Raw genomic sequence first — 45,809 nt, 5'->3', positions numbered from 1 at the left:
GGCTTCGGCCGTGCCGCACCTCTTGCGTGCCGTCAGCCCGCAGCCTTCGGGTGTTGCGGGCGCGCCGATCACGACGGGCGCAAAGCGCGCGAACACGGACGACAACTCGCGTTCGTGGCCGATCCAGGTCGCTTCGCCCCAGCCGATATTTCCGGCCGTATCGATCGCGCGCAGGAACACCCACACCGTCTTCGCGCTGGCGCGGACGGGAAACAGATCGATGGCGCGGAGTTTGGCGGGCATGTCGATCCTCAGAAAAAGCCGCCATTGACGGGAATGACCGCGCCGTTCACGTAGCCTGCCCGTTCGGACAGCAGCCAAACGATCGTCTCGCCGATATCGGCACCCACGCCGACGCGGCCGATCGGGATCTTGGGGCCAAGCTCGGCGTTGCGCTCGTCGTTGCCGAACCCGTCGTTGAAATGTGTGTCGATGACGCCGGGCATCACGCCGTTGACGCGAATGCCCTTCGGTCCCGATTGCTTGGCAAGGCCGAAGGTGAAAGTGCGCCGCGCCCCGTTGGTCGTGGCGTAATGGATGCGCGGGCCGATGCCGCCGCTATCGGCGGACATCGACGACACGTTGACGATGGCCCCACCTTTGCCGCCGTTCTTGGTCGACATGCGCTTCACCGCCTCGCGCGCACAGATGAAATAGGCGACGACGTTGATGTCCCATAACGCGCGCATATTCGCGGCATCGAATTTCTCGATGTCATGTTCGCCACCCAGGAACCCTGCGTTGTTGACGAGGCCGCCCAGCGGCGCCAATTCGCGGTCGACTTTCGCGAACATCGCCAGAATCGCCTTCTCGTCGGCCATGTCGGCCTGCGCCGCGATCGCTTTGCCGCCGGTTTTCGCGATGTCGCGCACGACCGCTTCGGCTTCCTCGGGATGGTTTCGGTAATTGACGCAGACTTCCCAGCCGTCGCGCGCGGCCAGCAGCGCCGTCGCCTTGCCGATGCCGCGGCTCGCCCCCGTAACGATCACCGATTTGGACATGTGCGTTTCCTTCCTGTCAGGCGCTGTCGCGAATCACGAGTTGGAAGTCGAGAGCTTGGACAAGGCGTTTCGGGCGCTTGCCGCTCAAGGCTTGATGGATCAGTTCGGCCGCGCGCATGCCGATCTCGTAACGCGGGATGCGCACACTGGTGAGGGCGGGGACGAGCTCGCGCGCGAAGTCGAGATCGTCGTAGCCCGCGATCGCCAAGGTTCCGGGCACATCGATGCCCCGCCGTTGGCATTCCAACAGCGCACCCGCCGCGATGACGTCGGACGAGCAGAACAGCGCGCGCGGACGCTTGGGTAAGGCGAGTATTCTGTCGAGCACGTCGCGGCCCGAGGCCATCGTCATCTCGGTGCGGATCTCGCGTTCGGGCAGGACACGTGCGCCCGCCTCGCGCATCGCGCGGCGGAAGCCGAGATGGCGGTCGCGCACGCGGTCGTTATCGACCGGCGACGCGCCGGCATAGGCGATGTCGGGGCCGTAACGCTTCAACAGATGGGTCACGACGGCGGCGGCGGCGTCGATATTCGACACGCCCGCGACCATATCGATGGGATCGTCGGTGACGTTGCCGCCTTCGACGACCGGAATCCCGGCGGCGCGCAGTAGTTTCACGGTTGCATCCGTGTGACTGGTACCGGTGAGGTAGAGCGCATCGACGCGGCGCGACAGGAAGCTGCGCACCAACGTTTCCTCGTTCGCCGCCGAGAAGCCAGACGCGCCGACCATGAGTTGGCGCTGCTCGCGCGCCAACCCGTCCGACATGCCTTGCATCACGTCGGCGATCAGCGAGTTCGAAAGCACGGGCACGATCGCGCCGACGACGCCCGAGCGTTTGGAGACGAGGGCGCGCGCCACGAGATCCGGCGTGTAGCCGGTGGCGTCGAGTGCGGCCGAGACGCGGTCGCGCGTGTCGGGCGCTACTTTATGGGGTTCGCGCAGCACGCGCGCGACCGTCATCGTGGAGACGCCCGCATGACGTGCGACATCTTCCAAACGGGAGCGGCCGGCAGTGCTGTTGCGGCGCGGCGGCATGGACGGTTTCCCGAGCCCCTCAAGATTTTTCTTGTCGTCTTCTATGATGTATGCGTTAACATAAGGCATTAATCAAGGTTCCTGTGAAGGCGCCGACAACACAATTCGGGAGAAACGCGACGGTGAGCAAAGTTCCGTCCGAGTTTCTGGGATATGCGCGGCCCGACGGTTCGGCTGGAACGCGCAATCATGTCCTGGTTTTGTCGATCCTCGGGCTCGCCAACCGCGCGGCCGAGCGTGCGGCGCAGGCGTTACCCGGTGTCCTTTATGTCGGTACGCCTTACGGGCGCGGCCAGTACGGCGACGACAAGACCGCGCATCGCGATCAGCTCGTCGGCTTGTGCCGCAATCCCAATATCGCCGGGGCGGTGATCGTGGGTGCCGATCGCGGCGCGTTGGAAGGTATCGCCCATCTCGCCGCCGCTTCGGGAAAGCCGACCCGCACCGTGGCGCTCGACGACACGCACGAGGATTCGCTCGACGCGAGTGCCGCCGCCATCCGCCATGCGGGCGAGTTGGCGCATGCCGCATCTCGTTTGCGCCGCGAGAAGTTCCCCGCATCGGCCCTATTCATGGGTGTGGAGTGCGGGCATTCCGATGCGACCTCGGGTCTTGTCGCCAATCCGGTGTCGGGCGCTTGCGTCGATCGCCTGGTCGATACGGGCGGCACGGCGGTGGTGGGCGAGACGGTCGAATGGCTGGGGGCGGAACACATCGTCGCGAAGCGCGCGGCCAACGATGCCGTCGCGAAAGCCATCGTCGATGCGGTGCTGCGCCGCGAACAAGCGGTGGCGCGCACCGGCCAGGATCTGACCGGCAATAATCCGGGGGCGGAGAATATCCGCGGCGGTTTGTCGTCGATCGAGGAAAAGTCGCTCGGCGCCATTGCCAAAACCGGATCGCGGCCGATCCAAGGCGTGCTCGCCTTGGCCGAACGTCCGGCGGGCAAGGGTCTTTATCTGATGGACGGGCCCAGCTTTTCGCCCGAATCGTTGACCGGTTTCGCGGCCGCCGGTGCGCAGTTGATGCTGTTCACCACGGGGGCGGGCAACGCATTCACCAACGCGATCGCGCCGACGATCAAAATCACCGGCCGCCCCGATACGGCGCGCCGCTTGGTCCAGCAGATCGATTTCGACGCGAGCCCCGTGTTCGAAGGGCGCGAGGACATCGCCGACGCGGGTGCGCGCCTGTTCGAACTGGTGATGGCGGTCGCATCGGGGGCGGCGACCTGGGGCGAAATCCACGGCGAAGGTGCGGAATGTTTCACCCGCATCGGCGCGTCGATGTGATGGGCGGCGCAATGGAAATTACCTGGAACGCGATCGCGATCGATCCCGCCGACGGTGTGGCCGTGGCGCTGCGCGATCTTACGGCCGGCGAGAAAGTAATCGTGCGCATCGGCGGCAAGGTGGAGACCGTGACGGCGCGCGAGGCCGTGGCGCTTGGCCATAAGATCGCGCTTCGCGCTCATGCGGCTGGTGAGCCGGTGATGAAATACGGCGCACGTATAGCAATCGCGACTCAGGCGTTCGCGGCGGGCGATCACGTCCACGTCCACAACATCAAGAGTGCGCGCGCCCGCAAGGAGAGCAAATGAGTTTCGATCCGGCCGCCACGCGGCAAGTCGGCCGCACCAAGCTGCGCGTCTCGCAACTCGGGTTCGGGGCGGCACCGTTCGGCAATTTGCTGGCCGATATGACCGACGAAGCCGCCAACGCCAGCGTCGCGGCGGCGATCGAGGCGGGCGTTTCCTATTTCGATACGGCGCCGTTCTACGGCCATGGCCTGTCGGAGCATCGTTTGGGCGCCGCTTTGCGCCGCCATCCGCGCGACAAGTTCGTCCTGTCGACCAAGGTCGGCCGGCTGTTGAAGCCCGATCCGGCCGTGCGCACGCCGGGACCGTTCGCGACGACATTGCCGTTCGACATTGTCTACGACTATTCGCGCGACGGCGCGCTGCGCTCGATCGAAGATAGTCTGCAACGATTGGGCACGTCGCATATCGACATCGTGTTCATTCACGATGTCACCGCCAAATGGCGCGGCGACGCGCTGGAGGCGACGTATAAACAAGCGATGGACGGCGCCTATCAAGCACTCGCCGATTTGCGCGCCGCCGGCACGATCGGCGCGATCGGTGTCGGCATCAACGACGTCGATCTGATGTGCCGTTTCGCGACCGACGGCGATTTCGACTGTTTCATGCTCGCGGGCCGCTACACGCTGCTCGACACCACGGCGCACGCCGAGCTGCTGCCGATCTGCGAGAAAAAGTCGATCTCGATCCTGCTCGCCGCCCCCTATCATTCGGGCATTCTGGCGACGGGGGCGGTCGCCGGCGCCAAGTATTGGTACGCCGACGCGCCGCAAGACGTGCTCGATCGCGTGCGCAAGATCGAAGCGGTGTGCGCGCGCCACGGCGTATCGCTGCAAGCGGCGGCGACGCAGTTTCCGCTTCTCCATCCGCGCATCGCCAGCATCGCGGCCGGTTACCGGTCGACGGACGAGGTGCGCGCCGCGCTGAAAGCCTGCGCGGCGGAGATCCCATCCGCCATGTGGCGCGAGTTGAAGGCCGCCGGGTTGATCGATCCGGCCGTGCCGACAGGGTGAAATGCCGGCTCCGATCTTGCCGGCGAACGTGAAAACACGAACCAAAAAAGGGAGGAAACGATGCGAACTCAATTCGGACGGCGCGGTCTCGTCTCCGGCGCTGCGTTGGCGGTGGGGCTTCTGGCCGCTCCCGCCTTGCAGGCCCAAGCGCCGGTGACGATCACGTTTCGCTTCAACGATCCCGAAGCGCCGCAGATGCGCGCGGCCCTCGACGAATTCGAGAAAGCGAATCCGTCGATCAAGGTCAATATGCAACGTATCTCGTGGGCCGATATGCAGCAGCAGTATCTGCGCGAAGCCGCGACCGGCACGGCGCCGGACGTGGTGCATATCTCCTTCGTGCAGCCGCGCTCCTTCGGCGGCGGCAAGGCGCTGCGCCCGCTCGACGATCTGATCGCGCGCGACGGCGCGCAGATGGGCGTCAAAGGCTGGAACGATTTCTTCGCCCGCGATCTGGCCGAAGGGCCGGACGGCAAGACCTACGCGGTGCCGTGGACGACCGACACGTTCACGATGATGTACAACACCGAGCTGTTCGAACAAGCCGGGATCAAGGAATTTCCGACGACATGGGCGGGTTTGCGCGACGCCAGCCGCCAGATCCATCAGCGCACCGGCAAGGCGGGCTGGGGCTTCCCGGCGGGCAGCTGCGCCACGCCGTCGATCTGGTTCTACATGAACTATTACTTCTGGTCGGACGGCCCCGGCTGGATCGACAAGGACGCCAACGGCAAATATGTGATGGGCGTGACGCCGGAGAAAGCGACCGAGGCGCTCGCGTACTACAACTCCTACATCACCGAAGGGCACAACCCGCGTAGCAACCTGTCGGTCTGCCTGTGGGGCGCGCCCGAGCTTGTCGAAGGCATGCTGACCGGCAACACCGCGATGGCGTCGATGCCCGATACGGTGGCGATCGAAATCCTGACCAAGTGGGATCAACGCAATCCGGGCAAGAAGCGGCCGTTCATGACGGCGCCGCATCCCGGCGGCAAGAACGGCTCGGTCACCAATTTCGGCGGCCGCATGCTGGGCATCAGCCCGAACGCGAAGAACGTCGAACAGGCTTGGGCGTTGATCAAGTTCCTCACCAAGCCCGATCCGACGTTCAAGCACTACAACAACTACACGCCCGCCCAGCGCGCCGCGATCGACAGCCGCGCCTGGGATGCGGAACTCGCCGGGTATCCCAAGCAGCTCGCCAATTCGCGCAGCTGGGGGCCTTACGCGACAGGCCCGGTGCCGATCCCGTTCATGTGGAACGCGGTCGGCCGCGCCGCCGGCTCGGTCTTCATCGGCGAGAAGACCGCGCAGGCCGCCGGGCAGGAGCTGCACGACACGATCGCGCGCGAACTCGCGCGGTTGCAGCGTTAAGATAAAAGGGGCGGGGACGGCACGATGCACGCGAATGCCAAGGGTTTCGTCGCTTTCGCGCTCGTCCCCGCCTTCTTCTTTCTCGGCGCTTTCTATGTCTATCCGTTCGTCTTCAATCTCGACATCAGCGCGACCGATCTCGATATTTTCCAGTTGCGCGACGGCGGACGCTGGATCGGTCTCGAGAATTATATCGAACTGCTGACCAGTCCCGGCTTTCGCCGGGTCATGTTCAACACGGTGATCTGGCTGACCGTCGTGGGCGTGACGGTGCGTATCGTGCTGGGCCTGGCGCTCGCCTTCCTGCTCGACAGCCGAACGATCCGCGCTTGGCGCCTGTCGACGCTGACGCGCATTCTGCTGATCGTGCCCTGGGCCACGCCGCCGGTCGTCGCGATCGTGGTGTGGCGCTGGATCCTCGATCCGCGCGTGGGGGCGGCCAATCAATTCCTGATGTGGCTCGGCTTCATCGATCAGCCGATCCCGTTTTTGGCCGACGCCAATTGGGTTTGGCCGTCGATCATCCTGATCATCACCTGGAATACTTTGCCGCTGGTCACGCTGACATTCATGGCGAGTCTGCAATCGTTGCCCGGCGAATTGGTCGAAGCGGCCGAGATCGACGGCGCCAGCCGCACGCAGTTGCTGCGCTATATCTATCTGCCGCATCTGAAGCCGGCGATCATCGTCATGGCGATGATGTCGACCTTCTGGACGTTCAACAATTTCATCTATGTGTGGCTCACGACCGGGGCGGGGCCTGGCACGTTCACCAACGTCATGGCGACGGAGATCTACATCAAAGGCTTCATCGACGGCCGCTTGGGCTACAGCGCCGCCGCCGGCGTGGTGATGGCGATGATCATGACCGCGTTCGGCATGATCTATCTGCGCTACGTCGCCGCGCGCGCCTTGGTCGAGGAGGAAGATCGATGAACCGCACCCCGAGCGCATCGGTGCAATTCGCCACGCTGGCCGTCACGGCTTTCGCGCTCGCATTCCTGATCTATCCGACGGCCTGGGTGTTCATCGCGTCGCTGAAAACGCCGGACACGATGTTCTCGGCCACACGCTGGTCGATGACGTTGGAGAATTACACGCGCCTCTTCGCCGCCGGGTTCGGCCATAACGTTCTCAACAGTTTGGTGCTGTGCATCGGTGCCGTATTGCTATCGACTTTCGTGTCGGTCAACGCGGCCTATGCGTTTTCGCGATTCCGCTTCCGCGGGCGCGGCACGCTGTTCGCCACCGTCATGCTCGGCCAGACCTTTCCGTGGATCATTCTGGTGACGCCGGTGTTCATCCTGTTCGCGCGCGCGGGCATGTTGAACAACTGGGGCAGCATGTTGTTCGTCTATGTCGCGATCTCGATTCCGTTCTCGGTCTATCTGCTGGTCGGGTATTTGCGCGCGGTGCCCCGCAGCCTCGACGAAGCCGCGATCATGGACGGGGCGAGCTATTTCCAGGTCGTCTGGCGCATCGTCTTTCCGATCATGTTCCCCGGCATCGTCGCCACGGCGACCTACGCCTTTCTGCTGTGCTGGTCGGAGTATCTCTTCTCCGTCGCGTTGCTCACGCAGGAGGAGATGAAAACGATGCCGCTCGCCCTCTATATCTATTTCGGCGAGAACGTCACCGATTGGGGCAACGTGATGGCGGGCTCGGCGCTGACGACGCTGCCCACGCTGCTGCTGTTCCTGCCGTTGCAGCGCTATATGGTCTCTGGCCTCGCGGCCGGATCGGTCAAGCAGTGACGGTTACTTGACCGCGCCGGTCGTCAGGCCGCGCACGATGAAGCGCTGACCGAAGATCATCAGCAGCAGTGCGGGCACGATCGCGATCATCGACGACGCGGCCATTTGGGCGTGCTGGATCTCGAATTGCTGGGCGAAGCGCGCGATGGCGACGGGCACGGTCGCCGTGTCGCGCGCGGTCAGGTTCAGCGCGATGGCGAATTCGTTCCAGCTGAACACGAAGGACAGGATGCCGGACGAGACGAGGCCCGGCCCCACCAGCGGCAGAATGATCCGCCGGAAGGTGGTGAAGTCGCCGCAGCCGTCGATCGTCGCGGCCTCGCGCAACTCGGTCGGCACTTCGTTGAAATAGGTCAGCATGATCCACATCGTCATCGGCAGATTGATGGTGATGTGGGTCAGCACGAGCGCCAGCAGCGTGTTGTAGAGGCCGAGCGACTGGAAGAACAGATACCAGGGTCCCACCAGCGTGATGACCGGGATCATGTGGAAGATCAGCACCCAGCCCATCAGCAGCTTGGCGAACAGGCGGCTGCGGAACCAGCGATGGACGCCGTAAGCGCCCAGCGACCCGACGACCAGCACGGCGACGGTGCTGAGCCCCGCGACGACGAAGCTGTTCCACAGATTGTGAACGAGGTCCGACCGGCGGCTGAACAGCACGTCGATATAATTGTCGAGCGTGGGCTCGAACACCCAAGCGCCGGAATAGATCGCGATCTGGTACTTGATCGAATTGAGGAAGATCCATGCCGTGGGTCCGACGATGAACAGGATCGCCAGCGCCACGACGCCGTAGCCGATCCACGCCGCGCGGCCGTGCAGGGGGATCATCGGCCGGTCCTCTTGCGTTCGATCTGCGTCGCCGACCATTTGCCGACGGCGAGGGTAGCGACGATCACGCCGATGATGCTCAACGACAGCATGGCGCCGTAGCCGAGCTGGTTCTGCTCGAAGAACACGCGGTTCAAATGCAGGCTGAGCAGCTCGGTCGAGGTACCGGGCCCGCCCGAAGTCAGCAGATAGACCTGATCGAACGCCTTGAAGGCGACGATGGCGCGGAACAAGGCCGCGACCGCCAAGGCGGGGCCCAACAGCGGCAGGATGATCAGGCTGATCATCTGCCACGCCGTGGCGCCATCGACGCGGCCGGCCTCCAGCACGTCCTGCGGCAGGGTCTCGATCGATGCGAACAGGATCAGGAACACGAACGGCGTCCAGTGCCAGACATCGACGATCACGATCGACAGCAGCGCCCAGCGCGTGTCGCCCAGCCAGTTGATCGGGTTCAGCCCGATCAACCCGACCATCTGGTTGAACAGGCCGAAATCATAGTTGAACATCAGCTTCCACATGCTGCCGATCGCGACGGCGGGCAGCAGGATCGGCAGGATCATCACCGTGCGCGCGAAGTTGCGGCCGCGCGGCATGCAGGCGATGAACAACGCGGCGAAGAAACCCAGCACCATTTCGATGGCGACCGACAGCACGACGAAAACCAGCGTATTGACGACGGCGTCGCGTAGCACGGCGTCACCCAGCAGCAGGTCGAGATTGCGGCGCGGCGAATAGGTCCAGAACGTACCCTCGGCGGTGATCTGGATGGTCGATAGCGCCATGGGTATAAGCTGGAGTACCGGGTAGACCGACAGCACCAGCAGGAACGCCAGGCACGGCCACATGCTCCAGTGGCGGAAAGTCCGGTTGAGGAAGTCGTCTTTCATCCGCATCTCATCCATCGGGCGGGGCCGGATGCGGCGACGGGGACCGGATCGCGCGACCCGGTCCCCGCCTTCCGGCCCGGTCCTTTACGTCACTCCGGCAGCGCGTCGAGCTTGCCGGTACGCCGACCGCTACGCTGGAAGATCTCCTCGATCTCGCGCGCGGCGGTGTTGAGCGCGCGGCCCGACGACATTTCGCCAATCAGCGCTTGGTTCAAGCGTAGGCCCAGCACCGCTTCGACCTGCGCGCCTTCGGCGTAGCCGAGTTCCTGGCGGGCGAATTGCTGGCTGTCGAGATAGGCCTTCATCCAGCGGAATTCCGGCTTGGCCGCGAGGTCCGACGCGAATGTGTCGGAACGCACGGGAATGCCGCCGGCTTCGGCATAGGCGCGTTGCGCGCCGGCGGTCAGGAACCAGCGCGAGAAGGCGACGGCGGCGCGCTGGCGTTCGGCCGAGACGTTCTTCGGCACGGTGAAGACCCAGTTGCCGATCGCCACGCCCGGATTGCGGCCGGGGAAACCGGGCACGACCGCCGTGTTGATCTTGCCCACGACAGCCGATTTTTGGCGGTCGTCGAAGGTCGGCCATGCGGCGATGACCGCAAGGCCTTGCGCCGCGCGGCCGGTGGCGAGGAGTTGGATCACGTCGCCCTGACCGATCACACCCACGTTGGGCGGCGCGCAGTTCTTTTGCAACTCGATGAATTTATCGAGTGCTTGCTTGGCCTGGGGCGAGTTGATCGTGACGGTGTAATCGCCGTCCTGGGGCGCCTTCACGATCGAACCGCCCGCCCCTTGCAGGAACGGCGTCCAGTCGTAGCGGATCGGATTGCCCTTTTCGCCGCGCGTCACGAAGCCGTACATGCCCGGCGGGTTCTTCAGCTTCTGGCAGATCGCGCCGACGTCGTCCCAGGTCTTGGGCGGCTGCAAGCCGGCCTGCTTCAGCAGATCGTCGCGATAATAAAGGACGTGGATATTGCCGTTGGGCGAATAGCCCATCAGCTGGCCGCCGTCGCGGGTGCGCCAACGCCGCTGCGCGTTCCAGTAGTTCGAATCCTCGAATGTCAGCACTTCGGCGGGCAGGGCGAAGTTCTGATCGATCTCGGCGAAGGGCTTCAGGAAGCTGCCTTCGTAGAACTCGATCGTCCACAGCGCGTCGAGATTCAGGATGTCGTAGGGGCTATTGGCCGCGCGTACGGCATTGCGCGCCTTCTCCAGCATGCCGCCATAGGGCGTCACGTCGAGCTTCACCTTGTTGCCGGTCTGCTTTTCGTAAAGATCGACCGCCTTCTCGAATCCGCCGAACCAGGGCGACGAGTTGATCAGGATCGAGATCTCGGCCTGTTTGCCGACATCGGCGAAGGGCGCTTGAGCGGCGGCCGGACCGGCGGCCGTGAACGCCAAGGCGCTCGCCGCCGCGAATGCGGTCGCGAATTGGAAATTCATGGTTTCCTCCCTCGTTTTAAGCGGCCGTCAAGCGGCCAGTTTGGGACCAATTCCGTAGCGGGCGTAGATTTCGGGCGGGGCGTCGTGCAGGCGCATCTGTTCGGCGATCCCGCGCAGGAAGCGCCGTTCGATCGCGTCGTCGCGGAACGGCTTCAACTGTTTGGGATCGACCGAAATGTCGTACAGCGTCGTGCCGACGCCGGGGTCGAATTGCTTGCCGTCGTGGACGGGAATGCGGCGCGCATCCATCAGCGCGTCGATCTTCAGGATCGGCATGCCTTTGGTGAAATCGAAGGGTTCGCGCAGCTTCGCGGTCTTCATTTCGGCCGCACTGAATAGCGAATGCAGATGCGTGGGCATCAGCGTGTATTCGTGCAGACCCGGCCCGTAGAGGTCGCCGGGATAGAGGTAGTAGGTGTAGCGCCCGTCGGTCGCACCGATCGGCCCGCCGAACATGCCGAAAATTCCGATGTCGCGGATCGGCTCGTCCGCGTCGAGCATCGGCAGCAGCGAACGGCCGCAGACCTCGGGCGGGATCGCGATGCCGAACATGTCGAGGATCGTCGGCATCAGATCCATCGTCTGGGTCACGCATGTGCGGCGCTGCCCGGCACTGCGCGCGTGTGCCGGGTGATGGATGATCAGCGGAATATGGGAGATGTCGGTGTAGTAGGGCATCAGATTCTTGCCCCACCAATCATGCTCGGCCAGCAGGAAGCCGTGATCGGTCGACAATACGATCGCCGTATCCTTCCACATATCGTGCTTGTCGAAATAATCGAGCAGCTTGCCGAAGTAATGATCGCAGGCGGTCATCAGCGCCGCGTAATTGGCGCGGATCTCCGCGATTTCTTCGGGACTCTCGGTTACTTTCTCGTAGTGGGGCCAGTCGAGAATGCCGCCATTGTAGCCCGTGCGGTAACGGTCCTTGAAGCGGTCGGGCGCGTGGAACGGCTCGTGCGGATCGAAACATTCCAGCAGCATGAACCAATTGTCGGCGCCGCGATTGAGGTCGAGGAATTCGAACGCGCTATCGAAGCAGCGCGGCAGGCAGAAATCTTTCTCCTCGATCATGTATTCGCGATTGATCGCGTTCTGCAGGCGCTTCCAGTTGTTGGCGAAGTCGTAGTGTTTGACGTTGTACTTCTCCTGCAGCCGTTCGATCGGCGGCTGGACCATCGCCTTCCACGGGTCGTATTCCTGGCCGCGGATGAAGTCCCAGGACCGGAAACGCCCGTGATAGGTGGCGCCGCCGTCCTCGAAATAATGCATATGGTCGGTCACGAGATGCGAATGGATGTTCGCGTCGCGCAGCATCTCGGGGAACGAATTGTCGTAGGGCTCCATCGGGCCCCAGCTGCGATGCAGGAAGTTCATCCGGCCGGTATGGATGTCGCGCCGTGCGGGCATGCAGGGCAGGCTGCCGACGAAATGGCTGTCGAACGTCACCGCGCGCTGGGCGAAGCGCTTGAAAGTCGGCGTATGCACATGCGTATCGGCGTACGCGCTCATCGCCGAGCGCACGAGGGAATCGAACAGGACGAACACGGTACGCATTGCCGGCGCTTTCTCCCCTTTATGGCGCGTTATTTGGGCGCCTCGATCCCCCAAGCTTTTCATCCGGCGAGATAGTCCGTAAAGTTCCATTTCGGCCTATTTGAATAACCCCAAGGAATACCTATGTTGCAGAACGTGGCCCTGCTGCGGCCGTTCCTCGCGGTCGCCAAGGGCGGCAGCATCAGCGCCGGCGCCCAGGAAATGTCGATCAGCCAGCCGGCGGTCAGCAAAGCGATCCATCGGCTGGAGCGCGAGTTGGGCGTGTCGCTGTTCGAACGGCGCGCGCGCGGCGTGGTGCTCACGCGCTTCGGTGTGGCGTTACTGCGCCACGCCAAGCAGATCGAAACCGAATGGAACTTCGCCCAATCCGAACTCGGCGCTTTCAAGGCGGGGCGCACAGGGCATTTGCGCGTCGGCGCCGGGCTTTATTTCGCCGCCGCGTTGCTGCCGGCCGCGATATCGGAGCTGCAGGTGCGTTTTCCGCGCTTGCGCATCGATCTATCGGTCGGCGCCAATCCGCGCACGCTGCCCGCGTTGTTCGGCGGCGATCTCGACATCGTCGTCGGCCGTCTGCCCACGACTGGCATTCCCGACTATATCGAGACGCGGCACATCGTGAATGTGCGCCTGTGCATTATCGCGTCGAAATCGCATCCGCTGGCGGCCAAGCGGCGGATCACCGCCGCCGATCTCGCCGCCTATCCTTGGGTCGTCTATCAGGACGACGACGAGACCGTCGCCTCCCGCGAAAGCATTTTCCGCCGCATGGGCGCCGAGCCGCCGCGCATCGCGGTGGAGTCCACCTCGGTCATGGCGATCTTTCAGTTGCTACGCAGCGGGCCGTATCTGGGCTGCGTGGCGAGCGGCCTGCTCGTCTCCGCCGTCGGTCAAGGGCTGGTGGAATTGCCCTTGCCGATCGAGGGTGCGCGCTTCAAGGGTGGCGCGATGTTCGCACGCACGCTGGCGAACGTGGCCCCCATCAACGCGCTGATCGAGTTGCTCCGCCGTTCCGCCGCGTCGCCCTAGAGGGCCGCGATCTTCTCGCGCCGGCCCGAACGGATCGAGGTATAGGCCGCTTCGATCATCGCCAGCGCGCGAATACCGTCGTCAAGCCCGATCGGGGGTGCCGTCTTGGTGCGCAGCGCCTGCGCGAAGGCGATCGCGTTCTGGTGATGGAACTGACCGCGCTTGAATTGCGGGATCAGATCGCTGATGCGCCATTCGCGTGTCGGCAAGTTGCGGCGGAAGGTCTTCAGGAACCCGGATGGCGTGATATCGCGCGAGGCGAGATCGACGCCCGACACGATCGCCGTGCCTTCGGTGCCGAAGATCTCGATCGAGGAATCGGCGGCGGCGAAGGCGAAGCTCGACGCGATTTCGCCGATCATGCCGTTGTCCCACGAAAACGTGGCGATGGCTTGGTCTTCGACCTTCAATCCCAGCGCCGACGAAGCGCTGGCGACGACGCTATTCGCCAAGCCGAACGTCCAGCATAGGAAATCGGCCGCGTGTACGCCTTCGTCGAGCAAGGCGCCGCCGCCGGAATTCGCCGGGTCCACGTACCAGCGTTGCCCGAATTCGGGATCGAGGCCGTAGAAATGCCCGTGCCGGATACGCACCATGCCGATCCGGCCGAGTTCGCCCGCCGCGACTAAGCGGCGCAACTCGTGCGACACCGGATCGAAGCGCTTGGGGAAACTCTGCATAAACACGATGCCCGATGCGCGGACCGATGCGGCGATCTTCTTGGCGTCGGCGAGATCGCGCGCGATCGGCTTTTCGCACAACACCGCTTTGCTACGCGCGGCGGCGGCTTCGATCAGCGGGACATGCTTCACCGTCTCGCTGCACACCGCGACGGCATCGGCACGGTCGATCGCTTTGGCGAGATCGGGTTCGAAGTTCACGCCGAATCGCGAGGCCGCCTCGCGCCCGCGCGCTTCGTCGTCGTCCCAAATCGCCGATACTTGGACATCCTTCTCGGCGAGAAACGCCTCGGTCCAGAAATTCGCGTGATAATGCGCGAAGCTGAGGATCGCGATCCGGATCATGGCTGTTCGACCTGCGTTGCGGCACCGGCTCGGGCGGCGGATCGCTCGATCGCTTCGGCGATCAGCAAGCCCGCCAGCGCGTCGCGCGCGGTGGTTTCCTTCGGCTTGGCGCCGGACAGGCCATCAAGCCAACGCTGATGATGGCGCTGGCCGAGCGGCGGGGTGGGAAGGGAGGGCGTTTCCCATGCGGTCGCACCCTTGCGGCGCAGGCGCAACGGGCCCGCGACCCCGCGCAATTGGATCGTGCCGTCGGTGCCGTAGATCTCCATGCCGAAACGGTCGGTGCCCGCCGCTTCGATCATCGACATGTCGTGCGATGCGGCCACGCCGTTGGCAAAGCGATAGGTCGCCCAGGCGCTGTCGGGATTCTCGACCGTCACGACGCGCCCGTCGGCCAAGCGCCGTTCGGGGCGCAAGATCGCCGTCGTCGCGTTCAGCGATGCGACGGGGCCGAAAAGCTGTGTCAGCAGATCGATGCCGTGCACGCCGAGTTGCAGCACCACGCCGCCGCCGACGCGCGACTTCTTGAAGAACCAATCGCCCCAATCGGGGCCGGGGGTCGCGTTGCGCATCCGCGCGCTCGTCGGCGTGCCGATTTCGCCCGTCGCGATCAAATCGCGCGCGGCGGCGAATTCCTCGAAATAGCGGTGCATGAAGCTGACTTGCAGATCGACCTTGGCTTCTTGCGCCGCCGCAATCATCCGCCGGCACGCGGCGGCATCGGGCGCCATCGGCTTTTGCACCAGGATCGCCTTGCCCGCCGCAATCGCTTTCAGGCAGATCGCTTCATGCGTATCGTCGGGCGAGGCGACAACGATCGCGCCGATATCCGCCCGCGCCAGCGTCGCATCGAGATCGCTTGTGCCGGCCGGAATGCCCCGCTGGGCGGCGAAAGAAGCCGCCTTGACGGGATCGCGCCCGACGACGATCCGGATGTCGGCATCCGGTATCGTCGCGAGCGCGTCCAGGTGATATCCGGCGATGAAGCCGGTTCCGACGAAAGCAATCCCGATGCGCGCCATCGCGGTCAGGCCTTCCAGCGCCCGGCGCGCTTCACCAAGGCGCCGTCCGCCGCCGCGACCGGATCGGTGAAGGTGTAGTCGAGCGGCGAGCGCGCGCTGCGCAGACGGCCGGAGGCGACGAGATAGGCGCCCAGCGCGTCCATATCGGCGACGTATGCGTCGTCGAAGGCCGGGTTGAAGTCGTAATCGCCCCAAATCGCTTCGACCAGCGCCTTGTCCTGGCGGGTCTTCTGCGCGACGAGATCGATCACTTCCGCACGGTTGGCGGCGGTCGCGACGTATTTCTGGGCGCGCACCAGAATGGCCATCAGCGTGCGCGTGGCGATCGGGTTCTTACGCACGAAGGCTTCGCTCGCCACGAACAGCGAGCGCGTGGCCGAGACCTGCACCTTGGCGCCCTTGTTTGCAGCGAAGCCGCTGGTCGTGCCCGAATGCAGCATCGTCGTGTTGCCCAGGCGCAGCGCGTTATGCGCCCAAGGCTGCCAGCACAGCAGCGCTTGGATGTTGTTGTTGGTCAACCCCGCGAGCTGCTCGGGCGGGGGCATATTGACGACCTGTAGCTTGGATTCGTCGAGCTTGTAGTGCTTGGCGAGGATATGCAGCGTCGCCGACGCGGTCGAACCCGCGAGCAGGCCGATGCGGATCTTGTAGAGATCCTCCGGTTTCGTCACGTTCGCGTCGTTGCGCACGACGAGTTGTTCGGCCTGCGTGGCGATGCAGTTGGTGCCCAGCACCACGGCCGGGACGCCCGAATTTGCCATCGAGATCGGCGGCAAATTGCCCGGCGTCCACAGCTGGATCTGATCGGCGATCAGCGCTTCGCCAGCAAGCGCGCCGCTGGTGAAGCTGGGTGTCGCGATGTCGGTGAAGCCCGCCTCGCGCAGCCAGCCTTTTTCCATCGCCACGATATGGGGTGCGAAAACGGGATCGAGGCCGAAGCCGATGCCGAGCTTGCTCACTTCGGGCTTGGCTTGTGCGTGCACGAAAGCGGGTGCGGCGAGCGCGGCGGTGGCGGTCATAACGAAAGTGCGTCGTTTCATGGTCTAGCCTCCCTTTTTGATTAAAGCGCGTGCCAGCGGCCGATCGTCCGGCCGATCAGCCGGGCGAGCTGGCGATCGGCGATCAGATTGACGATGCCGATCAGGAAAATGCCGAAGATGGAAACGCCGAGTTGGCCGAGCTGGCGGGCTTCCATCACCAGATGGCCCATCCCGCGTTCGGCGGCGATCAATTCGGCCGCGACCAACACGCCGAAGCCCAGGCCGAAGCCGATGCGCAAGCCCGTGGCGATATCGGGCATCGCGGCGGGGATCGCGACCTTGATCAGCAATCGCACGCCGTCCACGTCCATCGTGCGCGCGGCGCGCAGGATCACGGGCGGGATCGATGCCATGCCGCGCGCGGTCGCGGTGAACACGGGGAAGAACACGCCGATGACGATGACGAAGATCTTCGACGGCTCGCCCAGGCCGAACCAGACGATCGCGATCGGAATCCAGGCGAGCGGCGGGATCGGGCGCAAAATCTCGACGAAAGGACGCGCGACGAGCGCCACGGGCCGATACCAGCCGGCGGCGATGCCGAGTGCGATGGCCGCCCCCGCGCCGATGCCGAACCCGGCGAACACGCGCCACAGGCTCCACGCGACATGCTCGACCAGTTCGCCCGGCGGCAGGTGGACGATCGCCGCCAGGATCGCTTGGCTGGGCGCGGGCATGATCGACGGGTCGCGCCAGCCGAACCGCGCGGCGGCTTCCCACAGCGCCAGGAAGAACGCGACGCCGAACCAGCCCGCATGCCGGGCGAAGAATGAATCGTCGCGCGTCATTTGGATTGTCCCTCGACCCGCGCTTGCCAGGGGATCAGCCAGGCTTCCAGCTTCGCCATCGCCGTCGTGATGGCAAGCCCGAACGCGCCGATGCACAACATGCCGACCATCGTGATGTCGGTGCGATAGAAGGTGCGCGCTTCCATGATCAGCGAGCCGAGGCCGCGGATCGTGCCGATCATCTCGGCCCCCACGATCACCATGAAACCGACGCCGAGCGCCACGCGCGCGCCCGACATCAAGCGCGGGGCGGCGGCGGGCAGGACCACGCGGCGGAAAATCTCGGCTTGCGGCGTGTCCATCGTACGCGCGGCGCGAATCAGAACGGGATCGACGAGCTTGACGGCGCCGATCGTCGCCGACAGCATCACCCAGAAGCAGCCATAGCCGATCAGGAAGATCTTCGACGCTTCGCCCGTGCCGAACCAGACGAGGGCGAGCGGCAACAGGCTGAGCGTCGCGATCGAACGGCAGAACGCGACGAGCGGCGAAGTCGCGCGATCGAGCAGCGGATAGGAACCGATCAGAATGCCGAGCGGGATCGCCAACGCCACGGCCATAATATGGCCCGCGAGAATACGCGCGATGGTGATCCCCGCATGCGTCCACAAGGTGATGCCTTGCGGGAAGCCGCGCGTGGCGAGATCGACGAAACTACCCGCGAGGCGGCTGGGCGGCGGAAATTGGATCGGGCGCAGCCAGCCTTGATCGGCGGCGAATTCCCAGATTCCCAGGAACGCCGCGAGCACGGCGGCGGGAACGAGCCAAGCCTGCGCCCGCGGGCTCAAGCCGGCCCTCCATGCAGATGCGACCAGATTTCGTCGTAGAGGGCGACAAGCGTCGGGTCGCTGCGCCGGCGCGGGCGCGGCAGATCGATGCGCCGTTCCAGCACGAAGCGGCCGGGGCGCGGGGCCATCACCAGCACGCGATCGGCCAGGATCAAACCTTCCCAGATCGAGTGCGTGACGAACACGACCGTCTTGCGCCGTTGCGCCCAGACGCGCAGCAACTCGTCCTGCATTTCGTTGCGGGTGATTTCGTCGAGCGCGCCGAAGGGCTCGTCCATCAGCAGGATTTCGGGATCGAGCGCCAGCGCGCGCGCGATCGCCACGCGCTGCTGCATGCCGCCGGACAATTCGAACGGATATTTCTCGGCCGCCGCCGCGAGGCCCACGAGCGCGAGAAGTTCCAGCGCCAGCGCGTCGGCCGCGTCCTTCTTCATGCCGCGATTGACGGCGGCGAAGGCGATATTCGCCTTGGCTGTGAGCCACGGGAAGAGCGCGCCTTGCTGGAACACCATGCCCTTGCCCGCACCGGGGCCGGTGACCTTCTTGCCGTTGACGCGCAATTCGCCGCCCGACGGCGTTTCGAGACCCGCGATCAGATTGAGCAAAGTGGTCTTGCCGCAGCCGCTGCGGCCGAGCAGCACGACGAATTCGTTGGGCGCGATCGCAAGATCGACCTCGCCCAGCACCGGCGCGCCGGAATCGTTGGCGAAGACCTTCGCGAGTTTGGCGATTTCGATCATCGCGGCGTCCCCGTCATCTCGACGAAAATCGGGCTCGACCACGCGATCCCGCCATCCCATTGGCGCACGCGGAACCAATAGGCGTTCCAGCCCGGCTTCATGGCGCCGTCGCGGAACTCGCCGCGCCACGACGACGGCCCCAAATCCTTCGGCAGGAAACGCAGCTCGAGTTCGCGATGCGGGATTTCGTCGGCGAAAACGGCGGGGCCTTGGCGCAAACGCGCCACCGGCACGGTTGCGGAGATTTGCGGCGTGTCGATCGCCAGCGTCGCGTCGCCGGGGGCGGCGAGCGTGACGGTGATGCCGTCCCAATCGCCGCCGGTCGCCGAGCGCCACGCGATCTTTCGCGGCTCGACGCCGACGATACCTTCGTCGGGCGTGTCGAGCGCGTAGCCTTGCGGATCGGCGAATTCGCCGGCCGATAGCGTCGCGGCGCCGTCCCACACCATCCGCGCACGGGAAAAATTGCCCGGCGCCGTGGCGCCACGCCACGCGATACGCAGACGATCGGACAGTTCCGCGTTCTTGGCGTGCGGCTCGAAATGGTGGACGATCTCCGTGCCCCGGAAGATATCGATCGCTTCGATCGGCGCGGTGCCATCGATTTCGATCGACAGCAGCGGCGGGCGCTTGGCTTGAAACTCCGCGCCCATCTTTTGGCCGTCGGCGGAGAAGCGCAGCGCGATGCGGGCACCGTTGGTCGCGTAGCAATTGCGCGCATGAAGTGCCGCGAGCAGCGATTTGCGATCGAGGACGGGGATCGCTGCCGCCACCAAGCCGCCGCGCACATTGCGCACCGCTTGATGGCCGGGATGGCTGGCGCCGGGGCGGCCGTCCACGCCGTCGCTGCCGGCGGTCACCCCCATGCGATAGCCGCGCCGCAGCGCGTCGAGCACGAACCATTCCGACGTCGCATGCGTCGAATGGATCTCGATCAGGCGTTCGACCGACGGTTCGTGGCGCGACAGATCGGTCGTGCGGCCGCCGACATGCAGGCCGATGACGACATCGCTGCCGCGATACTTGGCGTGGAAATCCTCGGCCAGCGGCAAGTCGCTCGCGATGTCGGATTTGTCGTCCACGTATTCGTGGCTGCACCGCGTGATCGGCGCCGTATCGTCGGGGAAGAACAAGTTTCGGTCGCCGCCGCGCGCCGTATCGGCCGACCATTCGAGGCCGAGCAGGGTGACGAAACGGCCGGACTCGTTGTATTCGGCGGTGACGGTTTCCGTCTCCGTCCATTCCGGACCGGTCACCAGGAAGCAATTCGCCTGATGACTGGCGAAATCGATCCGCGCGAAGTCGCGCGCATGGCGGAAAAACGCGTCGACCGTCCGCGCCCCGCAACCGACCAGCGACTGGGCGTGGATATCGCCCCAGAAAATCCGCGTCGCGGGCGCCGTGGCATGAACGCGGATCGGGTTGGAAATCACGTGACCGAGACTGCCCGTTAGCTCCAAGCGATGCAGGCCGGGCGCGTCGATCGTCGCGCGCCAACGGCGGATGCCGGGCAGGTCGGGCAAGGGTTCGAGCTTCGCACCCGAAGGTGTCGGGCGTTCCGTCAATTCGGCCGGATTGCCCCATTCGTCGGCGATGCGATAGACGAGTTCGAAGCTTTCGCCCGCGACGATTTCGCTGGGCGCGATCAATTCGCCGACCGCCGCGCGCGCGGCGACGACTTCGACGTTCAGCACGTCGATCTCGATCCATTCGGCCTTCGCCGGGCGCACGCGCACCGACAAGGGCGACTGCTCTTCGATGAAGGTTTGCGCGCGGCCTTTGGTCGCGACCGAGATCGTCGCACCGGCGGGCAGGCCATCGGGAAGCTCGATCTCGAAAACATGATCGAAGGGATGCCAATCGATCGAGCGGCGCGTGCGCCAGCGATGCGGGCGCGACGGTTCCACGCGGATCGTGGTGAAACCGGGCTTGCCCGGCTTGTCGGTTTGCGGCGTATCCCAATCGCTGGGCCAGCGGCGGATCAGCGCGACCGCACCGCCCGGCGCCAAACCGTTGGGGCCGGCCGTGTATGTGACGGTCCATTCGCCGGACATGCCCGCGACGACCGGGGCGGGGCCGGACAACGCCGCTTTGCCATGCGCGCCGTCATGCGCTTGGGTGATCGGCAGGCCGCTCATCGCAGATCCAATCGATAGCGATAGACGTCGCCGCGCATCACCGCGCGACGAAACTCGCCGATACGCCCGTCGGGCAAGAAGGTGCGGCGTTCGATCTGGAAGACGGGTGCACCCGCTTTAATGCCGAGTTGGCGCGCGTCGAACGCGTTGCAGATCGCGGGCTCGATGAGTTCTTCCGCGCGCACCAGCGTAACGCCGTACTCGTCGCGCAGAATATCGACGAGATGGCGTTCGGTCAGATTGTGCTTGGCGAGGCCGGGGAACAACGCGGCGGGCAGGGCGCTGGTTTGCAGCGTGACCGGTACGCCGCCGGCGAAACGCAAGCGGCGCAGCATGACGACGCTGCGCTCGTGGCCCAAGCCCAGCGCCTTGGCGAGGACGGGATCGGCCTTGCGCGTCACGCAATCCAACACATGGGCGCCCGGATCGAGCGGCGGACCTTCGACGCGAAACTGCGAATAGGAGCCGACGACGCTGCCTTCGAATTTCGGGCGGCGCAGGAACGAGCCGCGGCCGGGATGGCGTTCGATCAGCCCGTCGCGGGCCAACTCCGCCAGCGCCTGGCGGATCGTGCCGCGGCTGACGCCGTAATGTTCGCAAAGGGCGGCTTCGGGCGGCAACTCGGCACCCGAGCCGAATTTGCCCGATGTCAATTGCAGCACCAGATTCTCATGGATCTGGATATGCATCGGCACGCGGTCGCCGCGCACGAACGGTTCCAGCACGACCGGTCCCGTATCGGATCCGTCGAGGCGCTGGGTTTCGGCGACGAGGCCGGAGGCGTCCGTTTTAAGCATCTTTACTCCCCATAATGTTTAGACATATAGTCATTTAAACATCCAGTCAAGGACGATCCGAGGAAGAAGGGTTTGGGAAATGCCCGCCGAAACGATCTTCGCCGTAAAAAACGGATCGTGGATATCGCCGCGATACGCAGCGCCGTCCGAATGGCGCTAGATCAATCCATCGCGATCGGCGCCACGCATCGGGCCGCCCTTATGCGCGATGCCGCGCTTATTGGCGGGGAAGCGCTCGGCGCAGACTTTGCGCAGTTCGGCGACCAAGCGACGGCAGGCCGGCGAGAGTTCCGTTCGTTTGCGCAAGGTCAAGCCCACCGGCCGATGCCAATCGAGCCAGCCCGCCCCCGCCGGCACGACGCCGGCACATTCGCGCCCCGGCAACAATGTGACCGCGGGCAAGTAACCGAGGCAGTCGGTTTCGAGAATCATCGCACGCATGAAGGCGAGGGAGTTCGTCTCCACCGCCAGGCGCGGCGGCGCGATGCCATGTCCCTTCAACGCCAGTTCCAAACGCTGGCGCGTCACGATCGAGGTCGAGGGCAGAACCCAGCGATAGCGCTCGAGCTCCTTCTTCGAAGGATTGCGCTTGGCGGTCAACGGATGGCCCGGCCGGCAGGCGAGCACGACGCGATCGACGAACAGCGTTTCCTGTTCGAGATCCGAATCGTCGGGCTGATCGACGAGGTTGGAGATCACGACGTCGAGCTCGCCCGCGCGCAGCCATTCGAACAACCGGTCGTGCAGACCGCCGACGACGGTGACCTTCAGATCGTTGCGCCCGCGCAGCAATCGCGCGGTCGCGATCGGCAACACGCTGGCGATGACGCTGGGCGCCGAACCGATCGCGATACGCCCCTCGCGGCCGTCGCGGATCGCGCCGACCGTGCGTTCGGCCTCCGACACTTCCGACGCGATCGCGCGCGCATGGCGCGCGAACTCGCGGCCGAACTCCGTCGCCAGAACGCCATGCGGCGTGCGTTCGAACAATTTGACGCCGAGATAGCTTTCCAAACGGCGCAGGCTTTTGCTCAACGCGGGCTGGGAGATTCCCAGCACTTTGGCCGCACTCGCCAAGCTGCGATGGTCGATCAGCGCCACGACGTGACGCAATTGCTGCAACTGCATGAGTCCGTTCTCCGCGAAACGCCCTATAGCCAATGGTTATCGATCTGGGCCCACATGGTAGTTGTCGGACCCATCGTCAGGTGTCAAGGTCGCATACAACACAAGCGGCTGCGGCACCGAGACGAACGCTGGCGGCCGGAGGGAGCACGCCGGTGAACGAGCAGGACCGCAAGTCCGGCCTGGCGAAAGGTGACGCGACATTCGCGCTCGCCATGATCGCGGTCGCGTTATTCACGATGTGGGGCCTGCGCAACCAGCCCAAAGCGCCCTACGATCCCGTCGGGGCGGCGGCGGTGCCGTTCTGGACGGCCGCCTGCGTGCTGGCTTTGGCTATTTTCCTGCTCGCGCGCGTATTGCTGCGTCATTCGACGCGCGGGCACGCGCAAGCTTTGTTCACCGCCAACGAAGCGGTCGACGACACGTACTCGGTCGTGCCGTCCTTCTCCGTCTGGGCGGTGGGATTGTCGATCGCTTTCGTGGTGGTGATGCCCGTCGTCGGATTTATGGCGGCGTCGATCGTCTACATGCTCGCCTTGGGCTGGGTGCTGAGCGTGCGCACGCCGCGCGCGTTGCTGATTCTCGCGGTTGTCGCGGTGGTGCTCGGTGCGGGGATCGATCTTGGATTTCGCGCGATGCTGATCGATCTACCGTAGGGCCGCGCCGATGGATCTCGCACAGGCCTTTCTGCACGTTCTTTCGCCCAGCCCCTTGATGCTGCTGTTGCTCGGCACGTTCATGGGCATCGTCGTGGGCGCGTTGCCGGGATTGACGGGCGGGGCGTTGCTCGCTCTTTCGCTGCCCTTCACCTATCGCATGGCCAGCGCGGACGGCGTGATCTTGATGACGTCGATCTATGTCGGCGGCATCTCGGGCGGTTTGATCACCGCGACGCTGATGCGCATTCCGGGCGAACCGTCGGCGGTCGTCACCACGCTCGACGGCTTTCCGATGGCGCGCGGCGGCAGGCCGGGGCGCGCGCTGGGGCTCGGCATTTCCGCGTCGCTGATTGGCGGTGCCTTGTCGTGGCTCGCATTGGTGCTGCTGTCGCCGTGGATGGTGCGCTTGGCGCTGGTCTTCGGGCCGTTCGAGAATTTCGCGCTCGTGTTCATGGCGCTGGTGCTGATCGCGACGTTGAGCCAGGGCTCCGTCACGAAGGGCTTGCTCGCGGGTTTGTTCGGCATGTTGGTGTCGTATCCGGGCGTCGACGAGACCTCCGGCCAGTTGCGCCTGACCTTCGGCTTCAACGAAATGGCGGGCGGGTTCAGCCAACTCGCCGTCATTTTGGGCGCCTTCGCGGTCAGCCAGGTGCTGGGCGATGCGATGCACGCGCGCCAGCGCTTCGACCGGCTCGATCCCAGTCTGCGCGGCATTTTCCTGTCGCCGGGCGACTATATCAAACAGGGCTGGAACATCCTGCGCTCGTCGATCATCGGCATCTGGATCGGCATGTTGCCCGGCGTGGGGGCGAGTGTGAGTTCCATCGTCGCCTATTCGACCGCGAAGAATCTGTCGAGGACGCCGGAGAAATTCGGCACCGGCTTCGACGACGGCATCGTCGCGGCCGAAACCGCGAACAACGCGAATACCGGCGGTGCATTGATCCCGATGATCACGCTGGGCATTCCCGGCAGCCCCGCCGCGTCGATCCTGCTGGCGGCGTTACTGATGCATAACATCCAGCCGGGCCCGACATTGTTCACCAATTCGCCCGACGTGGTCGGCGCGTTGATGGCCTCGCATCTTCTGTCCCACATCGCGATGTATGGGATGATGATCCTGGGCTGCATCTGGATCGCGCGGCTGATGTACGTGCCGCGCGCCTATATCCTGCCCGCGATCATGGTGTTGTGCGTGATCGGGGCGCTGGCCGAGAACGGGCGCCTGTTCGACGTATGGACGATGCTCGCCTTCGGTATCGTCGGGTTCCTGTTGGAACTCGCGTCCGTGCCGCTGGGGCCGTTCGTCATCGGTTTGATCCTCGCACCGCTCGCCGAAGGGCAATTGCGCGCCGGCCTGATGGCGACCGACGGGTCGATCTGGCCGCTGTTCCAGCGCCCCATCGCGGTCAGCTTCTTCGCCGTCGCGATCGCGATGTTCATCTGGCCGCTGTGGCGCGATTTGCGCCGCCCCCGCATCCCCGCAACCCAAAACGGATAACAAATAGGGAGACATCCATGCGCCGCAGAAGCTTTATTGCCGGAACCGCTGCCGCCACGTTCGCGGCATCGGGCGTTGCGCCCGCTTTCGCGCAAGCCTATCCCGACAAGCCCATCCGTATCGTGGTGCCCAATCCGCCGGGCGGCAGCGCCGATTATATCGGGCGCTTCTTCCAGACGCCGCTGCAACGCATTTTGGGCCAGCCCGTCTCCGTCGCCAACGTGGTCGGCGGCGGCACGTCGATCGGCAATCGCCAAGTGCGCGATGCGGCACCCGACGGTCACACCGTTCTCGCCGTCCATCAGGCGCTGCTGACCGCCGCCGCGCTGAAGGTCATGGATTTCGGTCCCGAAGCGTTCGCGAAAGTCGCGCAGGTCGCGGCCGAGTACGTGACCGTCGTCGTCAATCGCAAGGCGCCGTATCAGGATCTCAAAAGCTTCCTGGCGGCGGCGAAAGCGGGCGATTTGCGCGCGGGCGTGCAGATCGGCGCCATCAACCATTTCCTGTTTCTGTCGCTGGCGGACAAGACGGGCGTCAAGTTCCGCTTCGTCAACACCGGCGGCGGCGGCCCGACGCGCACGGCGCTGGCCGGCGGCCATGTCGATTGCGCGTTCCTGACGGTCAACGAAGCCAAGCCGCTGGTCGATTCAGGCGATCTCACCATCGTCGCGATCTTCGCGCCGCAACGTCTGCCGAGCTGGCCGAACCTCGCCACCGCGCGCGAGCAGGGCACCGATCTGCTGCTCAATCTGAATTACTGGTGGTGGATGCCCAAGGCCACGCCCGCGGCGCGCGTCGACCGCTTCGCCGAAGCGTTGCGCGAATCGATGAAGGACCCCGAGGTGGTCCAGAAATTCGCCGAGTTCAACATGAGCGCCGCGTTCATGAAGGGCGCCGAGTTGGAGGCCGAGATCAACCGCCAGTACGAGGAAATGAAGGCGCTGGCGGCCCGCAACAACGTGACCGCCGGTTAACCGGCGGCGCAATCCGAAAAGGGAGAAGACGCATGTTCACCACCAATCGCCGCGAAGTTCTAATGGGCGCGGGCGCCGTTACGGCGCTTTCCTGGGTCCCCGGTGCCCGCGCGCAAGCGACCCGCCAAGTGCCGTTCACCATCGTCATCAACAACTCGCCCTGGTTCGACGGCTTCCGCGGCGCGGTCGAAGCCTACGAGAAGGACACCGGCAATAAGGTCAATCTCGACGTCAATCCGTTCGGCGGCAGCTTGGAAAAGCAGCGCGCCTCGGTGCGCGCGCGCGACGGCATGTTCGATCTGTTGATCATGAACGGCCTCTACTATCAGGAAATGTACCATGGCGGCTTCCTGAAGCCGATCAACGAGATCGACGCGAACTTCAAGCTCGATCCGCAGATGATCCGTTACGACAACACGGTCTTCTGGAACGAAGGGAACAAGACCCACGACCCCAACGGCAAGCTGATGAGCGTGCCGGTCAACGGCAACATTCCGCTGCTGCTGTATCGGGCCGATCTCTATGCCGAGCATAAACTGACCGTGCCGACGACGTGGGACGAACTGCTCGCCAACGCCAAGAAGCTGCACAATCCGCCGCGCATGTACGGCATCGTGCAGCGCGGTGCACGCGGCAACCCGAACGACATCTCCTACGATTGGTGGCCGTATCTCTACAGCTTCGGCGGCAAGCTGTTCGCCGACGAGCCGAAGGGCGATTACACGATCACGATCAACAGTCCGGCGGGCAAGGAAGCGCTCGACTTCTATATCCGCATGGCGAAGGAAGCCGGCCATCCTCAAACCGGCGGTCTCGCCCAGGCGCAGATCATCCAGAACCTCGCCACCGGCCGCGCTGCGCACGCGCTGCTGGTGATCGCGGCATGGGCGCAGCTCGACGATCCCACCAAATCGGCGGTGGTCGGCAAGATCAACGCGGCGCGCGTGCCCGGCTCGGCCAAGGGTAAGCCCGCCCCGGTGCTCGGCCACTGGCTCGGCGGCATTCCCAAAAACGTGCCCGCCGACCGTCAGCGCGCCGCCTTGGCGTTCCTCAACTGGTTCCAGACGCGCGACGCGCAGATGAAGTATCTGGCCGCGGGCGCGCCGCCGGTCCGCCAGGACGTGCTGTCGGATCAGCAATTGTGGCGGGATCCGAAGAACCGCTGGATGAAGGCGATGGCCGACAGCTCCGACTACGTCAATCTGATGTGGAGCGTGCCGGAAGGCTCGCAGATCGGCGACGTGCTGGAGCTGCGATTGAACCAGGCGGTGATCGGCGAGATGACGAGCGCGCAAGCGCTTAACGCGATCGCCGACGAGTGCCACGCGATCATGCAGCGCGCGGGCTACAAGACCGGCAAGCTTGCCGCACTCTGAGAAACGAAACGGAACGCCGCCGGTCCCCGGAAGGGATCGGCGGCCGCCGCCATCGGATTGGATTGTTATGGCTTCGAGACGCGCGACACACGACACGCTTTGGCGGCGCATCGCCCTGACGCCGACCATCTTGGTCTTCTTGGCGATGTCGATTCTGCCGACGCTCAATCTGATGGCGATGAGCGTCAACGAAATCACCTGGGTCGACGGCAAAGCCGTCTGGTCCTATGTCGGCTTCACGCATTACGCGCGTCTGGCGGAAGACACGCTGCTGATCGCGGGTTTGAAGAACACCGCGATCTTCGCGATCGTCGGCGTGGCGATCCAAGTCCTGCTCGGCTTCCTGTTGGCCTGGGCGGTCAGCCGCATCGCGCGCGGACGGGTTCTCTACCGCACGATCTTCATTCTGCCGATCCTCGTGCCCGGCATTCTGATCGGCGCCGTCTGGAAGCTGATGCTCAATTACGATTTCGGCCTCGTGAACGGTTTCATCGGCGTGTTCGGCTTCCACCCGGTCGATTGGCTGGGCACGCGGGCCTGGGCGCTGCCCTCGGTCATCATGGTCGATATCTGGCACTGGACGCCGTTTTGCTTCCTGCTGCTGCTGGCGGGTTTCGAATCCCTGCCGCAGGACGTGCAGGAAGCCGCGCGCGTCGACGGGGCGGGCACGTGGGCCGAGATGCGTTACGTGTTGATCCCGATGATGATGCCGGTGATCGCGGTGACGTTCCTGTTCCGGCTCGTCACCTCGCTGAAGGTGTTCGACGAGATCTATCTGCTGACGGGCGGCGGGCCGGGCTCGGCGACCGAAGTCATCAGCTACACGATCTACCGCACCTTCTTCACGCAAGACCGCATGGGCTACGGCTCGGCCATGTCGGTCGCGGTGCTGTTCTTCATTTCCTTGACGATGATCGGCGTGCTGATGGCCGGGCGGCGCGGAAGGAACGCGACATGATGCCGTTCGAAAAACGGGTGGTGCCGTTCTTCCACCTTTTCCTGATCGTGATCGCGATCTTCGTTCTGGTCCCGTTCGTGTGGATCATCGCGGCGGGGTTCAAAACGCAGATTTCGTTGCTGCAGGGCGAAATCTTCTTCACGCCGACGCTGGCGAGTTTCCGCGAAGTGCTGTTCTCGCGCACGACCGAGTTCATGGACAACACCTTCAACAGCCTGGTCGTCGCCACGGCGAGCACGATCGGGATCTGTTTCGTGGCGACGCTGGGCGGCTACGCGATCGAGCGCTTGGGCACGTCGCGCTTGGTCGTGCATGCGCTGCTCGGCTGGGCGATCGTCTTCCACATGGTGCCGCCGATCACGCTGGTCGCGGCGTGGTTCCCGCTCTATCGCGAGCTTGGTCTCGACAACACGTATTTCGGCTTGGCGCTGGCGCATGTCGCGGTGCATCTGCCGATGGCGTTGTGGCTGATGGCGAATTTCGTGCGCGAAGTGCCGGTGGAGCTGGAGGAAGCCGCGCGGATCGACGGCTGCTCCACGCCCTATCTGATCTGGAAGGTGATCGTGCCGCTGGTCGCGCCCGGCCTCGCCGCGACGGCGATCCTGACCTTCATCTTCAGCTGGAACGAATTCGCCGTGGCGCTGAACCTGACGGCGAAGCAAACCGCGACGATTCCCGTCGCCATCGCCAAGTTCGCGCAAGGCTACGAGATCAAATACGGCGAAATGGCCGCGACGGCAGCACTTTCGCTGGTCCCGGCGCTGGCCTTCCTGCTGTTCGGCCAGCGCTACATCGTGAAGGGTCTGACGACGGGGGCCGTGAAGTAATGCCGACTTTATTCGGGGAGAAACTGACGCGACGCGAGTTCGAGCGTCGCGTGGGGATGACCCGCCAAGTGGCGGGCGTGGAAGCGGTGGCGTTCGACGACGGTCCCGAGCGCGGCGTGCGTGTGCTCGAATTCCGCACCGGTGGCGGGCTCGAATTCTCGGTGCTGATCGATCGATCGATGGATATCGGCCGCTTCGATTGGCGCGGCACGCCCTTCGCCTGGCAATCGGGTACCGGCTTCCGTAGTCCCGCTTATCTCGATCCCGAGGGCGAAAACGGCACGGGCTTCATGCGCGGCTTCTCGGGGCTGCTGTGCACTTGCGGCGTCGATCATATCCGCCAACCCGATCGTGGGCCCGCGGATCATTTCGATCTGCCGTTGCGCAAGGAAATCGCCTATCCGATGCATGGCCGCGCGGCATTCCAGCCCGCGCGCCTGACAGGCTATGGCGAGATTTGGGACGGCGACGAATGCACCTTGTGGTGCGAAGGCGTGGTCGTCCAAGCCCATTCGATGGGCGAGCATCTGACGCTGACGCGCCGGATCGAAGCCAAAATCGGCGGCCGCGAAATGCGCGTCGTCGATACGGTCGCCAATCGCGGCTTCGCGCGCACGCCGCATATGATGCTCTATCACATCAACATGGGCTGGCCGCTGTTGGACGCGGGCGCGCGTTTCGCCGCCCCGATCCGCGCGACGCGCGCCGCGAACACGCCGCGCGAATCCCAGCAGAGCGGATATCGCACGCAAGCCGGTCCCACACCGCGCTTCGTGCAGCAGGTCTTCGATCACGACGTCGTGCCCGACGCCAAAGGCCGCGTGCCCACGGCGTTGATCAACGATGCGCGCGGGATCGGCTTCATGGTCGAGTACGACGCCAAGCGCTTTATCTGCCTGCAACAATGGCAGGGCTTGGGCGAGGGCGTGTACGGCTTCGCGATCGAACCCGCGACGTCGCATTGGGGCGACCGTACCCAATCGGCGAAGGACGATGAGATCGTGTGGCTGGAGCACGGCGAAGAACGCGTCTACGACACCGTTCTCGCCGCGATCGACGGCAAGGACGCCATCGCCGCGTTCGATGCGCGCGTCGCCGCCTTGCATCCCCAGATGACCGACGAATTTCCCGTCCGTACCGCCCAGCCGGCGGCCGGACCCTACGTCACCACCTTGCCGAGGAAACGATGAGCGAGCCAGCGAACGTCCTTTTCATCCTGTCGGACGAACACACCCGCGACGTGTCGGGCTGCTACGGTCACAAGATCGTGCGCACGCCGAATATCGACAAGCTGGCGGCGCGCGGCACGAAATTCACCGCCGCCTACACCAACTGCCCGATCTGCGTGCCCGCGCGCGCGAGCCTGCATACCGGCACGTATGTCGCGGAAAACGGCTGCTGGGATAATGCGCATCCCTATGACGGCACGCGGCGCAGCTGGGCGCATCGCCTGCGCGACGCGGGCCACGAGGCGATGTCGATCGGCAAGCTGCATTTCCGCTCTGCCAAGGACGACAACGGTTTCACCGAGGAAGTGATCCCGCTGCACGTGGTGGACGGGCAGGGCGATCTGCTGGGCCTCATCCGCCGTCCGAAAGCCGCCGCGCGCGGCGGCATGCCCGATCTCGCCAAGGCCGCGGGGCCGGGCGAGTCGACCTATGCCAAGTACGATCGCAATATCCGCGACGGCGCTATCGAATGGTTGAAGACGCGCGCGCCCGCGCTGAAGAAGCCGTGGTGCCTGTTCGTGTCGTTCGTGAAGCCGCATTTCCCGCTGATCGCGCCGCCCGAATTCTTCGCGATGTATCCGCCGGAAAGCTTGCCGAGGCCGCGTCTTTACGGGCCCAACGACTATCCGACGCATCCGTCGGTGAAGGCGTTGCGCGAGTGCATGAGCTACGACGATTTCTTCACGCCGGAGAAAGTGAAGATCGCGCTCGCGGCCTATTACGGCATGGTCAGTTTCCTTGACGACAATATCGGCCGCGTGCTGTCGGCGTTGTCGGAAGCGGGGCTCGCGGGCAACACGCGCGTGATCTATTCGACCGACCACGGCGACAATCTCGGCACGCGCCATATGTGGGGCAAGTCGATCCATTACGAGGAAGCCGCCGCGATCCCGATGATCGTCGCGGGGCCGGGCGTGCCCGAAGGCAAGACCTGTACGACGCCCGTCACGCTGGTCGACGTCTATCCGACGATCGTCCAGGCGGCCGGTTTGCCGTTCGATGCGACCGAGAAGGCGCTGCCCGGCAAGTCGTTGGTCGATCTCGCCAACGCGAAGTCGGATCCCGAGCGCGTCGCCTTGGGCGAGTACCACGCCGCCGGTTCGATCACCGGCATGTTCATGATCCGCAAAGGCCGCTGGAAATACATCCATCATGTCGGCTTCCGGCCGGAGCTCTACGATCTCGAGACCGATCCGGGCGAGACGAAGGATCTGGGCGAGAGTGCCGCGCATGCGCAGACGCTGCGCGAGATGGAAGCGGAACTGCGCAAGATCGTCGATCCGGACGCGGTCAACGCGCGCGCCTTTGCGGATCAGGAAGCGAAGATCGAGAAATTCGGCGGCCGCGATGCGCTGATCGCGCGCGGCGATTTCGGCTATTCGCCGGCCCCGGGCGAGAAGCCGGTTTTCGCGACGCGCATCGAGGCGTGAACATGACCAAGAAGAAGCCGAATATTCTGTTCATCACCTCGGACCAGCAGCGCGGCGATTGCTACGGATTCGAAGGCCGAAAGGTGCGCACCCCGCATCTCGACATGCTTGCCGCCGGGGGCACGCGTTTCTCGGCCTGCATCACGCCCAACGTGGTGTGCCAGCCGTCGCGCGCGTCGATGCTGACCGGCTTGCTGCCGCGCACGCATGGCGTGGCCGATAACGGCATCGATCTCGAAGAATCTGTGGGTCTCGACGGGTTCGCGGGCACTTTCGCGAAGGCGGGCTGGCGCACCGGCTTCATCGGCAAGGCGCATTTTTCGACTTTCCACACCTTCAAGCCGACCGGGCGGCCGGAATGCCGCACGAGTTCGCAGGAATACGGCGGCGACTGGCACGGGCCCTATATGGGTTTCCAGCATGTCGACATGATGATCGCGGGCCACAACATGTTTCTGCCGCAGAAACCGCCGCAGGGGCTGAATTACGAAGCCTGGTATCACAAGGACGGGCGCGGGGATCTTCTCGACAAGCTGTTCTTGACCAAGCTTGGTGCCGATGTGGGCGCGGCACAGACGTGGAACTCGGCGCTGCCGCCCGCCTTCCATAACTCCACCTGGATCGGCGACCGGACGATCGACTTCATTCGCGACAACAAGGATGGTCCGTGGATCGCCTGGGCGTCGTTCCCCGATCCGCACCATCCTTTCGATGCGCCCGCCCCCTGGTGCTATTTGCACCATCCCGATGACGTCGATCTGCCCGAACACCGCACGCTCGACCTCGACCGGCGGCCGTGGTGGCATCGCGCCAGTCTGGAAGGCGTGCCCAAGCTCGACGATCCGGAGCTGCAAGCCTTCCGCGCCAAGCAATCGCGCACGCCGGCGCAAAGCGATCTGCAATTGCGCCATCTGATCGCCAATTACTACGGCATGATCTCGCTGATCGACCACAATGTCGGCCGCGTCATGCTGGAACTCGAACGCCTGGGCCTCGACAAGGACACGATCGTCGTCTACTCGACCGATCACGGCGATTGGCTGGGCGATCACGGGCTGCTGCTGAAGGGCCCGATGCATTACGAAGGCCTGCTGCGTTTGGGGTGCATCGTCAGCGGCCCCGGCGTGCCCAAGGGCAAAATCGTGCCGCATCCGGTGTCGACGCTCGACTTCCCCGCGACGTTTTACGATTACGCGGGAATTTCGGCGCCGCGCGCGATCCATTCGCGCAGCCTGCGTCCGCTGGTCGAAGGCGATGCGACGCGCGATTTCGCGTTCAACGAATGGGACCTCAATGCCTCGCGCTGCGGCGTGGAGTTGAAGCTGCGCACCGTGCGCACGCGCACCCATAAGCTGACGCTGGAATTGGTGAGCGGGGCGGGCGAGCTTTACGACCTGTCGGCCGATCCCACGGAAATGGACAATCGCTTCGGCGATCCGGGTGCGGCCGCGATTCAGCGCGAGCTGACCGACATGATCCGCAGCCGTCCCGACGACGCGCGCGAGCCGCCGATCAAGCCGGTGGGCATGGCATGATCGAACGCGACATCGTTCTGACGACGCAGGACGGTGCGATGCCGTGCTTCGTCGTCCACCCGGACGAAGGCGGGCCGTTCCCGGTCGTGCTGTTCTATATGGATGCGCTCGGCATTCGCGAGGAACTGCGCGACATGGCGCGCCGCTTCGCGTCGGCCGGTTACTACGTCATGCTGCCGAACCTGTTCTATCGCGACGGCGGCCCGTCTTTCGACGCGGCTCCCTTGGCGCAGGACAAGCTCGACCCGCTGATGGTCAAGCTCAACGACGCGACGACCACGGCGATGACGACGCGTGACACGGCCGCGTTGGTCGATTTCGCCGCGAAGGATAAGGCGGCGAAGAAGATCGCCGCCGCCATCGGCTATTGCATGGGCGGGCGACACGCGATCGCGGCGGCCGCTTCCTATCCCAAGCTGGTGCGCGCCATCGCGTCGATGCATGGCGGCAGGCTGGTGACCGACGCGCCGGACTCGCCCCATCGCCAGATCGCGAAGATCGACGCGGAAGCCTATTTCGGCTGGGCCGATAACGATCCCGTGGCGCCGCAAGCCCACATGACCGCGATCGCCGAAGCGTTGAAAGCGCGCGGGTTGCCCCATCGCATCGAACTGCATGACGGGGCGCTGCACGGTTTCACTTTTCCCGAACGCTATTGCTATCACAAACGCGCCGCCGAGCTCGTCTGGGCGCGGTTGTTCGCGCTGTTCAAGCGCGCTCTCGAACGCCCCGCACATCAGGAGAAATAAGTATGCTTCGCTTCGCGTTGATCGGCTGCGGCGGATTCTCCCGCCGCTATCATCTGCCCACGCTGCTCGCCGACAAGGATCTCAAGATCGCCGGCATTTTCGATCCGTTCCCCACGAAGCCGGTCGAGGAGATCGCCCAGGCGACGGGCGCCAAGATCGTCAAGAAGATCGAGGATCTGCCCGACGCGGACGCCGCCCTCGTCACCACGCCGCATACGCTGCATGGCGGCCATATCGCGCAGGCGGTGGCCCGCGGCTGGGCGACGCTGGTCGACAAGCCCTTCGTGATGAAGGCGGCGGAAGGCGATCCGTTGGTCGCCGACGTCGCCAAGCGCAAGCTCGTCAACGCCGTCGCGTTCAACCGGCGTCTCGATCGCGGCTGTTTGCGCGCGCGCGAGATCCTCCGCGCGGGCGGCATCGGTCAAGTGCGCTTGGTCCAGACCGTGCAGCTCGGCTACGAGCGCGCGGGCTGGTTCCTTGATCCGTCGCTGGGCGGCGGCGGGGCCTATACGGGCCGCGCCACGCATATGGCCGATATCGTGCCGTGGCTGATCGACGCCAAGCCCACGAGGCTGCGCAGCCGCGTGCGCCCCGGTCCCGCCGGCGGTATCGATCGCGGCGGATTCATCGATCTGGAATTTCCCGGCCTCGAATGCCAGATGGCTTGCATCGACGACGGCTGGCATATGTGGGACGAACTGCGCATCTTCGGCGAAGACGGGCTGATCGAGTTGCGCCGTCCGCTGAACATGCCCACCGGCTGGCACATGGTGTGGCAGAGCAAGCGCGGCGATGCGCGCGAGGAATTGGTGGCGGGGCCCAACGAAGGCGGGATCACGACGCAGTTTCTGGCGGCGGTGCGTAACGGTTCGGGCGTCGCGTGCAGTTTCGCCGACGCGATGCTGTCGGTGCGCATCATCGAAGCGGCCTTCGCCTCGGGTGCGGCGAACGCAAAAACCATCGAACTGAACTGAGGGTGCGATGACCGCGACGATCAAACACGTGCGCGCCTTCACGGTGCGCGGCGGCGGGGCCGATTATCACGATCAGAAAGGCGGCCACTGGATCGACGGGCAGATTTCGACACCGATGTCGAAATATCCCGAATTCCGGGCGACGCGCAGCTCCTTCGGCCTCAACGTGCTCGGCACGCTGGTGGTCGAGGTGGAGGCGAGCGACGGCACGACCGGCTTCGCGGTCACGACGGCGGGCGAAGTCGGCGCGTTCATCGTGGAGAAGCACCTCGCGCGCTTCCTCGAAGGGCGACCGGTCACCGAGATCGAGAAAATCTGGGATCAGATGTATTTCTCGACTCAGTATTACGGCCGCAAGGGCGTGGTGCTGAATACGATCTCTGGCGTGGATCTCGCCTTATGGGATCTGCTCGGCAAGCTGCGCGGCGAGCCCGTGCATGCGCTGCTCGGCGGGCCGGTGCGCGACGAATTGACGTTCTACGCGACGGGCCCGCGCCCCGATCTCGCCAAGCAGATGGGCTTCATCGGCGGCAAGCTGCCGCTGCGCCACGGGCCCGCCGAGCGCGAGGAAGGCTTGCATAAGAACATCGCGGCGCTGGCGCAGATGCGCGAACGCGTCGGCCCGGATTTCTGGCTGATGTTCGATTGCTGGATGAGCCTCGATCTCGACTACGCCACGCGGCTTGCCAAGGCCTGCGGCGAATACGGGCTCAAATGGATCGAGGAAGCGCTCTCGCCCGACGATTACTGGGGCTACGCCGCGCTGAAGAAAGCCGTGCCGACCGGTATGCTGGTGACGACCGGCGAGCACGAGGCGACGCGCTGGGGCTTCCGCATGCTGCTGGAGATGGGCTGCTGCGACATCATCCAGCCGGACGTGAATTGGTGCGGCGGCATGACCGAGATCATCAAGATCTCGGCGCTGGCCGACGCGCATGGCGCGCTGGTCGTGCCGCACGGATCGAGCGTCTACAGCTATCATTTCGTCGCGACGCGCCATAACAGCCCGTTCGCCGAATTCCTGATGATGGCGCACGATGCCGACAAGGTCGTACCGATGTTCCATCCGCTGCTGTTGGACGAGCCCGTGCCCGAGAACGGCCGCTTGAAGATGTCCAAACTCGACAAACCGGGCTTCGGCGTGCGCCTCAACCCCGCGTGCGAGCTGCACCGGCCCTATCCGCGCTGAGGCTTTTCCCGCAGGTCGAAGCTCGATCTGCGGGAAACCTCATTCCTAACGAACTGATTTCGCGCGATGCCCGCGTATGCAGACATTGTCGGGCGCGCAACGATCCGCCGCCTTGAAATTCCAAGCGATCACGGGCCGCGTAGATTCCGAGTCTGATCGGCCCGGCCTTCATATGCCTAGATTTTCCGGCGCGGTGTCGCATCGGCGCCACCGTCGCCGGACAAAGTCGGAAAGGCCGGATCGATGAAAATGGGACAGATTCTTGGGATTGCCGTCGCCGCCGTCGGTATCGTGCTGCTGGGCGTTGCTTACAACGCGACCGAGGCGCCCGTGGAGCAGCTGTCGAACACGCTGACCGGCCGCTATCGCGACGAAACGATGTGGTATTTCATCGCGGGCACCGCGTCGATCGTCACCGGCGGGCTGATGGCGTTGTTTTGGGATCGGCGCTGATCCGAAGCCACGATCAGCGCGGCTGGTATTTCTCGCGGAACTCGCGCGGCGAGATGCCGACATAGCGGCGGAACACCCGCGCGAAATATTGCGAGCTTTCGAAGCCGTTGCTGAGCGCGATCTCGGTGATCGGCTCGGCCGAGCGGGTCAAGCTCGCGCAGCTTTTCGTGATCCGCAGGCGGCGCAGATAGTCGATCGGCGACATGCCCATTTCGCTGCGGAAGACCGCATGCAAATGGCCGCGGCTGCAGCCCAGCCGGTCGGCGAGATCGCCGATGCTGACTTCTTCCGAGGAATTCGCGTTGAGGAAAACTTTCGCTTTCGCGACGAGCCGGTTGGTTTCGGCGCGCTCGCCGCGCGTGCCGCAGGTTTTCCAGAACTCCAGCATCACATTATGCAGCTTGGCGCGCAGATCGGAAACGATCAGGCGCCCGCCGCCGAACACGGCCGGATCGGCGAGCAGGCGCGCGAGCTCTGTAATCTGAACCTTGCAGCTTTCGTTGATGTCCCGGAGCAGCCGCCCCGTATTCAGCAACCCGCAAAACTCGGCATGCGCGTCCTTCATCAGCAGGGACGGGGCTTCGACCTCGTCCGGGCCCTTCATCAGAATCCACAGCGATTCCGACGGCGGGTAGATCGAGTTGAGGATGCGATGGCGCGCACCGGCCGGAAACACGACCGCTTGGCCGCCATTGGCCTGGACCAGATCGTGGTCGCCGACCTCCCAGCACGCTTCGCCTTCCATGACGAACACGACTTCGGGGCCGGTATGGCTGTCCCAGGAATCATTGGTGCGAACGGCGTCGCGGAAGCGGCAGAACCCGAACCAGCGCACTTCGGGAACGCCGAGGTCGAAACCCGAGATCCGGGGGTTTGTGTCGATGAGTTGCGATCCGAGCATGTGGCGTGAATCCGCTTCTATCCTATCCTTTGAGACCCGAATGCGTGACGCTTTCGATGATGAAGCGCTGGCCGATCAGAAACACGATGAATAGCGGCGTTACCGCCATCGTCACGGCGGCCATCAGCGCCGCAAGCGAAAAATCGCCATAGGCGTCGGCGAGCGATAGCAGGCCGACCGGCAGCGTCATCGTCTCCGCCTTGCGCGTCAGCACCAGCGGGAGCACGAAGTTGTTCCAGCTTTGGGTGAAGGTGATGATCGACAAGGCGGCGATCGGCGGCCCCATCTGCGGCAGCGATACTTTGAGGAACACTTGGAGATAGTTGGCGCCGTCGATCAACGCCGCCTCCTCGAGCTCGCGCGGTTGGTTCAACATGAATTGGCGCATCATGAACACGCCGAGCGACGAGGCGAGGCCCGGCAGGATCAGCGCCCAAATGGAGTCGAGAATTCCGGTCGCGGCGAAGCCGAAGAACAGCGGGACGAGCAATAGGCTCGGCGGCACCATGAAGCCCACGAGGCACAGCGCGAACAGCGTGCTCTTGCCCCGAAATTTGAGCCGCGCGAAGGCGAAACCGGCGGTGGCGCTGGTCAAGGCGACACCGGCGGTCGTCACCGCCGCGACCAGCAAACTATTCGCGTACATGCGCAGGAACGGGATCGGCGAATTCAAGACTTTGAGATAGGCATCGGCCGAAATCCGATCCGGCAGGAAGTTCGGCGGCAATTGATACGCTTCGCCGGTCGGGCGCATCGACGCGCTGAACATCCACAGGAAGGGCAGCAGCATCACGACGGCGCCCGCCGTCAGCGCGATGCAAACGGGTAGGTTGCGCCAATGCAGCGCCTGGGTCGCCGAGAACAGGCGGTTCCAATATTCGGGGCGGCGCGGTGCTGCGGCCATCAGCGTATCCATCGGCGGCTTATCCACATCTGCGCGGCGACGATGACCGCGATGACGATCAGCAGCGTGAACGCGGAGACCGCCCCCAGCGCCAGCTCGCCGGCGCCGAAGGCCTCGCTGAACATGTACATGACAACGCTGCGCGTCGCGTCGCCGGGGCCGCCATTGGTCAGAATGCGCATCGAATCGTAGACCTGCAAGCCGCCGATCGTCGCGTAGGCGACGCAAAACAGCAAAGCGGGCGCGATGCAGGGGATCGTGACGCTGACGAAGATCCGCACCGGCCCGGCACCGTCGACCTGGGCGGCCTCGCGCAATTCGCGCGGCACGTCCTGCAACGCGGCGAGCAGGATCAGCATGAAGAAGCCGACATGTTTCCAGACATCCATGATGACGACGGACGCCATCGCAATGCGCGTGTCGGTCAACCAGCCGACGGGCGGCAGGCCCAGAAGACGGATGTAGTAGTTGATCGCGCCGAGATCGAAATCGAACAGGAACTTCCAGATATAGGAAACGAAGGCCGTGGCGATCAGAACGGGCAGGAAATAGGCCAGGCGCAAGAAGTAGCGCAGCGCGCTGGGCAAGGCGCGGTCGAGCAAGCCCGCGAGCAGAAGGCCGAGCCCGACATTGCCGACGACCGCCATAGCGATGAACTGGAACGTGTTCAGGAACGTCTTCCAGAAACGCGCGTCCTCGAACACGTAGCGGAAATTGTCGAGGCCGACATAGGTCATGCCGAAGGTGAACCGGTCGATCTCCATCAGACAAAATACGGCCGTGGCGATCAGCGGCGCCACGAGGAAGGCGAGGAAACAGATCAACGCCGGCGTCAGGAACGCCATCGCCGCGATCTGTTCGCGCCAGGCGGCGCGGGTCATCGCACGGGCCCCCGCCCGCCGGGCGCGACGCGCCCGGCGGGATCGGTGCCGCGTTGGAAACGCCGTGGCCGCATTACTGGACCCGGCGCATCGCGCGCGTCAATTCGGCGTCGAGATCGCCGATCATCTTGTCGATCGCGACGTTGTTGGTCAGATAGAGTTCGACGTGACGCATGAAGATCTCCTCGACCTGGGAGAAGTTCGGCGGTGCGGCGATCGGCAGGGCGGATTTTGCGCTACCGTAGAACAGATCAGAGTTGTCGGGAAATGCCGCGAATTCGCCGGTCGTGGCGATCGAACGCAAGGCCGGGATCGAGCGCTTCGTTTCGGCGTATTGGACCTGGGCGACTTGTCCGGTCAACTCTTTGACCAGTTCCCAAGTGAGATCGGGATTCTTCGTGGCTTTCGTAATGCCGAGGCCGCCGACGCCGAACACCGTCACATCCTTGCGCTGATAAGGCATCATCGTCACGCCGACGTTCTTGAGCCCGTTCTGGAGCAATAGCGGGACCGGCCAATGACCGGCCGAGATCATCGCGACTTGCTTGGCCACGAATTGCGGCTCGCCGGTGCCGCGCGCGAAATTCGGCGCGATCTTATGCTTGTGGATCAGGTCGTTGAGGAAGACCATCGATTCCTTGAACTTCGGATCGCGGATATTCGATTCCTTCCAGCCGGATTTCAGCTTGTCGGTATCGTTGGTCAGGAACCACGGCGCGATGCCGAAGTTATATCCCGGAACGAAATAGCCGTACTGCGTGACCTGACCGGAAGCGTCGCGCTTGGTCAGTTTCTGCGCGGCCTCGAGGAATTCGGTCCACGTCCAGCTCTTCTTGGGATAGGCGATGCCGGCGGCGTCAAACATGTCCTTGTTGTAGAACACCACGACGTTGTTCCAGTTGGTCGGGAAGAAGTAGAGCTTGCCGCCGGTCGCGTCCGACATTCCTTTCAGCAGATTGGGTTCGATATCGGCCAGCAACTCCTTGGCGCTGCTGTCGCGCGCGATCACTTCATCGAGCGGCAGGAACAGGTTCCTGCTGGCGACGGAGGAGAAGCCCTCGATCGCGACTTCATAGATGTCGGGCACGTCGCCCGACGCGACTTGATTCATGAACCCGCTGATATATTCGCCCCATTCGCCGAGCGGCTTCCACTGCACCTCGACCTTCACGTTGGGATAGCGCGCGTTGAAGCGCTTGATGCCGGCCTCCGTCACCGCGACGATCGACGGATTGGTGCGCTGATAGAGCTTGATCGTTCCCGTCGTATCGGCCGGCGGCGCGGCAAGGGCCGCCCCGGCATAGGCCGACAGGGCGAGAGCCGCCGCCGTCAGTAGCTTTTTCATGGTTTCCTCCGGGTTTTCTTGTTTGTCGTCGTTACGCGATTACAAATCCGCGATCTCGGGCAGGTCGCCCACGCCGATCGCGGCACTGTCGATGCGCAAGGTCGATCCGGCGCGCAGTTCGATCGGCGCGAAGTTAAGCGCCGCGTTGGCCGTATCGTGGCTCGACGCCAGCGCCTTGCCGTCGAGCGTGGCGCGCGCGCCGCGCGGCGCACCGCCCTGCAAGCGAAGCGCGCGCAGGTTCAACGTCCCTTCGCTGACCGAGAGCTCGAAGCGCTTCTCGGCGAAGTGCGCTGTGCCCCAGGCGGCCCCCGCCGACCAGAACGTGCGGAAGGCCGCACCCGAGCGGACCTTCGGCGCGAAGCCGATCAATCCGATGGTCGCGTCGAATTCGAATCCGGACAGCGCCAGCAATCCGGCATAAGCCGCCATCGATCGCGCGTAGTTCGATCCGCATTCCATTTCGTTCCACGGATTGCGGTTATGGCCGCGATAGCGGTCGCGCACGGCGGCGAAGACCCGCACGCCGTCGGCGACATTGCCGATTTGCATCAGCATCGAGCCGAACTGATATTCGCAGCCATGGAAAGTCTCTTGCGAATAGGGGACCGGGATCGTCGGACGGCGAGCACCCTTCGGCCATTCGCAAACCACGGTGCCGCTTTCGTCCTCGAGGCCGAAGACGCGGCAGGGATTGACGACGTCGCCCATGCGCTCTTTGAAATTGAGGCGCATGATCGCGCGCATCGCCTTGTCGACCTTCGCGGGCTCGTAGATGTCGCCCAGGCCGTAGATATTGGCGTGCCATTGCGCGAGGACCTGGTCGATCAAGCAGCCTTCGCCGATCTGGTACTTCACTTCGCCGTGCTCGGCGCTCCAATAGATATCGGTCATCGAGCCGACCAGGACGGGATTGACCGGCCCATCGTTGAACGCTTTGACCTGTCCCAGATCGTTGAGATCGACGCGGTGGTAGAAATACTCGCCGTTAAACAGATGCTCGTTCATCCAGGCCTTGCCCTTGGCGAAGATGGCTTCGTATTCGTCGGCGGTCGCCGTTTCGCCCAGATGGCGGGCCATCTTGGCGCCGGCGATCAACGCGCCGAGATAGAAGCCGGTGAGCCAGGAATTCGGCCCGAACAGCTCCATATCCAGCGTGTGGTGTTGAGCACCCCATAGAACGCCCGTCTTCTCGGGATCCCAGCGATCGTGATTGCCGGGATGCCACGCGAATTCGATCGCGCGTTTGACGGTCGGCCAGTTCTTGCGCAGCCACGCGTCGTCGCCGGAGAGTTTCCAGTCGCGATAGGTCTTCATCACGTTGCCGAATTGGCCGTCGGCGCAGGGCCGCACGTCGAAGCGGCCCACGCCTATCGGCAAGCATAGGCGGAACGACATGCCGCCATTCGCGGGGTCCATGTTGTGCGCGAAATCGGCGTCGCGCATCGAACGTTCCAGCGCGCCGAACAGATAGGGCAGGGTCTGCTGATAATTCCAGACATGCGTGCAACTGCCTTCGCAGCTGCCGTCGGTCGCGTCCGTGCCTTCGAAGCCGTAGAACGTGCCGTCCTCCAGGCGCAGCACGGTCGGCGATTTCAGAATGCTGACATTCGCCGAAACCGCGTCGAGCACGCTGTCGGGCATGGTCGTGCCGCGCAGCGCGTCGCGATAGGCGAGAGTGCGGGATTTCAGCGACGCCCAACGCTCGAAGGTTTCGTCGGCGACCGCGTCGACATCCGACCAAAGCGTCGCGTAGTGGTTCTTCCATACGCGGCTCGGATTCTTCGGCTCTTCGACATAGCCGAAGATGTTCAGCCAGTTCTTCTCGAAATTCGGGAAGTACCAGGCGATCGCGAAACGGATCGTGGCGCGCGCGCCCGGCGCGACCGTTCGATGCGCGGCCAGGCACGAATGGCCGCGATAGCGGTAGCGGCCGTCGGGGCGGCGGTTGATGTAGTTGTCGGCGTAGCTGCGATCCTTGAGCGGGCCGGGCGTCGCGATGTCCTTCCAGAACACCTCGAGCGAGTCGAACCAACTGCCGCGATACCATTCGTGCTGCCAACTTGTGCGCTTCTCGTCGGTCGCCATGATCAGCTGGCCGAAATCGGGCGAGCGCGGGTCGGCGTCGCGCGCGGAATTGACCATGCCGGTGGCGTGCGCGGTCTTGGCAACGCGGGCCGCATGCGGACCCTTCACGAGATTGCCGAGGCTGCCGACGATCGAATAGTCGATAGGCTTGTCGGTCGTGTTCTCGACGACGAACTCGAACATCGCCACCGGCATGCTCGATGCGCGCTCCTCGTGCGGGATCAGCGGGCTGAAGGCCAGCATATCGACCGTGCCGGGGAACTCGGGATCGCGCAGCGCAAGCTCGGCGGCGGGATAGAAGCCGTCGAATTTGCATTCGCGGAAATGGGGCAGGCCGGTCAGATATTCGCGACGCACGCCGAAGCCGAATTCGCGGACCGAGCCCGCGCCGCGATCGCCGGCGAAATTTCCTTTGAACGGGCCGTTCAACACGCGCGCGCCGATCACCTTGCCGCCGGATTCGGCGCGGATGGTGAAATTGGTGAAGCCGTTGCAGTTGCCCTTGTCGGGATGGTTCGCCACTTCCCAGTCGATCAGGCGGCCCGCCGCCGAAAGCCCAATCGAACCGGTGCCGATGCCGCCCAAGGGAAACGAGACATGCTGCGCGCGATCGTCGTCGTAATGAAAATAGGAGCGGCTCGACATCGTTTCCCCTTTGGCTTTCTTGCGCGCCGGCGTCGATTTCCGGGCCGGCTTTTTCGATACGCGCGCACCGTATTTCATGTCCTCTCCCCCTGTCTTGAACGCAGGTCATGATGACATTTGTACACATTGCGCCCCAAACAATGCGGTGTGGGCGTGACTTTTCCGGGGGGAGACGCAATCGGGAACGCGAACGCGCGGAGCGACGTTCGACCGCTTCAGCCGGCCAAGTGCCGATCGCGTGACCGAGGTCAGCGGAGTCCGAAGATGGAGATGTCGGCGGCACCCGAAAGGAATGTCAAAGCGCAGTATCGGTTCACGAAATGCCGCACCCTCCCGATCCCGCTGGCGGCCGACGTCTCCGCCCGCTAGCGCGCCATCGCGCGCTTCGCTTCCTCGATGCCGCGGTACAGGCCCCGCAGATAGCCGGTCGAGAATGCGCGGCCGCGATGACCCCGGGGCGTATCGGCGGTCATTTGGGGTACGTGATCGTCGATCAGGAATCGGTCGAAGCCGTTGGTCTTGAGGATACGTAGGATGCGCATGACGTCGAGATCGCTTTCGTCGATGAAGCATTCGGAGAAATCGGGCACCGAGCCCTCGATGTTGCGCATGGGCAAATAGAAGGCGCATTTCTGCCGGCTGAACTCGTCGAGCGCTTTGTAGACAGTTTCGCCGCCCATCTGGCCCCAGGTGCACACATAGAAGGTGAAGCCGTGATTGGGGCTGTCGCCGATCGCTTCTTATTGCCAAAAGCGCCGGCTTCGACTTTTCCGAGCCCGCGAGCGAACAAAGTCAGGCGCTTGTCTGGCGTTATACGGTGTTCGGAAAGTTTATTGACATCGCTGTCATTCGTATTTTATCACTATGACATCGATATCATTCGGACTGGCGTACCTTATTGGTGCGTTCAGCCGAACCGCGACGGGGGAGCAAATCCATCCGCGCGGAGAGGAGGAAGTGCCGTCAGATGCCCAGGACCGCCGTCCAATCCCGCTCGAAATCCGTCCGCAAGGGCGCATCGCGAAAATCGTCCGGCGCGAAGATCTGCTACGGCGACACGGTCGTGCTGGCCGGCGCGCATCGTATGCCGTTTTCCAGCGCCGTGCGCGCGGGCGATTTCGTATTCGTCTCCGGCGTCACCGCGATCGATCCCAATGGCGCGCATGACCTGGTCGGGATCGAGCCGCAGACGCGCCGCGTGCTCAACACGGTCCGCGATGTGCTGGCCCAAGCGGGCTGCACGCTTGCCGATGTCGTGAAGACGACCGTCTGGCTCGACGATCCGCGCGACTTCATGAACTTCAACCGGGTCTATCGCGAGTATTTCGCCGAAAACCCGCCGGCGCGTTCCTGCGTGCAATCCGCCTTGATGCTCGACGGCAAGGTCGAGGTCGAGGCGATCGCCTATCGGCCATTGACGAAGTGACGGTTCACAAATGACGAAAAGCGAAGAAAAAGTCGCGGTGGTGACGGGGGCGGCCGGCGGTCTCGGCCGGTCGATCGCGACGGGCTTGGCCCTGCGCGGTTGCCGCGTGGTGATCGCGGATATCGACGCGAAGAACGGGCGCGCGACGGCCGATGCGCTGACCGCCGCCGGCGGCAAGGCGGTCTATCTAGCCGTCGATCTGTCCACGCCGACAGGCCCCGAAACGATGATCGCGGAGACGATCGCCGCCTATGGGCACATCGATATTCTGGTGAACAACGCGGGCTATGGGCGCGGCGAAGGCTTCGCCGAGATGACGGCCGAAACCTGGGATCGCACCTACGCGATCAATCTGCGTGCAGTGGCGCTGGCCATGCGTGCCGCCGGTGCGGCCATGAAAGCGGCGGGGCAGGGGCGCATCGTCAACATCACGTCGCCCGCGTCGCGCATGGCGCTGCCCAACTACACCGCCTATTCGGCGACGAAGGCGGCGCTCGATTCCGTCACGCGCGCGGCGGCGGTCGCCTTGGCGCCGTTCGGCGTGCGGGTCAATTCGGTGGCGCCGGGCATGATGGACACGCCCATGCAGCGCGATACCGAGATCGCTTTCGCCATGCTCGAGGGGCGCAGCGACATCGACAAATTTCTGGCGGAGCGGACGGCCCGCATTCCGCTGGGACGGCGCACCGATTGCGACGAGGTCGCCGCCGGCGCGATCTGGCTCGCCCTCGACGCGCCCGACTACATCGTTGCCGAACGGCTCAACCTTTCCGGC

At 64.3% G+C, this 45,809-nt stretch carries 44 protein-coding genes (1 of these 44 cut by a window edge); 22 read left to right on the top strand and 22 right to left on the bottom strand.

The features are described 5' to 3' along the window. The 3 genes from J0H39_22440 to J0H39_22430 all read right to left on the bottom strand — a co-directional run. A partial coding sequence (locus J0H39_22440; GenBank protein ID MBN9499526.1) for a hypothetical protein occupies positions 1-243 on the bottom strand: 243 nt, incomplete at its 3' end. A gap of 8 nt (positions 244-251) precedes the next feature. Then, a complete protein-coding gene (locus J0H39_22435; protein ID MBN9499525.1) occupies positions 252-1,001 on the bottom strand; it encodes an SDR family oxidoreductase in 750 nt (249 codons plus the stop codon). 16 nt (positions 1,002-1,017) lie between these two features. After that, positions 1,018-2,040 carry a LacI family DNA-binding transcriptional regulator gene (locus tag J0H39_22430; GenBank protein MBN9499524.1) on the bottom strand — a complete coding sequence of 341 codons (1,023 nt, stop codon included), beginning with the start codon at positions 2,038-2,040 and terminating at the stop codon, positions 1,018-1,020. A 122-nt stretch (positions 2,041-2,162) separates the two neighbouring features. Here J0H39_22430 and J0H39_22425 point away from each other — a divergent pair, with 122 nt between their 5' ends. The 6 genes from J0H39_22425 to J0H39_22400 are packed head-to-tail and all read left to right on the top strand — an operon-like array spanning position 2,163 to position 7,781. Next, complete coding sequence (locus J0H39_22425; GenBank protein ID MBN9499523.1) at positions 2,163-3,332, top strand: UxaA family hydrolase; 1,170 nt, start codon at positions 2,163-2,165, stop codon at positions 3,330-3,332. Positions 3,333-3,343: 11 nt separating this feature from the next. Continuing rightward, positions 3,344-3,640 carry a UxaA family hydrolase gene (locus J0H39_22420; protein ID MBN9499522.1) on the top strand — a complete coding sequence of 99 codons (297 nt, stop codon included), beginning with the start codon at positions 3,344-3,346 and terminating at the stop codon, positions 3,638-3,640. Continuing rightward, positions 3,637-4,653, top strand: a complete 1,017-nt coding sequence (locus J0H39_22415) for an aldo/keto reductase (protein MBN9499521.1) — start codon at positions 3,637-3,639, stop codon at positions 4,651-4,653. The genes J0H39_22420 and J0H39_22415 overlap by 4 nt, the downstream gene beginning before the upstream one ends. Before the next feature lie 60 nt (positions 4,654-4,713). Then, positions 4,714-6,027 carry a sugar ABC transporter substrate-binding protein gene (locus tag J0H39_22410; protein ID MBN9499520.1) on the top strand — a complete coding sequence of 438 codons (1,314 nt, stop codon included), beginning with the start codon at positions 4,714-4,716 and terminating at the stop codon, positions 6,025-6,027. 24 nt (positions 6,028-6,051) lie between these two features. Next, entirely contained in the window at positions 6,052-6,963 is a 912-nt protein-coding gene (locus J0H39_22405; protein ID MBN9499519.1) for a sugar ABC transporter permease, read from the top strand. After that, positions 6,960-7,781, top strand: coding sequence for a carbohydrate ABC transporter permease (locus J0H39_22400; protein ID MBN9499518.1), 822 nt, complete (start codon positions 6,960-6,962; stop codon positions 7,779-7,781). The genes J0H39_22405 and J0H39_22400 overlap by 4 nt, the downstream gene beginning before the upstream one ends. A gap of 3 nt (positions 7,782-7,784) precedes the next feature. Here the strand turns inward: J0H39_22400 and J0H39_22395 are convergent, their stop codons facing one another. The 4 genes from J0H39_22395 to J0H39_22380 form a co-directional block, all read right to left on the bottom strand. Continuing rightward, positions 7,785-8,615, bottom strand: a complete 831-nt coding sequence (locus J0H39_22395) for a carbohydrate ABC transporter permease (protein ID MBN9499517.1) — start codon at positions 8,613-8,615, stop codon at positions 7,785-7,787. Next, the gene (locus tag J0H39_22390; protein ID MBN9499516.1) at positions 8,612-9,505 is read right to left on the bottom strand and encodes a sugar ABC transporter permease; all 894 of its coding nucleotides are present in this window, start codon (positions 9,503-9,505) and stop codon (positions 8,612-8,614) included. Before J0H39_22390 ends, J0H39_22395 begins: the two co-directional genes overlap by 4 nt. Before the next feature lie 89 nt (positions 9,506-9,594). Continuing rightward, the gene (locus tag J0H39_22385) at positions 9,595-10,947 is read right to left on the bottom strand and encodes an extracellular solute-binding protein (protein MBN9499515.1); all 1,353 of its coding nucleotides are present in this window, start codon (positions 10,945-10,947) and stop codon (positions 9,595-9,597) included. A 27-nt stretch (positions 10,948-10,974) separates the two neighbouring features. Beyond that, a complete protein-coding gene (locus J0H39_22380; protein ID MBN9499514.1) occupies positions 10,975-12,504 on the bottom strand; it encodes a sulfatase in 1,530 nt (509 codons plus the stop codon). A 123-nt stretch (positions 12,505-12,627) separates the two neighbouring features. Here J0H39_22380 and J0H39_22375 point away from each other — a divergent pair, with 123 nt between their 5' ends. Beyond that, positions 12,628-13,530, top strand: a complete 903-nt coding sequence (locus J0H39_22375) for a LysR family transcriptional regulator (GenBank protein MBN9499513.1) — start codon at positions 12,628-12,630, stop codon at positions 13,528-13,530. Here J0H39_22375 and J0H39_22370 read toward each other — a convergent pair. The 9 genes from J0H39_22370 to J0H39_22330 form a co-directional block, all read right to left on the bottom strand. Next, the gene (locus tag J0H39_22370; protein ID MBN9499512.1) at positions 13,527-14,555 is read right to left on the bottom strand and encodes a Gfo/Idh/MocA family oxidoreductase; all 1,029 of its coding nucleotides are present in this window, start codon (positions 14,553-14,555) and stop codon (positions 13,527-13,529) included. The two genes, J0H39_22375 and J0H39_22370, sit on opposite strands and share 4 nt — an antisense overlap. Next, positions 14,552-15,577 carry a Gfo/Idh/MocA family oxidoreductase gene (locus tag J0H39_22365; GenBank protein MBN9499511.1) on the bottom strand — a complete coding sequence of 342 codons (1,026 nt, stop codon included), beginning with the start codon at positions 15,575-15,577 and terminating at the stop codon, positions 14,552-14,554. Before J0H39_22365 ends, J0H39_22370 begins: the two co-directional genes overlap by 4 nt. A gap of 5 nt (positions 15,578-15,582) precedes the next feature. Next, on the bottom strand, positions 15,583-16,617 hold the full coding sequence (locus tag J0H39_22360; protein MBN9499510.1) for an NrtA/SsuA/CpmA family ABC transporter substrate-binding protein: 1,035 nt from the start codon (positions 16,615-16,617) through the stop codon (positions 15,583-15,585). A 20-nt stretch (positions 16,618-16,637) separates the two neighbouring features. Next, the gene (locus J0H39_22355) at positions 16,638-17,405 is read right to left on the bottom strand and encodes an ABC transporter permease (GenBank protein ID MBN9499509.1); all 768 of its coding nucleotides are present in this window, start codon (positions 17,403-17,405) and stop codon (positions 16,638-16,640) included. Further along, positions 17,402-18,193 carry an ABC transporter permease gene (locus tag J0H39_22350; GenBank protein MBN9499508.1) on the bottom strand — a complete coding sequence of 264 codons (792 nt, stop codon included), beginning with the start codon at positions 18,191-18,193 and terminating at the stop codon, positions 17,402-17,404. The genes J0H39_22355 and J0H39_22350 overlap by 4 nt, the downstream gene beginning before the upstream one ends. Further along, positions 18,190-18,933 (bottom strand): ABC transporter ATP-binding protein, encoded by a 744-nt coding sequence (locus tag J0H39_22345; protein ID MBN9499507.1) that lies wholly within the window; start codon positions 18,931-18,933, stop codon positions 18,190-18,192. Before J0H39_22345 ends, J0H39_22350 begins: the two co-directional genes overlap by 4 nt. Then, on the bottom strand, positions 18,930-21,071 hold the full coding sequence (locus J0H39_22340) for a hypothetical protein (protein MBN9499506.1): 2,142 nt from the start codon (positions 21,069-21,071) through the stop codon (positions 18,930-18,932). Before J0H39_22340 ends, J0H39_22345 begins: the two co-directional genes overlap by 4 nt. Continuing rightward, on the bottom strand, positions 21,068-21,868 hold the full coding sequence (locus J0H39_22335; protein ID MBN9499505.1) for a GntR family transcriptional regulator: 801 nt from the start codon (positions 21,866-21,868) through the stop codon (positions 21,068-21,070). Before J0H39_22335 ends, J0H39_22340 begins: the two co-directional genes overlap by 4 nt. A gap of 156 nt (positions 21,869-22,024) precedes the next feature. After that, positions 22,025-22,996: a LysR family transcriptional regulator gene (locus J0H39_22330; GenBank protein MBN9499504.1), complete on the bottom strand. Its 972-nt coding sequence runs from the start codon at positions 22,994-22,996 to the stop codon at positions 22,025-22,027. Between the two features lie 152 nt (positions 22,997-23,148). Here J0H39_22330 and J0H39_22325 point away from each other — a divergent pair, with 152 nt between their 5' ends. The 13 genes from J0H39_22325 to J0H39_22265 all read left to right on the top strand — a co-directional run bounded on the left by J0H39_22325 (position 23,149) and on the right by J0H39_22265 (position 36,847). After that, the gene (locus tag J0H39_22325) at positions 23,149-23,649 is read left to right on the top strand and encodes a tripartite tricarboxylate transporter TctB family protein (protein MBN9499503.1); all 501 of its coding nucleotides are present in this window, start codon (positions 23,149-23,151) and stop codon (positions 23,647-23,649) included. Between the two features lie 10 nt (positions 23,650-23,659). Next, positions 23,660-25,153, top strand: coding sequence for a tripartite tricarboxylate transporter permease (locus J0H39_22320; protein ID MBN9499502.1), 1,494 nt, complete (start codon positions 23,660-23,662; stop codon positions 25,151-25,153). A gap of 17 nt (positions 25,154-25,170) precedes the next feature. Continuing rightward, positions 25,171-26,127 (top strand): tripartite tricarboxylate transporter substrate binding protein, encoded by a 957-nt coding sequence (locus J0H39_22315; GenBank protein MBN9499501.1) that lies wholly within the window; start codon positions 25,171-25,173, stop codon positions 26,125-26,127. 32 nt (positions 26,128-26,159) lie between these two features. Then, on the top strand, positions 26,160-27,503 hold the full coding sequence (locus tag J0H39_22310) for an extracellular solute-binding protein (protein ID MBN9499500.1): 1,344 nt from the start codon (positions 26,160-26,162) through the stop codon (positions 27,501-27,503). A gap of 67 nt (positions 27,504-27,570) precedes the next feature. After that, entirely contained in the window at positions 27,571-28,461 is an 891-nt protein-coding gene (locus tag J0H39_22305) for a sugar ABC transporter permease (GenBank protein ID MBN9499499.1), read from the top strand. Beyond that, positions 28,458-29,288, top strand: coding sequence for a carbohydrate ABC transporter permease (locus J0H39_22300; protein MBN9499498.1), 831 nt, complete (start codon positions 28,458-28,460; stop codon positions 29,286-29,288). Before J0H39_22305 ends, J0H39_22300 begins: the two co-directional genes overlap by 4 nt. After that, on the top strand, positions 29,288-30,478 hold the full coding sequence (locus tag J0H39_22295) for an aldose 1-epimerase family protein (GenBank protein MBN9499497.1): 1,191 nt from the start codon (positions 29,288-29,290) through the stop codon (positions 30,476-30,478). Before J0H39_22300 ends, J0H39_22295 begins: the two co-directional genes overlap by 1 nt. Continuing rightward, complete coding sequence (locus tag J0H39_22290) at positions 30,475-31,947, top strand: sulfatase-like hydrolase/transferase (protein ID MBN9499496.1); 1,473 nt, start codon at positions 30,475-30,477, stop codon at positions 31,945-31,947. Before J0H39_22295 ends, J0H39_22290 begins: the two co-directional genes overlap by 4 nt. A 2-nt stretch (positions 31,948-31,949) precedes the next feature. Further along, positions 31,950-33,482: a sulfatase-like hydrolase/transferase gene (locus J0H39_22285; protein MBN9499495.1), complete on the top strand. Its 1,533-nt coding sequence runs from the start codon at positions 31,950-31,952 to the stop codon at positions 33,480-33,482. Continuing rightward, positions 33,479-34,231, top strand: coding sequence for a dienelactone hydrolase family protein (locus tag J0H39_22280; GenBank protein ID MBN9499494.1), 753 nt, complete (start codon positions 33,479-33,481; stop codon positions 34,229-34,231). The genes J0H39_22285 and J0H39_22280 overlap by 4 nt, the downstream gene beginning before the upstream one ends. Positions 34,232-34,233: 2 nt before the next feature. Beyond that, positions 34,234-35,205, top strand: coding sequence for a Gfo/Idh/MocA family oxidoreductase (locus J0H39_22275; GenBank protein ID MBN9499493.1), 972 nt, complete (start codon positions 34,234-34,236; stop codon positions 35,203-35,205). 7 nt (positions 35,206-35,212) lie between these two features. Next, a complete protein-coding gene (gene rhmD, locus J0H39_22270; GenBank protein MBN9499492.1) occupies positions 35,213-36,394 on the top strand; it encodes an L-rhamnonate dehydratase in 1,182 nt (393 codons plus the stop codon). Between the two features lie 243 nt (positions 36,395-36,637). Continuing rightward, positions 36,638-36,847 (top strand): DUF3185 family protein, encoded by a 210-nt coding sequence (locus tag J0H39_22265; GenBank protein ID MBN9499491.1) that lies wholly within the window; start codon positions 36,638-36,640, stop codon positions 36,845-36,847. Between the two features lie 13 nt (positions 36,848-36,860). Here the strand turns inward: J0H39_22265 and J0H39_22260 are convergent, their stop codons facing one another. From J0H39_22260 to J0H39_22235, 6 genes are all read right to left on the bottom strand, one after another. Further along, positions 36,861-37,748, bottom strand: a complete 888-nt coding sequence (locus tag J0H39_22260; protein MBN9499490.1) for an AraC family transcriptional regulator — start codon at positions 37,746-37,748, stop codon at positions 36,861-36,863. Positions 37,749-37,770: 22 nt separating this feature from the next. After that, positions 37,771-38,652: a carbohydrate ABC transporter permease gene (locus tag J0H39_22255; GenBank protein MBN9499489.1), complete on the bottom strand. Its 882-nt coding sequence runs from the start codon at positions 38,650-38,652 to the stop codon at positions 37,771-37,773. After that, positions 38,652-39,533, bottom strand: a complete 882-nt coding sequence (locus J0H39_22250) for a sugar ABC transporter permease (protein ID MBN9499488.1) — start codon at positions 39,531-39,533, stop codon at positions 38,652-38,654. The genes J0H39_22255 and J0H39_22250 overlap by 1 nt, the downstream gene beginning before the upstream one ends. Positions 39,534-39,606: 73 nt before the next feature. Continuing rightward, a complete protein-coding gene (locus J0H39_22245; protein ID MBN9499487.1) occupies positions 39,607-40,878 on the bottom strand; it encodes a sugar ABC transporter substrate-binding protein in 1,272 nt (423 codons plus the stop codon). Between the two features lie 39 nt (positions 40,879-40,917). Continuing rightward, entirely contained in the window at positions 40,918-43,608 is a 2,691-nt protein-coding gene (locus J0H39_22240) for a hypothetical protein (protein MBN9499486.1), read from the bottom strand. A gap of 365 nt (positions 43,609-43,973) precedes the next feature. After that, the gene (locus tag J0H39_22235) at positions 43,974-44,306 is read right to left on the bottom strand and encodes a mannonate dehydratase (protein MBN9499485.1); all 333 of its coding nucleotides are present in this window, start codon (positions 44,304-44,306) and stop codon (positions 43,974-43,976) included. Between the two features lie 269 nt (positions 44,307-44,575). Here J0H39_22235 and J0H39_22230 point away from each other — a divergent pair, with 269 nt between their 5' ends. Then, positions 44,576-45,034 (top strand): RidA family protein, encoded by a 459-nt coding sequence (locus J0H39_22230; protein ID MBN9499484.1) that lies wholly within the window; start codon positions 44,576-44,578, stop codon positions 45,032-45,034. 10 nt (positions 45,035-45,044) lie between these two features. Continuing rightward, a protein-coding gene (locus J0H39_22225; GenBank protein ID MBN9499483.1) for an SDR family oxidoreductase crosses the window boundary here: on the top strand, positions 45,045-45,809 show its 5' portion. 18 nt of this gene lie beyond the right edge of the window; the window shows 765 of its 783 coding nt (coding positions 1-765); its start codon is at positions 45,045-45,047; its stop codon lies beyond the right edge, outside the window.

The sequence above is a fragment of the Alphaproteobacteria bacterium genome, from assembly GCA_017308135.1.
GTDB lineage: Bacteria > Pseudomonadota > Alphaproteobacteria > CACIAM-22H2 > CACIAM-22H2 > Tagaea.
The sequence above is the reverse complement of the archived record's forward strand: the minus strand, read 5'-3'. Positions and strand labels throughout refer to the sequence as shown.

What these genes read in the sequence shown, in the direction of transcription:
- J0H39_22435 (MBN9499525.1), bottom strand. Translation starts at nt 1,001, where the DNA reads ATGTCCAAATCGGTGATCGTTACGGGGGCGAGCCGCGGCATCGGCAAG.
- J0H39_22430 (MBN9499524.1), bottom strand. Translation starts at nt 2,040, where the DNA reads ATGCCGCCGCGCCGCAACAGCACTGCCGGCCGCTCCCGTTTGGAAGAT.
- J0H39_22420 (MBN9499522.1), top strand. Translation starts at nt 3,344, where the DNA reads ATGGAAATTACCTGGAACGCGATCGCGATCGATCCCGCCGACGGTGTG.
- J0H39_22415 (MBN9499521.1), top strand. Translation starts at nt 3,637, where the DNA reads ATGAGTTTCGATCCGGCCGCCACGCGGCAAGTCGGCCGCACCAAGCTG.
- J0H39_22410 (MBN9499520.1), top strand. Translation starts at nt 4,714, where the DNA reads ATGCGAACTCAATTCGGACGGCGCGGTCTCGTCTCCGGCGCTGCGTTG.
- J0H39_22405 (MBN9499519.1), top strand. Translation starts at nt 6,052, where the DNA reads ATGCACGCGAATGCCAAGGGTTTCGTCGCTTTCGCGCTCGTCCCCGCC.
- J0H39_22400 (MBN9499518.1), top strand. Translation starts at nt 6,960, where the DNA reads ATGAACCGCACCCCGAGCGCATCGGTGCAATTCGCCACGCTGGCCGTC.
- J0H39_22395 (MBN9499517.1), bottom strand. Translation starts at nt 8,615, where the DNA reads ATGATCCCCCTGCACGGCCGCGCGGCGTGGATCGGCTACGGCGTCGTG.
- J0H39_22390 (MBN9499516.1), bottom strand. Translation starts at nt 9,505, where the DNA reads ATGAAAGACGACTTCCTCAACCGGACTTTCCGCCACTGGAGCATGTGG.
- J0H39_22385 (MBN9499515.1), bottom strand. Translation starts at nt 10,947, where the DNA reads ATGAATTTCCAATTCGCGACCGCATTCGCGGCGGCGAGCGCCTTGGCG.
- J0H39_22380 (MBN9499514.1), bottom strand. Translation starts at nt 12,504, where the DNA reads ATGCGTACCGTGTTCGTCCTGTTCGATTCCCTCGTGCGCTCGGCGATG.
- J0H39_22375 (MBN9499513.1), top strand. Translation starts at nt 12,628, where the DNA reads ATGTTGCAGAACGTGGCCCTGCTGCGGCCGTTCCTCGCGGTCGCCAAG.
- J0H39_22370 (MBN9499512.1), bottom strand. Translation starts at nt 14,555, where the DNA reads ATGATCCGGATCGCGATCCTCAGCTTCGCGCATTATCACGCGAATTTC.
- J0H39_22365 (MBN9499511.1), bottom strand. Translation starts at nt 15,577, where the DNA reads ATGGCGCGCATCGGGATTGCTTTCGTCGGAACCGGCTTCATCGCCGGA.
- J0H39_22360 (MBN9499510.1), bottom strand. Translation starts at nt 16,617, where the DNA reads ATGAAACGACGCACTTTCGTTATGACCGCCACCGCCGCGCTCGCCGCA.
- J0H39_22355 (MBN9499509.1), bottom strand. Translation starts at nt 17,405, where the DNA reads ATGACGCGCGACGATTCATTCTTCGCCCGGCATGCGGGCTGGTTCGGC.
- J0H39_22345 (MBN9499507.1), bottom strand. Translation starts at nt 18,933, where the DNA reads ATGATCGAAATCGCCAAACTCGCGAAGGTCTTCGCCAACGATTCCGGC.
- J0H39_22340 (MBN9499506.1), bottom strand. Translation starts at nt 21,071, where the DNA reads ATGAGCGGCCTGCCGATCACCCAAGCGCATGACGGCGCGCATGGCAAA.
- J0H39_22335 (MBN9499505.1), bottom strand. Translation starts at nt 21,868, where the DNA reads ATGCTTAAAACGGACGCCTCCGGCCTCGTCGCCGAAACCCAGCGCCTC.
- J0H39_22330 (MBN9499504.1), bottom strand. Translation starts at nt 22,996, where the DNA reads ATGCAGTTGCAGCAATTGCGTCACGTCGTGGCGCTGATCGACCATCGC.
- J0H39_22320 (MBN9499502.1), top strand. Translation starts at nt 23,660, where the DNA reads ATGGATCTCGCACAGGCCTTTCTGCACGTTCTTTCGCCCAGCCCCTTG.
- J0H39_22315 (MBN9499501.1), top strand. Translation starts at nt 25,171, where the DNA reads ATGCGCCGCAGAAGCTTTATTGCCGGAACCGCTGCCGCCACGTTCGCG.
- J0H39_22310 (MBN9499500.1), top strand. Translation starts at nt 26,160, where the DNA reads ATGTTCACCACCAATCGCCGCGAAGTTCTAATGGGCGCGGGCGCCGTT.
- J0H39_22305 (MBN9499499.1), top strand. Translation starts at nt 27,571, where the DNA reads ATGGCTTCGAGACGCGCGACACACGACACGCTTTGGCGGCGCATCGCC.
- J0H39_22300 (MBN9499498.1), top strand. Translation starts at nt 28,458, where the DNA reads ATGATGCCGTTCGAAAAACGGGTGGTGCCGTTCTTCCACCTTTTCCTG.
- J0H39_22295 (MBN9499497.1), top strand. Translation starts at nt 29,288, where the DNA reads ATGCCGACTTTATTCGGGGAGAAACTGACGCGACGCGAGTTCGAGCGT.
- J0H39_22290 (MBN9499496.1), top strand. Translation starts at nt 30,475, where the DNA reads ATGAGCGAGCCAGCGAACGTCCTTTTCATCCTGTCGGACGAACACACC.
- J0H39_22285 (MBN9499495.1), top strand. Translation starts at nt 31,950, where the DNA reads ATGACCAAGAAGAAGCCGAATATTCTGTTCATCACCTCGGACCAGCAG.
- J0H39_22280 (MBN9499494.1), top strand. Translation starts at nt 33,479, where the DNA reads ATGATCGAACGCGACATCGTTCTGACGACGCAGGACGGTGCGATGCCG.
- J0H39_22275 (MBN9499493.1), top strand. Translation starts at nt 34,234, where the DNA reads ATGCTTCGCTTCGCGTTGATCGGCTGCGGCGGATTCTCCCGCCGCTAT.
- rhmD (MBN9499492.1), top strand. Translation starts at nt 35,213, where the DNA reads ATGACCGCGACGATCAAACACGTGCGCGCCTTCACGGTGCGCGGCGGC.
- J0H39_22265 (MBN9499491.1), top strand. Translation starts at nt 36,638, where the DNA reads ATGAAAATGGGACAGATTCTTGGGATTGCCGTCGCCGCCGTCGGTATC.
- J0H39_22260 (MBN9499490.1), bottom strand. Translation starts at nt 37,748, where the DNA reads ATGCTCGGATCGCAACTCATCGACACAAACCCCCGGATCTCGGGTTTC.
- J0H39_22255 (MBN9499489.1), bottom strand. Translation starts at nt 38,652, where the DNA reads ATGGCCGCAGCACCGCGCCGCCCCGAATATTGGAACCGCCTGTTCTCG.
- J0H39_22250 (MBN9499488.1), bottom strand. Translation starts at nt 39,533, where the DNA reads ATGACCCGCGCCGCCTGGCGCGAACAGATCGCGGCGATGGCGTTCCTG.
- J0H39_22245 (MBN9499487.1), bottom strand. Translation starts at nt 40,878, where the DNA reads ATGAAAAAGCTACTGACGGCGGCGGCTCTCGCCCTGTCGGCCTATGCC.
- J0H39_22240 (MBN9499486.1), bottom strand. Translation starts at nt 43,608, where the DNA reads ATGTCGAGCCGCTCCTATTTTCATTACGACGACGATCGCGCGCAGCAT.
- J0H39_22230 (MBN9499484.1), top strand. Translation starts at nt 44,576, where the DNA reads ATGCCCAGGACCGCCGTCCAATCCCGCTCGAAATCCGTCCGCAAGGGC.